The organism is Bombella pollinis, from assembly GCF_026385485.1.
GTDB lineage: Bacteria > Pseudomonadota > Alphaproteobacteria > Acetobacterales > Acetobacteraceae > Bombella > Bombella pollinis.
On the sequence record NZ_JANIDX010000004.1, the window covers coordinates 114557 to 172227 of the forward strand.

At 54.2% G+C, this 57671-nt stretch carries 49 protein-coding genes and 2 tRNA genes (2 of these 51 running past the window's edge); 32 read left to right on the plus strand and 19 right to left on the minus strand.

The annotated features are described in order from the left end of the window. From NQF89_RS05120 to NQF89_RS05135, 4 genes are all read left to right on the plus strand, one after another. Positions 1–1096, plus strand: the 3' portion of a protein-coding gene (locus NQF89_RS05120) for a leucyl aminopeptidase family protein (RefSeq protein WP_266137676.1). It extends 314 nt beyond the left edge of the window; only the last 1096 of its 1410 coding nucleotides appear in the window; the start codon falls outside the window, past its left edge; the stop codon is at positions 1094–1096. 244 nt (positions 1097–1340) lie between these two features. Continuing rightward, the gene (locus NQF89_RS05125) at positions 1341–1742 is read left to right on the plus strand and encodes a MarR family transcriptional regulator (RefSeq protein ID WP_155573009.1); all 402 of its coding nucleotides are present in this window, start codon (positions 1341–1343) and stop codon (positions 1740–1742) included. A gap of 5 nt (positions 1743–1747) precedes the next feature. Continuing rightward, entirely contained in the window at positions 1748–2899 is a 1152-nt protein-coding gene (locus NQF89_RS05130) for a DegT/DnrJ/EryC1/StrS family aminotransferase (protein ID WP_230873260.1), read from the plus strand. Beyond that, complete coding sequence (locus NQF89_RS05135; protein WP_266137677.1) at positions 2886–3302, plus strand: hypothetical protein; 417 nt, start codon at positions 2886–2888, stop codon at positions 3300–3302. Before NQF89_RS05130 ends, NQF89_RS05135 begins: the two co-directional genes overlap by 14 nt. A gap of 19 nt (positions 3303–3321) precedes the next feature. Here the strand turns inward: NQF89_RS05135 and NQF89_RS05140 are convergent, their stop codons facing one another. Continuing rightward, the gene (locus tag NQF89_RS05140; protein ID WP_266137678.1) at positions 3322–4539 is read right to left on the minus strand and encodes an AI-2E family transporter; all 1218 of its coding nucleotides are present in this window, start codon (positions 4537–4539) and stop codon (positions 3322–3324) included. Positions 4540–4603: 64 nt separating this feature from the next. After that, entirely contained in the window at positions 4604–6517 is a 1914-nt protein-coding gene (locus NQF89_RS05145; protein ID WP_155573012.1) for an ABC-F family ATP-binding cassette domain-containing protein, read from the minus strand. 111 nt (positions 6518–6628) lie between these two features. Between NQF89_RS05145 and ndk the strand changes: the two genes are divergently transcribed. After that, positions 6629–7051 (plus strand): nucleoside-diphosphate kinase, encoded by a 423-nt coding sequence (gene ndk / locus NQF89_RS05150; protein ID WP_099026036.1) that lies wholly within the window; start codon positions 6629–6631, stop codon positions 7049–7051. A 79-nt stretch (positions 7052–7130) separates the two neighbouring features. Here the strand turns inward: ndk and purN are convergent, their stop codons facing one another. Together purN and purM are read right to left on the minus strand one after the other, a co-directional pair. Continuing rightward, a complete protein-coding gene (purN, locus tag NQF89_RS05155) occupies positions 7131–7718 on the minus strand; it encodes a phosphoribosylglycinamide formyltransferase (RefSeq protein ID WP_155573013.1) in 588 nt (195 codons plus the stop codon). An 8-nt stretch (positions 7719–7726) separates the two neighbouring features. Further along, positions 7727–8785 carry a phosphoribosylformylglycinamidine cyclo-ligase gene (gene purM, locus NQF89_RS05160; RefSeq protein ID WP_155573014.1) on the minus strand — a complete coding sequence of 353 codons (1059 nt, stop codon included), beginning with the start codon at positions 8783–8785 and terminating at the stop codon, positions 7727–7729. A 111-nt stretch (positions 8786–8896) separates the two neighbouring features. Between purM and NQF89_RS05165 the strand changes: the two genes are divergently transcribed. From NQF89_RS05165 to NQF89_RS05180, 4 genes are all read left to right on the plus strand, one after another. Further along, on the plus strand, positions 8897–9631 hold the full coding sequence (locus NQF89_RS05165; protein ID WP_266137679.1) for a DnaA/Hda family protein: 735 nt from the start codon (positions 8897–8899) through the stop codon (positions 9629–9631). Positions 9632–9836: 205 nt separating this feature from the next. Further along, the gene (locus tag NQF89_RS05170) at positions 9837–11999 is read left to right on the plus strand and encodes an RNA degradosome polyphosphate kinase (RefSeq protein ID WP_266137680.1); all 2163 of its coding nucleotides are present in this window, start codon (positions 9837–9839) and stop codon (positions 11997–11999) included. A 2-nt stretch (positions 12000–12001) separates the two neighbouring features. Further along, complete coding sequence (locus NQF89_RS05175; protein WP_155573017.1) at positions 12002–13519, plus strand: Ppx/GppA family phosphatase; 1518 nt, start codon at positions 12002–12004, stop codon at positions 13517–13519. 9 nt (positions 13520–13528) lie between these two features. Further along, positions 13529–14248 (plus strand): CDP-diacylglycerol diphosphatase, encoded by a 720-nt coding sequence (locus NQF89_RS05180; RefSeq protein WP_155573018.1) that lies wholly within the window; start codon positions 13529–13531, stop codon positions 14246–14248. Between the two features lie 14 nt (positions 14249–14262). Here the strand turns inward: NQF89_RS05180 and NQF89_RS05185 are convergent, their stop codons facing one another. Continuing rightward, on the minus strand, positions 14263–16926 hold the full coding sequence (locus NQF89_RS05185) for a DUF4175 family protein (protein ID WP_196424588.1): 2664 nt from the start codon (positions 16924–16926) through the stop codon (positions 14263–14265). Positions 16927–16931: 5 nt separating this feature from the next. Then, entirely contained in the window at positions 16932–18257 is a 1326-nt protein-coding gene (lysA, locus tag NQF89_RS05190; protein WP_266137681.1) for a diaminopimelate decarboxylase, read from the minus strand. Positions 18258–18438: 181 nt separating this feature from the next. Between lysA and NQF89_RS05195 the strand changes: the two genes are divergently transcribed. Beyond that, a complete protein-coding gene (locus tag NQF89_RS05195) occupies positions 18439–19674 on the plus strand; it encodes a hypothetical protein (protein WP_155579212.1) in 1236 nt (411 codons plus the stop codon). A 6-nt stretch (positions 19675–19680) separates the two neighbouring features. Here NQF89_RS05195 and NQF89_RS05200 read toward each other — a convergent pair. The 3 genes from NQF89_RS05200 to NQF89_RS05210 all read right to left on the minus strand — a co-directional run bounded on the left by NQF89_RS05200 (position 19681) and on the right by NQF89_RS05210 (position 20495). Continuing rightward, a tRNA-Arg gene (locus tag NQF89_RS05200) sits at positions 19681–19757 on the minus strand. A 30-nt stretch (positions 19758–19787) separates the two neighbouring features. Then, positions 19788–19864, minus strand: a tRNA-Arg gene (locus tag NQF89_RS05205). A gap of 91 nt (positions 19865–19955) precedes the next feature. Continuing rightward, positions 19956–20495, minus strand: a complete 540-nt coding sequence (locus NQF89_RS05210) for a hypothetical protein (RefSeq protein ID WP_230873276.1) — start codon at positions 20493–20495, stop codon at positions 19956–19958. Here NQF89_RS05210 and guaA point away from each other — a divergent pair. The 3 genes from guaA (at position 20463) to pyk (ending at position 24502) form a co-directional block, all read left to right on the plus strand. Then, positions 20463–22058, plus strand: a complete 1596-nt coding sequence (gene guaA / locus NQF89_RS05215; RefSeq protein ID WP_266137682.1) for a glutamine-hydrolyzing GMP synthase — start codon at positions 20463–20465, stop codon at positions 22056–22058. The genes NQF89_RS05210 and guaA overlap by 33 nt on opposite strands. 155 nt (positions 22059–22213) lie before the next feature. Beyond that, positions 22214–23113, plus strand: coding sequence for an SH3 domain-containing protein (locus NQF89_RS05220; protein WP_266137683.1), 900 nt, complete (start codon positions 22214–22216; stop codon positions 23111–23113). A gap of 24 nt (positions 23114–23137) precedes the next feature. Next, positions 23138–24502, plus strand: a complete 1365-nt coding sequence (gene pyk / locus NQF89_RS05225; protein WP_099026025.1) for a pyruvate kinase — start codon at positions 23138–23140, stop codon at positions 24500–24502. A gap of 130 nt (positions 24503–24632) precedes the next feature. Here pyk and NQF89_RS05230 read toward each other — a convergent pair whose 3' ends face one another. Together NQF89_RS05230 and NQF89_RS05235 are read right to left on the minus strand one after the other, a co-directional pair. Next, positions 24633–25526 (minus strand): prephenate dehydrogenase/arogenate dehydrogenase family protein, encoded by an 894-nt coding sequence (locus tag NQF89_RS05230; protein WP_266137684.1) that lies wholly within the window; start codon positions 25524–25526, stop codon positions 24633–24635. Then, entirely contained in the window at positions 25527–26519 is a 993-nt protein-coding gene (locus NQF89_RS05235) for a lysylphosphatidylglycerol synthase domain-containing protein (protein ID WP_155573504.1), read from the minus strand. It lies immediately after the preceding gene. Positions 26520–26667: 148 nt separating this feature from the next. On the opposite strand from NQF89_RS05235, the gene hpnA reads away from it, so the two are divergent. From hpnA to cls, 11 genes are all read left to right on the plus strand, one after another. After that, the gene (hpnA, locus tag NQF89_RS05240) at positions 26668–27675 is read left to right on the plus strand and encodes a hopanoid-associated sugar epimerase (protein WP_099026022.1); all 1008 of its coding nucleotides are present in this window, start codon (positions 26668–26670) and stop codon (positions 27673–27675) included. A gap of 26 nt (positions 27676–27701) precedes the next feature. Beyond that, positions 27702–28571 carry a squalene synthase HpnC gene (gene hpnC, locus NQF89_RS05245; protein WP_155579217.1) on the plus strand — a complete coding sequence of 290 codons (870 nt, stop codon included), beginning with the start codon at positions 27702–27704 and terminating at the stop codon, positions 28569–28571. 86 nt (positions 28572–28657) lie between these two features. Next, positions 28658–29542: a presqualene diphosphate synthase HpnD gene (hpnD, locus tag NQF89_RS05250; RefSeq protein ID WP_266137685.1), complete on the plus strand. Its 885-nt coding sequence runs from the start codon at positions 28658–28660 to the stop codon at positions 29540–29542. Beyond that, complete coding sequence (gene hpnE, locus NQF89_RS05255) at positions 29539–30831, plus strand: hydroxysqualene dehydroxylase HpnE (protein WP_266137686.1); 1293 nt, start codon at positions 29539–29541, stop codon at positions 30829–30831. Before hpnD ends, hpnE begins: the two co-directional genes overlap by 4 nt. 33 nt (positions 30832–30864) lie before the next feature. Further along, positions 30865–32820 carry a squalene--hopene cyclase gene (gene shc, locus NQF89_RS05260; RefSeq protein ID WP_266137687.1) on the plus strand — a complete coding sequence of 652 codons (1956 nt, stop codon included), beginning with the start codon at positions 30865–30867 and terminating at the stop codon, positions 32818–32820. Beyond that, on the plus strand, positions 32820–33449 hold the full coding sequence (locus NQF89_RS05265) for a nucleoside phosphorylase-I family protein (protein ID WP_266137688.1): 630 nt from the start codon (positions 32820–32822) through the stop codon (positions 33447–33449). Before shc ends, NQF89_RS05265 begins: the two co-directional genes overlap by 1 nt. A gap of 171 nt (positions 33450–33620) precedes the next feature. After that, positions 33621–34409 carry a 30S ribosomal protein S2 gene (rpsB, locus tag NQF89_RS05270; protein WP_099026018.1) on the plus strand — a complete coding sequence of 263 codons (789 nt, stop codon included), beginning with the start codon at positions 33621–33623 and terminating at the stop codon, positions 34407–34409. Positions 34410–34533: 124 nt separating this feature from the next. Further along, positions 34534–35445, plus strand: a complete 912-nt coding sequence (tsf, locus tag NQF89_RS05275; RefSeq protein ID WP_155573030.1) for a translation elongation factor Ts — start codon at positions 34534–34536, stop codon at positions 35443–35445. 87 nt (positions 35446–35532) lie between these two features. Then, positions 35533–36303, plus strand: coding sequence for a DNA repair protein RecO (recO, locus tag NQF89_RS05280; protein WP_155579220.1), 771 nt, complete (start codon positions 35533–35535; stop codon positions 36301–36303). A 43-nt stretch (positions 36304–36346) separates the two neighbouring features. Then, entirely contained in the window at positions 36347–38557 is a 2211-nt protein-coding gene (gene parC, locus NQF89_RS05285) for a DNA topoisomerase IV subunit A (RefSeq protein WP_266137689.1), read from the plus strand. A 19-nt stretch (positions 38558–38576) separates the two neighbouring features. Further along, a complete protein-coding gene (gene cls, locus NQF89_RS05290; RefSeq protein ID WP_266137690.1) occupies positions 38577–39998 on the plus strand; it encodes a cardiolipin synthase in 1422 nt (473 codons plus the stop codon). On the opposite strand, the gene NQF89_RS05295 is transcribed toward cls, so the two are convergent. Continuing rightward, a complete protein-coding gene (locus tag NQF89_RS05295; RefSeq protein ID WP_266137691.1) occupies positions 39916–40695 on the minus strand; it encodes an endonuclease/exonuclease/phosphatase family protein in 780 nt (259 codons plus the stop codon). The genes cls and NQF89_RS05295 overlap by 83 nt on opposite strands. 113 nt (positions 40696–40808) lie before the next feature. Between NQF89_RS05295 and metC the strand changes: the two genes are divergently transcribed. Further along, positions 40809–42032 carry a cystathionine beta-lyase gene (metC, locus tag NQF89_RS05300; protein ID WP_266137692.1) on the plus strand — a complete coding sequence of 408 codons (1224 nt, stop codon included), beginning with the start codon at positions 40809–40811 and terminating at the stop codon, positions 42030–42032. Between the two features lie 114 nt (positions 42033–42146). Then, positions 42147–42311, plus strand: coding sequence for a hypothetical protein (locus tag NQF89_RS05305; RefSeq protein ID WP_266137693.1), 165 nt, complete (start codon positions 42147–42149; stop codon positions 42309–42311). A 46-nt stretch (positions 42312–42357) separates the two neighbouring features. On the opposite strand, the gene NQF89_RS05310 is transcribed toward NQF89_RS05305, so the two are convergent. The 3 genes from NQF89_RS05310 to NQF89_RS05320 form a co-directional block, all read right to left on the minus strand. Beyond that, complete coding sequence (locus NQF89_RS05310; RefSeq protein ID WP_099026012.1) at positions 42358–43854, minus strand: YifB family Mg chelatase-like AAA ATPase; 1497 nt, start codon at positions 43852–43854, stop codon at positions 42358–42360. A gap of 97 nt (positions 43855–43951) precedes the next feature. Next, positions 43952–45232: a phosphoglycerate dehydrogenase gene (gene serA / locus NQF89_RS05315; RefSeq protein WP_407652352.1), complete on the minus strand. Its 1281-nt coding sequence runs from the start codon at positions 45230–45232 to the stop codon at positions 43952–43954. A gap of 65 nt (positions 45233–45297) precedes the next feature. Continuing rightward, positions 45298–46092, minus strand: coding sequence for an inositol monophosphatase family protein (locus tag NQF89_RS05320; protein WP_266137694.1), 795 nt, complete (start codon positions 46090–46092; stop codon positions 45298–45300). Positions 46093–46160: 68 nt separating this feature from the next. Between NQF89_RS05320 and NQF89_RS05325 the strand changes: the two genes are divergently transcribed. From NQF89_RS05325 to smpB, 4 genes are all read left to right on the plus strand, one after another. Then, positions 46161–46910, plus strand: a complete 750-nt coding sequence (locus tag NQF89_RS05325) for a 3-deoxy-manno-octulosonate cytidylyltransferase (protein WP_155573038.1) — start codon at positions 46161–46163, stop codon at positions 46908–46910. Further along, on the plus strand, positions 46901–47740 hold the full coding sequence (locus tag NQF89_RS05330) for a prephenate dehydratase (protein ID WP_266137695.1): 840 nt from the start codon (positions 46901–46903) through the stop codon (positions 47738–47740). Before NQF89_RS05325 ends, NQF89_RS05330 begins: the two co-directional genes overlap by 10 nt. Positions 47741–47822: 82 nt before the next feature. After that, the gene (gene dapA, locus NQF89_RS05335; protein WP_155573040.1) at positions 47823–48722 is read left to right on the plus strand and encodes a 4-hydroxy-tetrahydrodipicolinate synthase; all 900 of its coding nucleotides are present in this window, start codon (positions 47823–47825) and stop codon (positions 48720–48722) included. A 9-nt stretch (positions 48723–48731) separates the two neighbouring features. Beyond that, positions 48732–49235 (plus strand): SsrA-binding protein SmpB, encoded by a 504-nt coding sequence (gene smpB / locus NQF89_RS05340; protein WP_099026006.1) that lies wholly within the window; start codon positions 48732–48734, stop codon positions 49233–49235. 85 nt (positions 49236–49320) lie between these two features. On the opposite strand, the gene NQF89_RS08870 is transcribed toward smpB, so the two are convergent. Continuing rightward, the gene (locus NQF89_RS08870; RefSeq protein ID WP_323670734.1) at positions 49321–50019 is read right to left on the minus strand and encodes a cold-shock protein; all 699 of its coding nucleotides are present in this window, start codon (positions 50017–50019) and stop codon (positions 49321–49323) included. A gap of 243 nt (positions 50020–50262) precedes the next feature. After that, entirely contained in the window at positions 50263–52365 is a 2103-nt protein-coding gene (gene recG / locus NQF89_RS05355) for an ATP-dependent DNA helicase RecG (RefSeq protein WP_266137696.1), read from the minus strand. A gap of 107 nt (positions 52366–52472) precedes the next feature. Between recG and mfd the strand changes: the two genes are divergently transcribed. Both mfd and NQF89_RS05365 read left to right on the plus strand, forming a co-directional pair. Continuing rightward, on the plus strand, positions 52473–55967 hold the full coding sequence (gene mfd / locus NQF89_RS05360) for a transcription-repair coupling factor (RefSeq protein WP_266137730.1): 3495 nt from the start codon (positions 52473–52475) through the stop codon (positions 55965–55967). Between the two features lie 18 nt (positions 55968–55985). Beyond that, entirely contained in the window at positions 55986–56462 is a 477-nt protein-coding gene (locus tag NQF89_RS05365) for an Rrf2 family transcriptional regulator (protein WP_155573042.1), read from the plus strand. Here the strand turns inward: NQF89_RS05365 and NQF89_RS05370 are convergent. Both NQF89_RS05370 and NQF89_RS05375 read right to left on the minus strand, forming a co-directional pair. Next, positions 56452–57300, minus strand: a complete 849-nt coding sequence (locus NQF89_RS05370) for a glycosyltransferase family 32 protein (protein WP_266137697.1) — start codon at positions 57298–57300, stop codon at positions 56452–56454. The genes NQF89_RS05365 and NQF89_RS05370 overlap by 11 nt on opposite strands. Beyond that, positions 57290–57671, minus strand: partial view of an RlmE family RNA methyltransferase gene (locus NQF89_RS05375; RefSeq protein ID WP_155573044.1) — the 3' portion only. Its footprint extends 410 nt past the window's final position; only the last 382 of its 792 coding nucleotides appear in the window; the start codon falls outside the window, past its right edge — the gene reads right to left on this strand; its stop codon occupies positions 57290–57292. Before NQF89_RS05375 ends, NQF89_RS05370 begins: the two co-directional genes overlap by 11 nt.

The following is a 57671-nucleotide window of genomic DNA, read 5'->3' on the forward strand; positions in this document are numbered from 1 at the left end:
AAAGGCGGCTTTGGAGGAGCTCATTCTTGGCTTCTGCTTAGGGGCGTATCAGTATCATCTAAAGGGGGCTGCCCAACATACCCCCAAAGCGCAGCCTAAATTATGCATCGCCGCAGAATATGGGCGCGAGGCGCGTCTCCTTGCGCGGGCGGCGTGGCTAGGGCGTGACCTGATTAATAGCCCGGCGAATCTGATGGGCCCTGCGGAATTAGCGGCGGCAGCCCGTCACATGCTGGAGGAACGTGGGGCCTGTGTTGAGCTGATAGAAGGGGAGGCATTAAGACAAGCGTACCCATGCCTTGCCGCTGTGGGGGCGGGCTCGGACCGGGAGGCTGTTGTGGTGGTCGGGCAAAAACCCGGGCGGAGCAAAGCAGCCCCGCGCCTCTCTTTAGTGGGTAAAGGCGTATGTTTTGATACAGGCGGTTATGACCTCAAGCCCGGCTCCTCCATGGCGAAGATGAAGAAGGATATGGGTGGAGCGACATTGATGCTCGCCCTGGCCTGCGCGATTATGGAGGCGGAGCTAGATGTCGCTTTGGAGATTCGCCTTGGTTGTGTGGAGAACAGTATCTCCGGCCATGCGATGCGGCCGGGGGATGTGTTGACCACGCGGAAAGGGCTGCGGGTAGAGGTCGGCAATACGGATGCAGAAGGGCGTTTGGTTCTAGCTGACCTCTTGACAGAGGCCGCAGAGAGCCAGCCGGACCTCATCATAGATGCCGCAACGCTTACCGGGGCTGCGCGTGTGGCTTTGGGGCCAGATTTACCCGCCCTTTTTAGTAATGATGATGCATTAGCGGCGCATATTCTTGCCGCTGGGCGTCATGCGCATGACCCGCTTTGGCAGCTCCCATTATGGGCTGATTATGATGAATGGATGGATAGCCCCATTGCTGATTGTAACAATCTTTCCTCTCGGCCTATGGCCGGGGCGATTACAGCGGCGTTATTCCTCCAACGCTTCGTCCCAGAGGGGCAGAGATGGGCGCATATTGATACTTATGGATGGAATGATAACGCACGCCCCGGCCGGCCTATGGGGGGTGAGGTGCTAGCTTTAAGGGCGTTGTTCCGTGCGGTTTCGGAAGGTTTCTAAAAAGTAATGATTCGTTATAGCGTGTATAACTAGCTGTTTTTATTCATTTTTAATGAGGTTTGTCTTTAGGAATAGCAGCCCTGCGTTGGGCGTGGTTGTTATTTCGATACATAAGCGTCACAAATTAGAATAGGACTAAGTAGAAATCGCAAATATGATGTATCCCACCGGCCAGCGGGGAGGGCGTATATGCGCTAACTGGCAGAGGGTAAGTCGCGTTGTAAAAGAGCGAAAGAGAGTTTTTATGAGTCGAAATGGCGATAACCGCATGTTGCAGCTTTTGCGCGATACGATTGTGTCCACCGTGCGCGGTGATGGGCCGGACCTTTCTGCGCGGCAATTATCTGTGTTTTTGAGCTGTTATTTGGATGATGGGGCTCATACCGTTCGGGGCTTAGCACAGTCTTTGAATGTCTCTAAACCCGCTATCACCCGTGCGTTGGACCGGTTGAGCGAGCTTGATTTAGCACGCCGTAAGGTGGACCCGTTGGACCGCCGCTCCATTCTTGTTCAGCGGACATTAAAAGGCTCGGCCTATCTGCGTGGGTTGCGGGATGTGATGGAGGAAGCTTGCGGGGATGAGATTATCCTCCGTAAAGCGGCTCGTCCGGCTGTAGCATCCTTCCAAGCGCGGCGGGCTGGGTAAGTATCTTGGTGGGAGTTGTTCCCTTTCTGGATCTTCCTGCCCAGCAGCGGCGTCTTGGCGCGGCGTTGCGGGAGCGGATGGAGCGGGTCTTAACCCATTGTTGTTTCGTAATGGGGCCGGAGGTTGTAGAGCTTGAGGCGCGTTTGGCTCTTTATGGGGGGGCGCGTCATGCTGTGGCTGTCTCCTCCGGTACAGATGCGCTTTTAACCGTCCTCATGGCGGAGGGAATTGGGCCGGGGATGGCGGTGTTCCTACCTGCTTTTACATACACGGCCACGGCAGAGGTTGTTCTGTTATTAGGCGCGAAGCCGGTTTTTGTGGATGTGGAGGCGGATAGCTTCCAACTCTCTCTTGCCTCCTTGCAGGCGCGTGTTGCCGCGGTAAAGCAGGCGGGAGAGGTGGTGCCAAAGGCGATTATCGGGGTTGATTTATTTGGCCAACCTGCCCCGTGGGATGCGCTAAAGAGCTTTGCCACACAAGAGGGCCTAACCCTCATTGCGGATTGCGCTCAATCCTTTGGTGCGGCCTATAAGGGGCGGAAGTTGGGGCATGAGGCCATGGCTACGACTCTGTCTTTCTTCCCATCTAAGCCGCTAGGTTGTTATGGCGATGGCGGGGCTATCCTTACTGATGATGATGATAAGGCGGCTCTTTACCGCTCCCTGCGCAGCCATGGGGAGGGGCAACAACGCTATGAGGTGCAGCGCATTGGCCTTAATGCGCGGTTAGATAGCTTGCAAGCGGCGGTTCTCTTGAGCAAGTTGGATGTGTTTGAGGAGGAGCTGCAACGGCGTGAGGCTGTGGCACGCGCTTATGATGCAGGCTTGCCCTCTCTCATAACCTCACCTGCACGTGTGGCAGAAAGCCAGAGTGCATGGGCAGTCTATTGTGTGAAGCTACCCTCGCTATCTTTGCGTGAGTCTTTAAGGCAACATCTCACACAAGCGCAGATTGCAACGGCTATTTATTATCCCAAACCATTGCATCATCAGCCAGCCTATCAAGCGTGCCATGATGGGGTTCCTTTACCTGTGTCGGAATCGTTAGGGGAGTATGTCTTGGCCCTGCCAATCCATCCTGACCTTACCGATGAGGCCGTAGATTATGTGATAAGAGAGAGTCAAACATGGGCGAGAGAGCAGCATGAAGCAGAATGACGAATATCTTCTTATGTTTGCGGCGATTGTGATTATTCCTGTTGTGGTGATTTGGTATTTTGCGTGGCCTATTTTGCGCCCGTGGTCCCTCCCAACGGTTGTTCATGGCACGGTAGAGCAGGCTCAGCAGCAACGTAGCCTCACTGAGGATGAAGTAAAGGCGATGAATCTTTGGGTGCAACAGTATCAGACAGGCTGGGGGATCCCAGGTGAGGTACCCCCTAAGAATATGCCTGCGCTCGCTGTGTATCAGATGAGCAGTGCAGAGGGCCGCTTTGTCATTCTCTCCGCATGGCATTTTAAGCATGGGGATGATGTTGTGGGGATACAAACCCAACCGGGGGGCGCATATAGGATGCGCTCCTTCGACCGTGGGACCCTCCATTTGCCGGGCCTCCCTTAAAAAGGCGGTCTTGCTTTCCTCAGGTGGAGGGAGGCGGGGTGGTTTTATCTTTTTCCTTTTGTTTGGTCTCTTGTTTACTCGCGGCTGCTTTTTCTTGAGCGTTCTGAGCAACTTCTTTTGGGGTAAGCTCGTTCGTCTCTAATCGGGTTTTGGTGGCATCTTCCAGCGGGGGCATGGCTTTATCAAAGACAGCGAGGAGGGCTGCGGTGATGGGGGAAGCCAGCACGAGCCCCGGCACCCCAAGGATGGAGCCAAAAACGCTTTGGGAGAGGATGGCTAGTGCTGGGGGCATATGGACCGCACGCCGTTGGATGAGCGGGGCGAGGATATTGCCCTCACAAAACTGGATAACGCTATAGAGGATGGCCACGAATAAAACTTCATGCGTGCCAAGAGAGAGGCTGATGAGCAAGGCAGGCACTGCCCCTAAAATCGCGCCGATATAGGGGATGAAGTTGCACAACCCTGCGACAACGCCCAAAGCGAGGGCGAGGGGCATCCCGATGAGATATAGCCCAATACCGGAGAAAAGCCCTACGGCGAGCATGTCCAACGCTTGGCCTGCGGTCCATGCCCATAAGGTATTGCCTGCGCTATAGAGGAGCGTGCGTGTGGCTTTGCGTTGGTAAGGAGGGATGAGACGGAGGAAGCCGTTGATGTAAAGAGATGGTGAGACGGCAAAATAAAAGGCGGCGATTAAAACAACAAAAATCGTACCGATTAAGCCAACCGCACTGCCGAGCAACCCGGTCACGGAGCCTGCAATCCCAAAGCCTAAACTGCTGAGGGAAGCTGTTTTATCATTCCCGCCAAGGGAGGTTGGCAGATGGTTTAAGACCATTTGGCCGAAAGTTGTTTGGGAGAGATGGGAGCGGAGATCGCTTGATTGTATAACGAGAGCATTTTTTAGGCTGATAAACTGCTCCCCCATAGAGGGGCCACTACTCCAAATAAGAGCGGCAAATAGCCCAATAATGCTAAAGGCTACGATGCTAATTGCGATTGTATAGGGGATGAAGGGTAAGCGGCGGCGGAGGATACGCGCAAGCCCATGCAAAACAATCGCCATCAATACCGCCGCAAAGAGGATGGCAAGGACTTCTCCCATCAACCAAACAGCCAGCATGATGAGAGAGAGACAAAGCGTTAGACGGATAATGCCATAAATGCGGTCTAACGCGGTGGTGGGTGTTTGCTGGGCTGCGGGAGTCGGCGGGCGGTTGAAGAAGAAAGGCATGCTGGGCGAGTCCTGCAACGGGCGGTGAGTTGGTGTGCTATAATGTGGGTTATTTAATGGTGGGTCAATTTGTGGCTTGCTCTAATTCGTCTTGGGCTTCTAGCCATTGTAGCTCGGTCTCCTCTTGTTTTTGGCGGACAAGGGCGAGGTCGCTATTTAATGTGGCGATGTCTCCAGCGTGGTTTGCTTGGTAAAGGGCAGGGTCTGCTAATTTTGCTTCAAGCTGTTCTTTGGCTTTTTCCAAGCGGGAGAGGCGGGTTTCCAGCTCTCGAATCTTACGGCGGAGGGGGGCAAGCTGGCGGGTTTGCTCTTTGCGTTGGGCACGTTGTTGGTTTTTATCAGGCGTTGTGGCGGCTTGTGCGCCGTGTGCAGCGGGGGAGGAGGCTTGTCGCGTTGCCTCTAAAGCGTGTTTAGCGCGGGCCTCTAGCCAGAGGCGGTAATCATTCATATCCCCGTCAAAAGGGGTGATGGTCCCGTTTGCGGCGATCCAAAGCTGGTCAGCTACGGATTCGACTAAATGACTATCATGGCTGATGAGGATGACGGCCCCTTCAAAAGCACTGAGAGCGCGGATGAGCGCATCGCGGGCATCGAGGTCTAAATGGTTGGTTGGCTCATCTAATATGAGTAGATGAGGGGCGTGACGTGTGGCAAGGGCGAGGAGGAGGCGGGCTTTCTCCCCACCAGAGAGATTGCGGACGGGTGTTTCGGCACGTTCAGCATCGAGCCCAAAACGGGCTAGTTGGGCACGCACTTGCGGGGGTGTGGCATCTTTTAACGTGCGGGCCATATGTTGGATGGGGGTTTCATCCACAATAAGCTCATCTGTTTGATGTTGGGCGAAATAACCAACCCGCAAGCGTGATGAAGGCTGAAATATCCCTCCCATAGGGGTGAGCTGACCGGCGAGTAATTTGGCGAAGGTTGATTTGCCATGCCCATTTTGCCCCAGTAGGGCGATGCGGTCCTCACTATCGAGCCGCAAAGAGAGATGGTGAAGAATTGTGCGCTCCCCATATCCGACAGAGACATCCTCTAATGTGAGCATGGGGGGTGGGAGCGCGCCGGGGTCGGGGAAGGTGAAATGGGTAGGGGTATCCTCCACGACTGAATCAATTTGTGGCAAGCGGGCGAGGGCTTTTAAGCGAGATTGCGCTTGTTTGGCTTTGGTCGCTTTGGCACGGAAGCGCGCCACAAAGGCTTCCATCTTTGCACGTTGGTCTGCCAGCTTTTCCGCTTGGCGATTTTGTTGGAGCTTCTGCTCGGTGCGGATTTGGACAAAACGCTCATAGCCGCCGGGGGTGAGGGAAAGCTTTTTTTGGTCTAAATGGGCAATGGCTTGCACGCTGTTATCTAGTAACGCACGGTCATGGCTGACAATTAACGCCGCACCGGGGAAGCGGCTTAGCCAATTTTCCAGCCATAATGTGGCTTCAATATCCAGATGGTTTGTTGGTTCATCAAGGAGCAGAAGGTCAGGGGCGAGGAATAAGGCACTGGCAAGGGCAACGCGCATCCGCCAACCACCGGAGAAGTCATTGACCGGGCGATGTTGGGCCTCTTGGTCAAAACCTAACCCGGCGAGGATTGTACTAGCACGCGCTGGGGCAGCATGGGCATCAATAGCGAGTAAGCGTTCATGCACATCAGCAAGGCGGGTAGGGTCGGTTGTGGTTTCGGCCTCGGTGAGGAGGCGGGTGCGTTCCTCATGGCTGTTAAGAACGGTCTCTAATAAGGACAGCTCGCCGGAAGGTGTTTCCTGCTTGACCCGCCCCATCGTGGCACGGCCAGAGAGGGTAATGCTGCCGCCATCTGGGGCGATGTCCCCGGCGATGGCCGCCAGCAGCGTGGACTTCCCCGCTCCATTATGGCCGATGAGCCCGATGCGTTTACCTGGCTCAATAGTGAGGGAGGCTTGCTCTAGCAGGGTACGGCCTGCGATGCGTAAGGTAAGGTCGGTGATGGAAAGCAGGCTCAACGCACACACTCAGCAGGGAAAGATGAAAAAAGATGGCTCTAACCCTATCAGGAACTCCTTTTTTCCTCTAGGGGAAGTTGGAGATAGAGGGCTCTTTATAAGGAGGGACTTATGGCTCTGGAACGTACATTATCCATCATCAAACCGGATGCAACACGCCGTAATCTGACAGGCAAGGTGAATACTGTTTTTGAGGAAGCTGGCCTGCGTATTGTAGCCCAAAAACGGATTCAGCTGACAGAGAAGCAAGCCGGGGCTTTTTATGAGGTCCATAAGGAGCGCCCCTTCTTTGGGGAGCTTGTGTCTTTTATGTGCTCCGCGCCGGTTGTTGTGCAGGTGCTAGAGGGCGAGAACGCCGTGGCGCATCATCGTGAGGTGATGGGCGCGACCAACCCCGCCGAGGCGGCTGAAGGGACTGTGCGTAAGCTTTATGCTCAAAGCATTGGTGAGAACTCCGTTCATGGCTCTGATAGCCTTGAGAATGCTAAGCGTGAGATTAGCTTCTTCTTTGCGGAGACGGAAATCCTGCCCTGATGAAGCAGTGGCGTTAGCATGATGTTTGGACATACTGTGAAGGGGGGCCATTATGGCTCCCCTTTTTTATGCTTGGCTTTTAGGTGTGGCGTTGTGTGATGAAGTGCTTGAGCGTTTCGGGATAGAGGCGGTGTTCCTGCTCCAAAACGCGGGCAGCGAGGGCATCAGCATCATCATGGGGTAGGACAGGGACGCGCGCTTGGGCAAGGATGGGGCCTTCATCCACCCCATCGGTGACGAGGTGAATGGTACAACCATGCTCTTTAGCACCCGCTTTTAGGGCGGCTTCATGCGTATGGAGGCCGGGGAACGCAGGAAGCAAGCTGGGATGAATATTAATCATCCGCCCCTGCCATTGCTGGACAAGCCAAGGGGTGAGAACGCGCATATAGCCTGCAAGGCAGATTAACTCCGCACCAGAGGCTCGCACGGCTTCATCTATGGCACGTTCATGCGCCTCACGGCCCTTCCCATAGTCTTTATGGGGGATGCAGAGCGTTTTAATCCCTGCCTTGCGAGCGGTGTCTAACCCAGCGGCATCGGCCTTATTGCTCAGAACAAGGACAATTTTAGCTGGGAAGTCCGGGCGGGCGCAGGCCTCCATTAACGCGAGCATATTACTACCGCGCCCGCTAATGAGGATAGCGATGGGGGTTTTCGTCACCATAAATCGCTTCAATCCAGATTTAATGGCGCAGTGAGGCGGAAAGGTGTGGTGCTGCGGACAACACGGCCAATCAGCATGGCGTCTTCATCCAGCTTTTCCAATTCCGTCATGAGTTTTTCGGGTTCGCTGGTGATGAGAACCATACCAATCCCGCAATTAAAAACCTTGAGCATTTCATCTTCAGATACGGGGCCTTGCTCGGCAAGCCATGAGAATACACCGGGGAGTGGCCAGCTTTGCCCATCTACTTCCACACCGAGTCCTTCTGGCAGGACACGCGGTAGATTGCCCGGCAGGCCACCGCCTGTGATATGCGCGCAGCCATTGAGGAGCTTCTTCTCATGTAAGGCAAGCACGGTTTTGACATAAAGCCGTGTGGGGGTCAGGAAGGCTTCTGCCAAAGTTTGCTTTGGTGAGAAGGGGGCGGGGTCCTTCCAGCTTAGACCAGAGGACTCCACGATATGACGAACGAGGGAGAACCCGTTGGAATGTACCCCAGAGGAGGGCAGAGCGATGAGACTATCGCCCTCGCGAATGGTGGCAGGCAACATGGCATCGCGCTCTGCTGCCCCAACGCTGAAGCCGGCGAGGTCATAATGGCCTTTGCCGTAAAGGCCCGGCATCTCCGCTGTTTCCCCCCCAACGAGGGCGCAGCCACTTTCCTTACAGGCTGCGGCAATCCCTTTAATAATCCGCTCTGCCACGGAGACGGAGAGATGACCTGTTGCCATATAATCAAGGAAGAAAAGCGGCTGTGCCCCTTGGACGATGAGGTCATTAACGCACATAGCGACTAAGTCGATGCCGATTTCATCATGCAAGCCGCTCTCGATAGCGAGGAGGAGCTTTGTGCCCACGCCATCTGTACAGCTGACGAGGACAGGGTCCTTTAACCCAGCGGCTTTGGGGTCAAACAGGGCACCAAACCCACCAAGCCCGCCCATAACACCGGGGCGATTGGTTGCTTTGGCCGCGGGCTTGATGGCGTCAACCAGAGCATCTCCGGCTTCAATATCAACACCGGCGGCTGCATAACTTGCATTGGGGGGAGAAGGGGTTTTGGTCATGGAGAGAGGGTATTCCTGCTGGTTGATGCTGGCCTCTTTATAGAGCATCCTGCACAAAGACGGAATGTAGGGCGTGTGGAATCATTGAGGCGATAGGCGAGAAGGGTAGATATGGGCGACAAGAGAGAGCAGGACACGCCCTTTAGCGTACAAGCGCAGCTAGCATTGGATTTGCAGCAAAAACGCCATTTTTCGGCAGAGCGTTTTATCGCAGGGGGGTCTAATGCTTCAGCACGGGCTTGGTTAGCACGGCCCCAATGGCCAGAAGGGCGGTTGTGGTTATGGGGGCCTGCGGGGACGGGCAAGACGCATTTGCTTCATATATGGGCCGCAGAACAGGAGGCGATTCTCTGTGAGGCATCCGCACTATCATGTGCTCCAGATGGTGCATTGCGCGTGGGGCAGCAGATTTTGGAGGCCAGTGCTGTGCCTTTGGCGATTGACCATATCGAGAGGGTGGGCAGTGAGGTTGCGTTGTTGCATCTCCTTAACCGTGCTCATGCGGCAGGGCAGCGTGTGTTGATGGCCTCTCGTCATCCTCCTGCACGGGGTGATTTTGCATTACCGGACCTTGCAAGCCGGTTGCGCGCAACTGTAACCGCTGGGCTGGAGGAGCCAGAGGATAATGTGCGGGCAACATTATTGCTTTCCCTTCTGGCGGAGCGTCAGCTTGTTGTCCCGCAATCTGTGACCGAGTGGTTATGGCGGCGTTTGCCACGCACAGGGGAAGCATTGGTGCAAGCTGTGCAAAGATTGGATGAAGCAGCGATGGCACAAGGGAGTGCGATTAGCCGTAGTCTCGCAATGAATGTTCTAAAAGATTTATTAAAGGACGAGCATTTATAAGAATAACCCCTGCTAGATTAAAGGGGATTGTCATAGAAGCTTCATAGTAATGCGTCCTATTTTGTTGCGATAGTGTATTTACCGCTCAGGCGAATAAATAAAATAGCATGGAAGGATTGCCATGATGAAAGAATGGTTGTTGTAATGATGTTCACATTCGGGTGTCCCCATTGGGATGCTGGCAGAAGCTTGGAGGAGAACTGACGTGACTGACAGAACCGATTCTGCACATCATGGGGAGCATGGGGAAGCTAAGAGCCAACGTAGCTATCACCATCTTGATTTCATCAATAGGGAATTATCATGGTTGGCCTTCAACCAGCGCGTTCTGGAGGAAGCAGAAGACTCAACCAACCCTCTGTTGGAGCGGGTGCGCTTCCTCTCCATTAGTGCGGGGAATATGGACGAGTTTTATGCCGTCCGTGTTGCTGGGTTGGTCGATCAAGTTCGCGCTGGTGAGGGGAAGAAGAGCGTTGATGGCTTAACCCCCACTCAACAGCTAGAGACTGTACGGCATCAAGCATGGCGTATGCAGCAGGAGCAGCAGCGCATTTGGCACAGTGTCCGTGCTGAATTGGCAAAAACTGGGATTGTTATCGAGTCGGTCGATAAGCTTCACCATAGTGATAAAGAGTGGCTGGATAAGTATTTTGAGGAGCAAGTCTTCCCTGTTCTTACTCCGGTGGACTTGAACCCTACCCATCCCATGCCTTTCATCCCCAGTGGGGGGCAAGCCTTGGTGTTGCGTTTGCGGGATGTTGATACGCATAAGCATAAGGCTGATGGCCTTGTTGTTATGCCACCGCAGATTCCACGTTTTATTCGCCTGCCAGATAAAAATGGGCAGATTCGCTTCATTGCGCTGGAATATCTTATTGCGCATTACACAAAACGTCTTTTCCCCGGGCTGCACGGCGTACCAACAGGCATGATGCGTATTGTGCGGAACTTGGATGTTGACTTGGAGGAAAAAGCAGAGGACTTGCTCAATACGTTTGAGAAAGCCGTGCAAGACCGCCGCCATGGTGTATGTATTCATTTAGAGGTAGAGGGAACAATCCCGAAGCACTTGGTCCGCAAGTTGGGCCTAGAGCGTGATGAGGTTGTTTTGCTGCCGAAGATGGCCGGTATGGGTGATGTAAAGCAACTTATCGTCTCCGATAGGCCAGAGCTGCTTTTCTCCCCCTTCCATGCGGCTATGCCTCAACGTGTATTGGACCATGATGGCGATTGCTTTGCCGCCATTAAAGAGAAAGACTTGGTAGTTCAGCATCCTTATGAGAGCTACGATGTCGTGGTCCATTTCCTCCAACAGGCCGCGCAGGACCCGAATGTTCTTTCCATCAAACAATCCATTTATCGGACATCGCATGATAGCCCGATTGTCCATGCGTTAATTGCCGCTGTGGAGGCCGGTAAATCTGTCACCGCTGTGGTGGAGTTGCGGGCACGTTTTGATGAGGAGGCCAATATCAACCTTGCTCGTGCGCTGGAGGCGCGGGGTGTACAGGTTGTTTACGGGCTGGCAGCTTATAAGACCCATGCAAAGATGATTCTTGTCGTCCGGCGCGAGGGTGAGCGTCTGCAATCTTACGCTCATTTTGGGACGGGGAACTATCATCCTAGCACGGCGAAGATCTATACAGACATCTCCTTCTTCACCTGTGACCCTGTGTTAGTGGAGGACGCAGCACGCCTCTTTAACTACGCAACAGGCTGTGCGAAGCCGCATTTGCAAGCTCTGTGCTGCTCCCCGCTGACAATCCGTTCTACTTTGGTGGAATTAGTGCAGGCGGAGATAGCTCACGCCCGTGCTGGTCGGCCAGCGCAGATTTGGTTGAAGATGAACAGCCTTGTCGACCCTCAGTTGATTGAGCTGCTCTATGATGCCTCACAGGCGGGTGTGTCTGTTAAAGCTGTGGTGCGGGGGATTTGCTGCCTGCGTCCGGGCGTGAAGGGTCTCTCTGAGAATATTGAGATACATTCCATCGTTGGGCGTTATTTAGAACATGCGCGTGTCTTTGCCTTTGGTAATGGGGAAGGGCTTCCTTCGCCATATGCTAAGCTGTATATCTCCTCGGCAGATTGGATGAAGCGTAATATGGACCGGCGGATTGAGGCGATGGTTCCCATTACTGACCCTGCCGCTCATGCGCATATTCTAAATCAGATTATGGTTGTGAATATGCGGGATACGCTGCGGAGTTGGAAGTTGCTGCCAAATGGGAAGTGGGAGCGCATGGCACCGGGAAATGAGCCACTTTCTGCTCATGACTATTTCATGGCGCATCCATCTCCTGCATATGGGGAGGAGATTGCCCCCGTAGGGTCCGAGTCTCGTACCGGGGTAGCCGTACAGGAGTCGTAAGGATGGTAGAAAGCACAGCGCAAGGGGGGGCTGCTCGTCAGTCCCGCCGGGCGGCGATTGTGGACCTTGGGTCTAACTCGGTGCGGATGGTGGTGTATGAAGGGGTTGCGCGCAATCCCGTCCCCATCTTCAACGAGAAGGCAACGCTCAGGCTCGGTGCTGGGTTAGAGGCAACGGGCCTGTTGAGCGAGGAAGGCATCGAGCGCGCGCTGGAAGTGCTGTCGCGCTATCAGGCGATTGGTCAGGCAATGGGGGTTAAGCCCTTTGATGTTCTGGCAACGGCTGCGGTGCGGGATGCTCGTAACGGAGCGGAGTTTGTAAGAGCAGCTCAATTACGGATGCCTGAGGCACGTTTTCGTGTTCTAAACGGGGAGGAGGAAGCCGACTACTCCGCTACGGGCGTGTTATGTGCCCTTCCTGATGCTGATGGCGTGGTGGCAGATATTGGCGGTGGCTCGCTAGAGCTGATTCGTGTGCGGGATAGTGCGTATTTTGATGCTGGGACAACGCCTCTGGGTGTGATTCGCCTGCGGGAACGCTCAGATGATGATGTGGAAGCAGCTAGTAAAATCGCGCGGAAGACCCTTGCTGATGTAGCATGGTTAGAGGATGCAAAAGGGAAGCCACTTTATCTGGTAGGTGGGGCGTTTCGTGCTTTGGCCCGCTTACATATGGCGCGGACAGATTATCCGTTGAATATGGTTCACCTATTCCGTCTTAACCGGCAAGAGGCGGTGGAGATGGCGGAGTGGGTCGTAGGGGCGAGCCGCAAGCAGATGGAAAAGGTGGGGAATGTCCCCCGCAAGCGGATGATTGATGCCCCCTTTGCGGCACAGGTTCTCCTAGCATTGCTTGATAGGACTGAGGCTCCAGAGGTCATCTTTAGTGCAGAGGGGCTGCGTGAGGGTTGGTATATGCGTGAGGTTGCCGCGCGCGTAGCCGATGAGGAGCCGATGCAAGCTCTGGTTCAGGAGATGGAAGGGCGGTTGGGGCGTAATCCCTCTTTTGCTGAACCTTTATATATGTGGCTGACCTCTGTCTTTTTGGAGCGATTGGGCTGGAAGAAGGATTCATTCCTTGCTTTGCAATTCCGCCTAGCCTGTATGGTCTCCGATGTTGGCTCTTATGATCATCCGCAATATCGGGCTGAGCAGACATATCGGCGTATTTTATATTGTCATGGTGTTGGCTTCTCGCATGAATCGCGGGCCTTTCTCGCGCTTGTTTTGGCAGGGCGATACGATATCGATCGTGATAGCTCGGTTTTGGAGCCTTCGCGCCGGTTGCTGAGTAAGGATTATTATGAGGCGGCAATCCAGCTAGGGCAGGCCTTCCGCCTCGTTTATGTGCTTTCTGCCGGGACGGAGACTTTACTAGAGGGGACGCATCTTACCATTAAAGATGAGGACCAGTTGGTTCTTAGCTTACATGGAGGGCGTTTGCGCTCTGGTGGGAATGCTGTTTCACGCCAACTCAATCGTTTAGCTGAGTCTCTGGGGTTAGAGGCTGATTTACAATAGCTTGCTTTTATGAGGATGGTCATATCCCGCAAAGCCGTGGTCTGCCTTATTGGCGGGGCCGCGGCTTTGGTGCTTTTAGCGGTGTTATATCTTTTTTATTGGTCTTATCAGAGCAACGCTTTGTGGCGTATCGTGCGTCATTGTGGGGTGGATTCTGATCACAACCCTTGTGCCGTATATAAGGCGAAGGATGGCTATGCCATTCTTAAAGCGCGTGAGGGGAGAGGGCAGTATTTGCTTATCCCGACTCAACCTTTGCGCGGTATTGAATCAGCATATCTTTTGCGGAGTGATAGCCCGCCTTATTTAGCGCAAGCGTGGGGGTATCGTCAGCTTGTTGCACAAGCCTATGGCTGGCCAATAGCGGATACTCGCCTCTCTTTGGCCATCAATTCCCGCAGGGCGCGTAGCCAAGAACAGCTTCATATTCATATAGATTGCGTGCGTAAGGATGTATGGCAGCAAGTAACGCATTTACCGCAGGAACAATCGGCGGGGGAGCTGCGTTTATTAGGGCATATGTATCATTGGTGGCGCATTCCTGCACGTTCCTTACCTTTATGGCGCATTGAGTCCATCTTTCCTCAAGGGGCGGATGAGACGGAGCGTGGTCGGTACGGCTTGGCTGTAATCGCCGTGCAAGAGGGCTTTATTCTGCTGCGTAGCCGTGCTGCTGGGATGGTGTGGGGATATGCGGAGGAGCTACAGGATCATCACTGTACGCCATAATTGCACGATGCCCGCTAATGGGATTGGCGCAGTGGGGCGAGCAAACGGTTGAGGTAATCAAGCTCGCTTTGCGGGCGTGTGCGGTCTGAGGCCCGGCGTTGGAGTTCGCGCTCAATATCATGGGCGCGGTTTGTATCATGGTCGGGGATATGGGCATCAGAATCCGAGCTATCATCCATCTTCCGGCCTAGCGGGTCTTGGTTTTTAGGTTGTTTCTCGTCTTCTGGTTCGTCATTATCCTGGCCACCATTAGGGTCATCCTCTGGGGAGACACCAGCACTGCCATTGGGGTCTTCTGTTGAGGAGGCAGAAGGTGGTGGGATGAAGCCAAGATGGCCTTTACTCGTCTGCTGTGCTGCGGCTTGATTTTTCTTCATATCATGGCGCGCTTGGGAGAGGTCCTCCAAAACAGTTTGGATGGTGCGCACACTGACCTCATCCTCTCGGTTAGCCAGATTATGCAGAACAGGCCCCATATCCGCTTCGGCTTTTACGAGATTAGGCATTTTCTTTTTTGTTAATGCTTCACCGCGTTTATTTAAGATATGGGTAAGGTGGCGGAGGGCATATTGCGTGGCATGGTCTTGTTGGCGACCTTCTGCATGGCTGAGAAGGGCCGTAGGGTCTAGCGGAGTGGTGGCGGGGCCAGTGCCCTCATGCGAGGCCATGCCTAATTGGCTGAGCAACTCCGCCGTGGACATTTGGGAAACATCCTTATGCGATTCCATAACTGAGGAGGTGGGTTGCTCCGCAGCGAGGCGTTTTTGAGCATGATTGAGTAGCTCTGTCTCTTGGCGGATAAGCTCGCGCAGGGCCATGCGCTGGTTGCGTGCTTCAGCTTGTGCCTGCATGGAGGCAGCTAGTGCTTGCATATCTGGCAAGGTTGCTTGGCGCATTTGCTCGGCAGGTTCCAACATGGCTTTAAGATGCTCTAGGGCTTGTGGAATATGGCCTGCTAGGGCTTCAGCCTGCACATGCTCGGCAAGGCGTACCCAGGGCATCCCTTTGCCATCCGGCATAGGCATGACCAACCCATTACGATTCGCTTTTTGGAAGATGAAGGCGAGGTGTTGCCCTAAGGCCTCTTTGAGACGATTCAATTCATCATGCAGAGCGTCTTGTTCATGAGGCGGTGGAGGGCTTGGTTGTTGGGCTAACGCCAGTAAATGCAACCGCACGGCATTTTGTAGAGCACGAACATGGAGCATAGACGCGGCAATGACCTCGCCGGTTTGTTCGCGGTCTTCTTCATAAAGAGCGTTGAACCATAGTTGCTCGTTAATATGTTCGCTTGGAAGGCCCGCTATGATGCGTTGACGGAGCCAAATAAGAGGCAAAGCGACATCAGAGGGTAAAGAGAGCGAGGTAAGAAGGCCCAGTGCATGGGCTGTTTGGGTAGGGTCATCCTGCCCGCTCGCAAGGCGGAGCCGTAGAGCGAGCAAAGCACGGCTGACGGGATTATGAAACGGGCGATGGCCAAGCCGGAATGTTTGTGGTGGGGAGCAAGCTTGTTTGTTGGAGCTACTTGTTGCGCAGAGGCGGCCTACGACCTTTAGCCCTGCAAAGGGGTTGTCTGAGAGGTCCAGCGATGTGGTCTCATGTGCTTTGCGTGTATGTGGTTTTAAGGGAAGGGGGCTGCGTATTTCGTGCGCTTTATTCGGCGTATGAGAGGGGGGAATGATGGGGTAGAACCGTACCTCCAATGCTGTAACGCCATGAGGCTGGGCAACAGACCATGGAATATGAGTATGCCAGTCATCACTTGTTTTGGGGCCAGCTTTGCCATCCCAACGGATATCAGGGGGGGTATCATGACTAATTTGCACAGACCAATGGCCCATGACCCGGCCACGATAGGATAAAGTGAGGGTGTGGCTTTTAATGAGGGCCGTTTCTATTTGCCATTCCCCTGTAGGGAGATGATTATAGTGAATATGTTTCTGCCCCCGCAAAGAAGGCCTAGTTGTAGCCCCCCCTACGAGGATATGCACTACCGCGCCTTCTGGTAAGGTGAGAGGGGGCATATGAGGGGTTAGGAAGAGAGGAGCCCCCGGTGCGTAATGTGGCAGGTTGACCCATCCTTGAAGCGTAGGGAGCGGGACGGAATCGTCATCATGACCGGGGAGGAAACCCGCTTTTAGGCGTAAGCCAAGGTGCGGCCCCGCTACGCTTGCGAGGCTAATAAGGCCGATGAGAAGACAGAGCGCGGTTAACCGCTCTGCCCAATGATGGAAGAAACGAGGGGGGCGTAGGCGCAGCGTTCTCAGTGAGTCCAAAAGCTGCTGGTGATGGAGGGCCCAAAGCTGTCCAGCTTGATGTTTTTGCTCTTGAGAGGCTGTTTTTATTAAAGCGGGACGGTCTGTAAGAGCCTCAAGCGGACGGAAGTTTAACCCTCCATCGCGGGCTATGCATTGATCAATATCCTCTAGTGAGGGGGGTGGGCTATGATATAGCGCGTAGCTTGCCCAGCCGATAACACTTCCAAAAAGAGCAAGCTCCAGCACAAAATGAAGATAATCCGGCAGAGATTGCGGAAGGTGGAGGCAGGCAGCACACCCCCATAGCCCGATAAGCAGCACAAGCCAGCGCAGATAGTGCCACACACGCTCCACCTGCAACCGGCGGGCGGCTTTCCGCTTGAGGCGCGCAAATTGGGGGGGGAGGAGTTGGGCCTTCACGAGCGTTAGGGGCGGGCTAACCAGCTAGGGACAACGTCTTGTGCGAGAAGCTCATCAAGCGTTTGGCGTTTACGGATGACGGCCTCTTGGCCATTACTAATCATGATTTGTGCTGCAAAAGGACGAGAATTATAGGTCGAGCTCATCACTGTGCCATAAGCTCCTGCATCTAAAAGGGCAATAAGGTCGCCTTTTTTAAGAGGTGGTAAGGTACGTTGACGGGCGAAAATATCGCTGCTTTCACAAATCGGGCCAACAACATCAACGCGTTCTTCAAGCGTATCTGTAGGTGGGGCGTGTAAGGGTAAGATACCATGCCATGAATCATACATAGCGGGGCGAACAAGGTCATTCATCCCGGCATCAATGATAACAAAACGGCGCGCTGCCTCTTTAACATTAATAACGCGCGCAAGCAGCACCCCCGCCGGGGCTGCGAGCCAACGGCCCGGTTCGATATGAAGGTGAACGTCCAATCCCCCCAATGTCTCGGCAATGACCTTAGCCCAGAGCGCAGGCGGGGGAGCGTCCTCACCACGATAGGCGATGCCAAGCCCGCCGCCGCAATCAATATCGGTGACAGATAAACCATCTGCGCGGAGGGTCTTAACGAGCTCCGCAATGCGTTCATACCCTTTGCGGAAGGGGGCTTCCGCCAGCATTTGGCTACCGAGATGGACCGCTAGACCGACCAGCTCCACCCCCTTCATCTCCTGCTGTGTGCGGCGATATAAGGCAGGGATGAGGTTATAAGCGATGCCAAACTTATCTTCAGCGCGTCCGGTTGTGATTTTACTATGGGTTTGGGCATCAATATCGGGATTAACGCGGAAGGCAACGCGCACACGTTGTTGAAGGGTCTCGGCAAGGTGGTTGATGCGGGTTAGTTCTTCAATACTTTCGATATTGATTTGGCCTATGTTCTGCTGGATGGCATAGGTCAATTCGTCATCAGTTTTACCGATTCCCGAAAAGACGATATGGCGCGCTTTCATCCCCGCTGTAAGGGCGCGCTTTAGCTCCCCCCCGCTGACAACATCCGCGCCAAAGCCACATTGTGCGAGGACGCTTAAGCAGGCTTGATGATCCTGCGCTTTTACGGCGAAATGATAGCCCATAGATAGGCCGCGCTCTTTAAAAGCGGCCTGCATGTTATGTGCACGTTGGCGCAATGTGTCGGCACTGATAACCCAGCTTGGCGTACCATAATGCTCAGCAAGGGGGGCTAGGGCTGTTCCATCCATCATTAAACCCTGCTTGTTGTCATAATGCAGGTTGGGATGAGTCGCGAGGAGGCGATGGAAGGTCGGGTCTGAAGCTGCGGAAGTCATGCCTGTATGATTACAGACCAGTAGCGTAAATGGGAAGATGTCTCTTTAGAGAAAGCATTCACTTTGGCTCAGCCAGCAGCAAGAATGATGGGCTTCTGAAATCCTTTATTTAATAAAGAATGTTATAATCCCGGCTTATAGAGGGAGATTTTTCTTATAAAAAGGAAATTATTAAAACATTATGACGAAAAGAAAGATACTTGTCACATTTGCAGGGCGTGAAGACCGGATGGGTCTTTTAAGAAAGCATATTTCGTCCTTATTAGATGCCGGGTTGTTGGATGAATGGCATGTATGGGATTTTACAAGAACAGAAAAAGATCGTGCTTATATTTCATCACATTATGGTCCTGCATGTTTTTTAAGGCCAGAGGCGGGGTATCATTCTGTTGGGATGATAGAGCGTGGTGCAGGGCGTGATGTGGCATTCATGGCGGCATCAGATGTGCATGTCGCCATTAAAACAGCCGGTCATGATCAATTTTTGGAATATGTGATTGGGGGGTGGCAGAATCGTGGCTCGATGATTCGGCAGTTAGAGGGGGCTGCTTTTTCAACGTATGAGCGGCAGGCAGGGCAATGTTTGCATCAAGCCAGTACGCCGTCTGTTTTATGTGGGCAGCTTAAAGATAAGCTGCGAATTCACTTGAGTGATGAAGGGGCGTTGCAGCTTGGCGTCTCTGCTTACCAATTCCCAGAGGTCCCCTTGCGGGGCGATATTGGTGAGGTAGAGGTTTTCATCCGTGGTGGGTTTGGGAGTTCGGTAGAGCTGCCAGAGGTTACAGGGCCGATTCGGCGTTTTATTGGGGATAGGGGATGCCAGAAGCCTTATTGGCAGGCTTATCAATATTATGTGGAGCGTTATGAGGCGTATAAAGAGGCCATCTTCTTAAAATGTGATGATGATATTATTTACCTGCAAGAAGATCGCATTGCTGACTTTATACGCTGTATTGAAGAACGAACCGATAAGTTTCTCATCTCGGCTAATGTCGTGAATAATGGTGTCTGTGCTTATCTTCAGCAACAAGCTGGGCATTTGCCGCAGGCTCTTGGGGCTTTTGAACATCCTGAAGGGGGTTTTGGAGGGAGTTTATGGCAAGATGGGCAAAAAGCTTATGACGTGCATCGTTATTTTGTAACGCAAGGCAAGCCTGCCTTCCCGTTAGGGGAAGCGTTGATGGATGTGGAGGCGCGTCTTTCCATCAATTTCATCGGTTGGCGGGGGGAGATGTTGCGTTATATGCAAATAACGCCGCAAGATGATGATGAGCATATGTTAAGCGTTGTTCTGCCACGGTTTCTTGGTAAAAAGGTGGCGATTTTCTCGGATTTTATGGTCAGTCACCTCAGCTTCTTCCCGCAAGAAGACGCTGTGAAAGCTGATGAAATCATCAAGCTGTACGATACTGCATAAGGAGAATGGTGCACCCGGGAGGACTCGAACCTCCAACCCCCAGATTCGTAGTCTGGTGCTCTATCCAATTGAGCTACGGGTGCAGGGCCTAAAAGGCTAGGCTATAACCCACATGGTGCACCCGGGAGGACTCGAACCTCCAACCCCCAGATTCGTAGTCTGGTGCTCTATCCAATTGAGCTACGGGTGCATCGTGTTGAGGAGGCTTTTATCTGGTCTTCTCAAAAGGTGCAACCCTGCTGAAAGGCTTTTTATAGATTTTCAGCAGGGAGGGGGCCGCCTTAGCGGCGCGTCAGGGTGATGTGGGCATGGCAGCGGGGGGTTGTAAAGTTCCCGCCGATGGCTGTGCCTACGGGATAGCCCTCAAAAACCTGCCGGTAGGGAGTGTGATTCATCCCTTCATCCACTTGCTCAGCATGATAGCTTTGCTGGCCCGGCTGGTAGGTGCCGTGCAGGGCAGCAGAAGTCATACCGGGGTTAAAAACAATATCCTTCCCGCGAATACGCAGAGAGGACATATTCTTTGTAGGGCAGACTCCCTCATCTCTTACAAGCTTGCCGACCCATGTACCGTATGGGTCGTGCGCGGGGTCGGGTAGGGAGGAGCAAGCCCCAAGGAGAAGAAGGCCAAAGAGACAGGGGAGAGGAGTAAGACGCATAGGCAAGCTCTGATAAATATGTTTTGAGGGTAAAGCCGCAGGAAAATAAGGATGACCTTGGCGGCCTGTCGTCCTATAGAGATAGCACGAAATGACTATTGTGCCATATCCAGAAGGCGAGGCCGGACCGTGACGCAGAAAAGCGCAGAGACTCTTCAACATCTTGATGAAACCCTTCATGAGGACCGTATCCTGATTTTGGATTTCGGTAGCCAAGTGACCCAGCTCATCGCTCGGCGTGTGCGGGAAAGCGGCGTTTATTGTGAGATATGGCCTTTCACCTCCACATTGGAGAAGATTCGCGCTTTCAACCCGCGTGGGATTATCCTCTCTGGTAGTCCCGCTAGTGTGCATGATGATAATGCGCCAACCCTACCAGAAGGTGTGTTGGAGCTTGGCCGCCCTATTTTAGGAATCTGCTACGGCCAGCAAGTATTGTGCCACACACTTGGCGGGCGTGTGGAGACGCATGATCATCGCGAGTTTGGCCGTGCTTATATTGATGTCGCGGAGGAATGTGCGCTCTTTCATGGCCTGTGGGCACAAGGTGGGCGTGAGCAAGTATGGATGAGCCATGGGGACCGCGTTACGGCTCTCCCACCCGGGTTTAAGGCCGTTGCTTATTCCGAAGGTGCGCCATTTGCCATCATCGCTAATGAGGAGCGGCGAATTTATGGCGTGCAATTCCACCCGGAGGTTGTTCATACCCCCCACGGGGCAGAGTTGATTCGTAACTTTACGCATGATGTGGCGGGCTGTTCTGGCACATGGACAATGGCGGGCTTCCGTGACCTAGAGATTGCCCGCATCCGCAAGCAGGTGGGTGATGGCAAGGTGATTTGTGGCCTATCTGGTGGGGTGGATAGCTCTGTTGCGGCAAAGTTGATTCATGATGCGATTGGCGATCAGCTAACCTGCATCTTCGTGGATCCCGGTATTTTACGGGCCGGGGAAGCGGATGAGGTGGTAAAGACCTTTCGGGATCGCTTTAACATTCAGCTCGTTCATCGGGATGCTTCCGACCTGTTCCTTGGTGAGCTGGCAGGGGTTACGGACCCGGAGGTAAAGCGCAAGACCATTGGCCGCTTGTTCATTGAGGTGTTTGAGCAAGAGGCAGCGAAGCTAGGGGGCGCACAATTCCTCGCGCAAGGGACATTGTACCCGGATGTGATTGAGAGTGTCAGCTTTAATGGTGGGCCATCTGTGACGATTAAGTCCCATCATAATGTGGGTGGCTTGCCAGAGCGGATGAATATGGAGTTAGTTGAGCCGCTGCGTGAACTCTTTAAGGATGAGGTACGTGCTTTAGGCCGTGAGATTGGCGTGCCAGAGCATATTGTGGGGCGGCATCCCTTCCCCGGGCCGGGGCTGGCTATTCGCATCCCCGGGGATATCACGCGGGAGAAGCTGGACCTTTTACGTAGGGTAGATAGCATCTATCTGGAGGAAATCCGTAAGGCTGGCTTGTATGACGAGATTTGGCAGGCTTTTGCTGTCCTTCTGCCTGTGCGTACAGTCGGTGTGATGGGTGATGACCGCACTTACGACCAAGCGTGCGCCTTGCGTGCCGTCACTAGCACGGATGGCATGACGGCGGAGGTCTATCCCTTTAGCTTCGAGTTCCTCAACCGGGTTGCAGGGCGCATCGTGAACGAAGTCCGCGGTATTAACCGCGTAACTTACGACATCACCTCCAAACCCCCGGGTACGATCGAGTGGGAGTGAGCAAGGCATAGCGCCGTGCAGAGGGGTGTTTTATGTCTTCCAACCCTGCCCCGCTTTTCTGGCAGGGCAGGGTTGCTCCTTATAGGGGCATTTTTTGGGGGAATGAGGGTGAATACGGCTTGCCCAAATGCTCATCCCTTGGCAGGGATAAGGGGATGAGAGTGTTTGTTCCTTTTTCCCACAGGTTATTTAAGCAAGGGGTTGTGCCCTTTGCGGTGATGGCCTTGTCGCTCGGGGGGCCTGCTTATGGGGTGGGTCAGGAGCAAGACGAGTCTCAAAAAAACCATCGCGTTCATCACCATGGCAAACATCATGCAGGGGCGCAGGCTCATGCAAAGGAGGTGAAAGCTGCGAAAGCAAAAGCCGGAGCTGGGAAAGGCTCGCCTCATGCGGCCAAGCATGGGGGAGGGGCTGCGCGTAATCGTGCGTTGGAGCGTAAGGCGGCCGCTGCCGCCGCGGCGGCAAGTGCTGCAAAAGCTGCCCATCCTGCTCCGCCAGCCGTGCCCGATAATGTAGGGACGGAGACGAAATTGCCGCTCCCACGCTTTGCCTCTATGCGAGCAGACCGTGTGTATATGCGGCGCGGCCCGGGTGAGCGGTACCCGATTGATTGGGTGTATCATCGCCGTGGGTACCCGGTGAAAATTGAACGTGAGTTTGGGGTTTGGCGTCTTGTGGAAGACTCAGATGGCCAAAAGGGATGGGTGCATCAGGTCACACTGCATAGCAGCCGTTCCTTCCTTATACCCGGCTCCTCATCCTATGATGGGGATGCGTCTAAAGTTTCGATCACGGGGCATGCTGATTCGCGCATTGTGACCTATCGGTCTGCGGGAGAGGTAGCACGGGGTCAGAATCGTGACGTCCCGCTGATGAGCTCGGAGAAGCCTGATCAGAAGATTGTTGCCCTGCTAGAGCCGGGCACAGTTGGTACGATTAAAGCTTGTCCACAGGGCTTATCATGGTGTCATGTTACAGTCAGGGGCTATGACGGGTGGGTTGAACGCCGCCTGTTATGGGGGCTTTTACCCGATGAAATCATTCAGCCTGACTGACCAAATGAAAAGTCGAGGAATGTTATGACAGCCAACATCCATCATCGCCGCACGCGGATTGTTGCGACCCTCGGGCCGGCATCACAGACTGCTGAGCAGATTCTTAATCTTGCCAAGACTGGTGTGAATGTTTTCCGCCTGAACTTCTCCCACGGTGCTCATGATGAGCACGCCGCCCGCCACAAAGCTGTGCGCGAGGCTGAGGCCAAGCTGGGGCGTCCTCTGGCTGTTCTGGCGGACTTCCAGGGCCCCAAATTGCGCGTTGGCGTGTTTAAAGACGGGCCGGTTGAGCTGAAGGTCGGGCAGAAGTTTAACCTAGACCTTGATAAAGCTCCGGGTGATGCTCATCGCGTTAACTTGCCGCACCCAGAGATTATCTCTGCTATTGATGTCGGTCATCGTCTGTTGCTGGATGATGGTAAGCTGGCTCTGCGTGTCACCAAGAAGAACAAAGACTCTCTGGAGACTGAAGTCCTCGTTGGTGGGAAGCTTTCCGAGCGTAAGGGCGTGAACGTCCCTGACGTTGCCCTGCCAATCCCTGCTCTGACAGAGAAGGACCATAAGGACCTTCAATTCGCCCTTTCCATCGGGGTGGATTTGATTGCCCTCTCCTTCGTGCAGCGTCCGGCTGATATTCAAGAAGCACGTGACATCGTTAAGGGCCGCGCTTGGATCATCACCAAGCTGGAAAAACCACAAGCTGTTGAGTGCCTTGAGGAAATCATCCGTCTCTCTGATGGTCTGATGGTGGCTCGTGGGGACCTTGGTGTGGAGCTGCCTGCTGAGGATGTGCCTGTGATTCAGAAGCGCGCCATCAATGAGGCACGCCGTCAGGGTCGCCCGGTCATCGTGGCAACGCAGATGATGGAGAGCATGATCTCCAGCCCAGTGGCAACGCGCGCAGAAGTTTCTGACGTTGCAAATGCCGTTTATGATGGTGCCGATGCTGTTATGCTCTCTGCTGAGAGTGCGGCTGGCTCTTTCGGGCCGGAAGCTGTGGCAACGATGGTGCGTGTCACCTCCCGCGTGGAGCAGGACCCAGAATGGCGCGCCCGTATGGACCGTATGCGCCCGGTTGCTGAGCATACCATCCAAGGGGCACAGGCTAAGTCTGCCTTTGATGTAGCGCGTAATGCGCGTGCGGAGGCTCTGGCTGTGCATACAGAGAATGGCCGTAGTGCTGTGCTGGTCTCTCGTGAGCGTCCGCATGAGCCTGTTGTGGCTCTGACCAACGCGGAGACATCACGTCGTCTCTGTGTGGTGTGGGGTGTGTTCCCGAAGGTTGTCTCCAGCAAGGATGATGTGAAGGCTGTTGGCGAGTTCGCTAAGAGCGGTGAGCATGTTGTTCTGCTCGACAGCTCCAAGAACCTGCGTATTGTTAAGGTCTAATCCTTACGGATTGCAGGTCATCACCTCTGATGGTTTCAGTCGTCAGAGGTGATGAGACTAAAAGCCCCCGGCAGGGTTCATCCTCTGCTGGGGGCTTTTTTATAATGGGGTCGTTATAGCGTGAGGGCGGTTAGTTTTGGGGCTCTGGCATCAAGCCGCGCCGAATATGCCGCCCGCGTTGGAGGTTTTGCATTATGGCCTCGCTATCATCTTCTTGAATGGCTTTAACCATGCGATGCGCATCTTCCTCAAACCGCTTAAATGTGGCGAGGAGGACATCTTTATTGGTCAGGAAAATATCGCGCCACATAATCGGGTCGGATGCCGCAATGCGTGTAAAATCCCGAAAGCCAGAGGCCGCATATTCTAACACATCAGTTTGTAGGTCAGCCGAAAGCCGGTCTGCTGTGTTGCAGATAGTAAAGGCCAGTAAATGCGGCAAATGGCTCACAATGGCACATACTTGGTCGTGATATTGGTCGGTCATTTGCCGTGTGCGTGCCCCACAGCGGTGCCAAAAGGCCTCCATAAGCGCGATGGCCTCCGGTGCAGTGCCGGGGGGTGGGATGAGGAGCGTCCAACGGTCCTCAAATAAGGTGGCAAAGCCAGCATCCGGGCCGGAATATTCCGTCCCTGCCATAGGATGGGCAGGGACGTAGCTTACCCCCTCGGGTAGGAGCGCGTGTATCTCTGGCCCTAAGTTGCTGCGAACAGAGGCGACATCACTTAGAATAGAACCGGGCTTCATATGGGGGAGGATAGTGGCGGCAACAGCTCTAATAGCCCCTGTTGGGATGCACAGAATTACAAGGTCAGACTGCGCCGCTGCCGCGATGAGGTCGGTTGTGGTTTCATCAGCGATGTTCAGCGCGGTTACGCGGTGGAGAACAGCCTCTTGGCAGTCCGCAGCGATGAGCTTTTGGGCGATCGTGTCCGTCTGTCGGGCACGGCGGAGGATGGAGGAGCCAATTAATCCCGGCCCAACGATGGTTATGGTCTTAAAGAGAGGGGGGGTATCAGCCATTTAGGAACGCCGCTTTAAATGCCGGAACTCATAGAGCTGCCATAAGAGTAGGACAGGGATGCCGATGACAATATCCCGCCCACGGCGTAGTAGGGAAATGCTCATGGCGATGTCGGCATTAATACCAAAGAGATGCCCTAAAGCAACATAACCAGCCTCTTGCACACCTAAAGAGCCGGGGATGAAAAAGCCAGCAGACATAATCCCGCAGACAACACCTTCAATCGCTAACGCATTGAGAAAGCTGCAATGCGCGCCAAGGAGAATGATGGAGAGCCACGTCATAAAAGCACTGCCCATCCAGCAGAGAAGGTGCATTCCCGCGCCTAGTCCGATGCGTGCCGGGTTACCCCATAAGCCTTCCATATAGGATTGGAAGTTCTCAGTATTATCGGCAAGGACATCGCGCCATTCTGCGGAGATATGTTTGGCAAAAAAGCGTGCAAGGGCTTGCAGGGCGTTCCCGCTGCGTTGTTGTGTCCAAATAAAACCAGCCACCCCGCAGGTGAGAAACACCATCCCAATACTGAGCGGCCACATAAACCGCCCTGCATCGGCCTGGCCAATCAGGCACAGGAGGGCGATGATGATAAAAACAATCTGGCCCAAAACTTCGGTTGTAATATCGACAATATTTGCGGCAATACCCTCCATCCAGTTAATGGGCTGCTCATTGGTGGTATGGCGGGCATGGCCAGCGGTTGTGGCACGGATGCCAAGTAGCATCCCGCCGAGTTGGGAGAAAGGCAAGCAGGCCGCTGCGGCATCTCGTACAAAACGTGAGGCGGTTAGCCGGGTAAAACTAATATCGGGGATGCTGCTCTTCCATGCGAAGCCGAGAAGAAAATTGACAGCGAGTTGGCAGAGAAGCAGCAGAAAAAAGCCCGAGAGGCCAATTTTAGCAAGGCTTAGGAGAATCGGATGTATCCCAGCCCGCAAGGTGAGGATGCAAAAGAGGGTGATTCCTGCCAGAGACAGGATGTAGGGGAGCATTTTCTTCAAGATGGCCGCCGCAAGTCAGTTCAGTTTGACCCCTTCTAGGCTACTCTGGGAGGAAGGTCCAATCAGAGGGGGCTTTACCGGCTATGCAGTGGGGGCTTATATCCCTCAAGATAATGCTGGTAGGAAGGAAAGAGCGGTTATGGCAGAAGAAATCACCCTGATTACCGGTGCAACCGGCTTTGTAGGGTCCGCTGTGGCGCGCGTTTTGCTAGAGCGCGGGCATAAGCTGCGTCTTTTTGTCCGCCATACATCAGACCGCAGTAATGTAGCGGACCTACCGGTGGAGTTCGCTGTTGGGGACCTTTCCGACCAAGCGAGCATGGAGGCTGCGTTGGAGGGGGTATCCTATCTCTTTCATGTCGCAGCGGATTATCGGTTATGGGTGCCTGACCCTGATGCGATGATGCGCGCGAATGTGGAGGGTACGCGTCAGTTAATGCTCGCGGCTAAAAAAGCAGGTGTAAAGCGGGTTGTTTATTGTTCCTCCGTTGCAGCTCTTGCCACGGCCCGCAATGGGGTGCCGGCTACGGAATCATCCCCTGTGACGGAGGATCAGATTGTTGGGGCGTATAAACGCTCTAAATATCGTGCAGAGCAAGAGGTCTTACGCCTTGTGCGGGAGGAAGGGCTGCCCGCGGTGATTGTAAATCCCTCCACCCCAGTCGGGCCACGCGATATTAAGCCAACCCCAACAGGGCAGATGATTCTTGATGCTGCTACAGGGCGTATGCCCGCTTATGTGGAGACGGGGTTGAATATCGTCCATGTGGATGATGTTGCTGAAGGCCACGTCCTTGCTTTTGAGCGTGGGACGATTGGCGAGAAATATATTCTCGGCGGGGAGAATATCATGCTGGGGGACCTTTTTGGCATGGTAGCGGAGATTGTGCATAGAAAACCCCCGCGCATCCAGCTCAAGCAATCATGGTTGTATCCTGTTGCCTGTGTGTCGGAGCTATTAGCGCGCAGTTGTGGCATAGAGCCGCGCGTAACACGGGAGATGCTGGTGATGTCTAAGAAGCTGATGTTCTTCTCCTCAGAGAAAGCAGAGCGCGAGCTAGGCTACCGTCCCCGTGCGGCGCGTCAGGCCCTTACGGATGCGATTGCGTGGTTTAAAGCCCATAAATCAGGGCAGTTTTCAGCATGATAACGGAGTCGGGCGGGGAGGGTTATATGCAAGAGCAAGAAGAGGCACGCCTGTGGGGGGCGCATGATGTTTCATCCTCAAAAGGGATGAAGGATGAGAACTTCCCGGTCGGGTCATTCCTCATTGCTCCGCGCGTGAGGCCGGCTGTTCATGCTTATTATCGTTTTGCGCGTATTGCTGATGATATGGTGGATAATGCCCAGCTTTCTGCCACGCAAAAGGTGGACCGGCTGACAGCGTTGCGGGATGTCCTTTACGGGCGGCGGCGTCCGCCTGCTGGGCGCGCTGATGGGTGGAGTGCCGTTGTGCTACGCACTGTGCTGCAAGAGCATGGCCTACCTTTGGAGGTGGGGGGCGATTTAATCACCGCTTTCATTATGGATGCTGAGAAAGCCCGTTACGAGCATTGGTCGGAGCTTCTGCATTATTGCCGTTATTCCGCCAATCCTGTGGGGCGGTTTTTGCTGATGCTGCATAAAGAGAGTGAGGAGACATTCGGCCCTTCCGATGCGCTTTGCACGGCGTTGCAAATTGTCAATCACATGCAGGATGTTAAGGGTGACCTTAAAACGCTGAATCGGTGTTATGTGCCTTTGCCTTGGTTGGCGGCAGAAAATGTGGGGATAGAGGACCTCCTCCTCGCGCGGAGTAAGCCGGGTGTGCGGCGCGTGTTTGACCAAATGCTCGCCCATGTTGATGCGTTAAATGAGGAAGCGGCCCGCTTGCCTGCTTTGGTAAAAGACCGCCGGATGCGCTTAGAGGCTGCGGTTATTGTTGCTTTATGCCGCCGTTTGAGCGCACGCTTACGCCATCAAGACCCGATAGCAGAGCGTGTAGCTCTCACCAAACTAGATGGCCTGCGCGCATTAAGCTGGGCGATGCGGTATATCCGTTGAGTTCTTTTAATGTGTAGCTCTTGGCCTGATATGGCCTTTAAGAGTAAGACAGATTTACATTACTGTTAGAAAAGCAAGAGGAAGATATGGTCTCCACGCATCACAAAGAGTCCCAAGGTTTGCCCTGCGCTCCATCGGACCTAAATTATGTGGAGGAGATCGTTAACCGTTCTGGCACATCCTTTGGGCGCGGGATGAAGATTCTACCCCCTATAAAGCGCGATGGCATGTATGCGATCTACGCTTTCTGCCGGCTGGTGGATGATATTGCCGATGGTGATATCCCTCTGGATGACCCAGCCTTCGTTTTGGAGGGGTGGAAAGAGCGCATCGCTGCTTTGTATCAAGGCCATACAGAAGATGCGCTGGACCGTGTCCTTCATGCTGCGATTGAGCAATTCGGTTTGCAGCAAGATGATTTCATCGCCGTGATTGAGGGGATGAAGATGGATTGCGGCGCGCCCATTATTGCGCCTGATGAAGCCACGTTGGATTTATATTGCGACCGTGTGGCCTCGGCTGTGGGGCGGCTTTCTGTTCGCATATTTGGCACGCCAGAGCCAGAGGGGAATGAGCTGGCTTATCATCTGGGGCGTGCGTTGCAGCTTACCAATATTTTGCGGGATGTCGCAGAGGATGCCTCCCGTGGGCGGCTTTATCTCCCTACTGAGCTTTTGCAGCGTTATGGCGTTCCTGCCGATCCAACTGAGGCTCTTTATGCTGTCGGGCTAGAGGGGTTGTGCCGGATTATCGCAGGGCGGGCGGAAGACCATTTCCGCAAAGCTTATGCGGTGATGGCCCGTTGTCCTGCGGCAACGGTACGGCCAGCGCGCATTATGGCAGCTTCATACCGCGTGACCTTAGCCGCACTCCGGCGGCGTGGTTGGAGTAACCCAGAGGCGCCTTTACGGGTCTGCTCGGTATGGAAGAAGCTTTCCATGCTCTTAGCGGCCTTTGGGGTCTCGCTGTGAGCCATGTTCACATCATCGGCGGGGGGCTTGCTGGCCTTTCTGCCGCAGTGGAGCTTGCTCCCCAAGCGCAGGTAACACTTTATGAGGCTGGCCCTGCCTGTGGTGGGCGGGCACGGTCCTTTCACGATAAAGCGTTGGATTGCGTGATTGATAATGGCAATCACCTTATTCTTTCAGCAAATCCCTATACATTTCGTTATCTGGACCTTTTAGGTGCGCGCGGTACGTTAAAAGGGCCGGGGAGGCCGCTTTTCCCGTGGTATGATTTAGAGGCGGACCTTTCTTGGGTCTTGCGGCTCTCTAAGGGGCGGATTCCCTTTTGGTTATTCCGTAAAGAGCATCGCGTGCCGGGGATGAGATGGGGGGAGTTGATGGCCCTCCCGCGTTTGATGAAGGCTGATGACGATATGTGTGTGGGGGAATGTCTCTCATCAGGAGCATTGTCGCGCCGTCTGTTGGAGCCTTTGGCGGTCTCTGCGTTGAATACGGATATTGAGCAAGGAAGTGCCCGCTTGCTGGGCAATATTGTGCGGCAAACCTTAGCTAAGGGAGGGGCGGCATGTTGCCCTTGGACGGCTGCGCATGGTTTGTCAGAAAGTTTCGTCACTCCGGCTATGGCTTATCTGGAGAGCTTTCATGCTCAAATATTAACGGGGACGCGCGTATCTGCTTTGCGGGAAGAAGGAGGGCGCATTACGGCGTTAGAGACATCTGGCGGGGAGGTTTCCCTTGGGGCTGAAGATGTCGTTATTCTTGCTGTACCGGCCCCTGTGGCTACGGGGTTGATGCCCTCCATTACTGGCCCTGATGCATTTGAGAGCATTGCTAATGCGCATTATCGCTTGGCAGAGCCGCTTAAACCGCATGCAGCATTGCGTGAGGCAGGCTTTATGGGGCTTGTCGGCGGTGTGGCGGAATGGGTCTTTCTGCATGATGAGGTTTTGTCTGTCACAGTGAGTGCGGCGAACCGTTATGCAAGCTGGCAGAATGACGAGATGTTAGCCCATATGTGGCAGGAGCTTCGGCAAGCGTTAAATCCTGCTTTACAGCATCCTCTGCCAGAGGTAATGCCCGCTGCACGGTTGATCCGTGAAAAACGGGCCACCTTTGCAGCCACGCCAGAACAGGATAAGAAGCGGCCTGAGGCAAAAACCTCATACGCTAATCTTGCTCTTGCGGGGGATTGGACGGATACCGGTCTGCCTTCAACGATTGAAGGGGCTATTAAATCTGGTCTTGCCGCAGTGGATGCGTTGGGTTTTCGTTCGGCCGTGAGTGATGTGGCATAAGGCCGATATTGTGGAAAGTGGAGGAGAGATTCAGTGAGCGCGACGTTGTCCCGTCATAAAATTGATGCCACAGCGGTGGAGCAAGCGGTTAAGGCCTCGCACACCGCTTTGGGCAAACGTCAAAAGGAAGATGGTCATTGGGTCTTCGAGCTAGAGGCTGATGCCACCATTCCTGCTGAATATGTCTTGCTGCGGCATTTCCTCGACCGGATAGATGAGCCTCTTGAGCAAAAAATAGGCGTGTATCTCCGGCGTATCCAAGGGGTGCATGGGGGCTGGTCTCTTTATACGGATGGGAAGTTCGACCTCTCAGCGAGCGTGAAGGCCTATTTCGCCCTCAAGATGATTGGCGATGATATTAATGCCCCCCATATGCGCCGGGCGCGTGCGGCCATCCTTCAACATGGCGGGGCTGAGCGGAGTAACGTCTTTACGCGGATTCAACTCGCTTTATATGGGGAAGTGCCGTGGCATGCCGTCCCTGTTATGCCGATAGAGCTGATGTTACTGCCGCGAAAGGCCTTCTTCTCCGTTTGGAATATGTCTTATTGGTCCCGCACGGTCATTGCCTCGCTTTTGATTCTTGTGACGCGTAAACCATTAGCGATTAATCCGCGTGGTGTGCATGTGCAGGAGCTATTTAAAACTCCCCCAGCACAGGTGAAGGATTGGATACGTGGGCCTTATCGCTCCATTTGGGGGCGGCTCTTTACCTATCTGGATAAAGCTTTGCGTCCCGTTGTGCCGCATATTCCACGCTCTATTCATGCAAAAGCGATTCGGACGACCATTCAATTTGTGGAAGAACGGCTTAGTGCGGGTGGGTTAGGGGCTATTTACCCCTCCATGGCCAATGTCGTGATGATGTATCGGGTCATGGGCGTGCCTGATGATGATCCACGGGCTGTAGAAGCTTGGCAAGCTGTGCAAGATTTGCTGGTTGTGAAGGACGATGAGGCTTATTGCCAGCCGTGTGTCTCGCCTGTGTGGGATACGGGGCTTTCTGGTCTTGCGATGATGGAGGCCGCGACAGGCCCCAAAGCTGTACAGAATGCCGAGACAATGGCTGCTTTGGAGAAGGCGGCGTCATGGTTGCGTGAACGGCAGATTCTTGATGTGAAAGGCGACTGGGCGATTAATACGCCGCATCTGCGCCCGGGTGGCTGGGCCTTTCAATATAAAAACGATTATTATCCTGATGTTGATGATACAGCCGTTGTCGGGATGTTGCTGCATCGGATGGCCCCAGAGAAAAACGCTCCTGCGATTGAGCGCGCGCGGGAATGGATTATTGGGATGCAAAGCAGTAATGGCGGCTGGGGGGCATTTGATATTGATAACGATCTCGAAGCTCTCAATCACATCCCGTTCTCAGATCATGGTGCGTTGTTGGACCCGCCAACGGTGGATGTCTCAGCACGGTGTATCTCCTTCCTAGCGCAGTTGGGGCACCCAGAGGATAAGGACGTTATCCGTAAGGGGATCGACTATATTCGCAAAGAGCAGGAAGCCTCTGGTAGCTGGTTTGGCCGGTGGGGAACGAATTATATTTATGGGACATGGTCTGTATTATGTGCCTTGAATATTGCCGGTGTCCCCCATGATGACCCGATGATTCAACGCGCTGTTGCGTGGTTGGAAAGCGTGCAGAATGATGATGGCGGCTGGGGTGAGGATTGCGCCAGTTATGAGGGGGCTCCGCAAGGGGTGTATAAGGAGAGCCTACCGACCCAGACAGCATGGGCTACCCTTGGGCTTATGGCTGTTGGGCGGCAGGAGAGCGAGGCTGTGCAACGTGGCATGGCTTATCTTACCCAAGCGCAAGATGAGGCTGGGGAATGGCACGAAGCCCCCTATAATGCTGTTGGCTTCCCTAAGGTCTTTTACCTGCGCTATCATGGCTATAAGCAATTCTTCCCACTTATGGCTTTGTCGCGTTATCGCAATTTGGCCTCTAGTAATTCGGGCCGGGTGGAGTACGGCTTTTAATGCTCGGCATTATTGTGGGATTAGCGCAAGAGGCTCGTTTGGCTGAACGCTATTTCCCTCATGCGAAAATCGCCCTTAGCCACGCGCATGAGGCAGGGGCGAAGCGGGCGGTTGCCTCCCTAAAAGAAGCCGGGGTGACGGAGCTGCTCTCCTTTGGCTGTGCAGGTGGGTTGGACCGTACCTTACAGCCGGGGACGATACAGCTTGCCGATTACGTTTTTGTTGAAGGGAAAAAATACCCGACCTCCCCAGCCTTAAATACGCGTTTTGGGGCGGGGCAGGCGGTCATCGGCGGTGGGGTGTATCATAGCCCGATTATGCTCGATCGTGCGGTTGAAAAAGCCGCCTGCTTTACGCGCAGCCAGTGTTCTACAGTGGATATGGAGAGCGGGTTAGTGGCACAAGCGGGCCTGCCTTTTGCCGTGCTGCGTGTTGTGTGTGATGATGCGGGGCGAGACCTTCCCCCTGCAGCGCGCGATGGGCTGCGTGAGGGGCGCATTGATATTGCTGCGTTAATGGGGTCCCTAATACGCCATCCGCTGCAAATTGGTGCGCTTATCAGTTTAGGGCGCGATGCTGCTTATGCACGGCGTGTTATGGAGCGGTTTTTACAAAAAATAACATCCTAGCCTCAGCGGCAGCGCGGGAGGCTTGTTTTCTCTCCCTCCCTCGCTTATAGGAGAGCTATCTTCCTTCGTAAGGGGAGGTGTATTTCGCACGCATAGCCCGCAATCACCTGGTGTTCCCGTTAAGGGAGCGTTGCTATGCGGAGGTTTAACCAGAGTTAGAGAGATTTTACGATGGCAATGCCACAATTCACAATGCGTCAACTGCTTGAGGCTGGTGTTCATTTCGGTCACCATACCCGCCGTTGGAACCCTGCTATGGCACCGTATCTTTTCGGTGTGCGTAATCAGGTTCATATCATCGACCTTCAGCAGACTGTACCGCTGCTAGACCGCGCTTTGAAGCAAGTGCGTGACACGGTTGCTTCTGGTGGGCGTGTCTTATTTGTGGGGACAAAGCGCGCTGCAGCGGATCTCGTGGCAGAGGCAGCACAGCGTTGCGGCCAGTATTATGTGAATCACCGTTGGCTCGGTGGTATGTTGACGAACTGGAAGACCATCACCGGTTCCATTAAGCGTCTGCGCGGCATTGATGAGATGCTCGCTGGCGATACAACGGGCCTGACGAAGAAGGAAATCCTCGACATCACCCGTGATCGTGAGAAGCTGGAACGCTCCCTCGGTGGGATTAAGGATATGGGTGGCCTGCCGGACCTTCTGTTTGTGATTGATACAAACAAAGAGAAGCTGGCTGTTGAGGAAGCCAATAAGCTGGGCATCCCCGTGATCGCTGTGCTGGATAGCAACTCCGACCCTAAGGGTGTGACCTTCCCCATCCCCGGTAACGATGATGCTATCCGCGCTATTGCAACTTATTGCGAGCTGATTTCCGGTGCTGTGCTGGATGGTATCTCTGCCGAGTTGGCAGCATCTGGCCAGGATATTGGGGCTTCTGCGGAGCTGCCAGTGGAGGAGACCGCCGCTGTAGAGAAGGCCGAGGCTGCCGCTCCGACAGCTGGCTAAGCTGTATAAAGTAAGCGTAGCGTCTAGCCCTATGCGGGATGCTACGCTGCCTATGTGCGTATAGAGAGCCGCACAGCCGTGGGGTCCCCGTGGCTGTGCCGCTTGTTATTAGAGGTTAGAGACTATGGCAGAGATTACAGCAGCAATGGTGCGCGAGCTGCGCGATGCAACAAGTGCCGGCATGATGGATTGTAAAAAAGCCCTGACCGAAGCTAAGGGCGACATGCAAGCCGCGATTGACTGGTTGCGGAAGAAGGGCCTCTCCCAAGCCGCAAAGAAATCCGGCCGTGTGGCGGCTGAGGGTCTCGTTGCTGTAGCGGTTGAGGGCAAAAAGGCTGCTCTGGTTGAGGTGAACGCGGAGACGGACTTCGTTGCGCGTAATGATGCCTTCCAGCAGGCTGTGGAAGATATCGCCAAAGTTGCGCTGAAGGTCGGTGATGATTTAGAGGCTGTTAAGGCCGCTAAAATGCCGTCTGGTCGTACAGTGGCTGATGAGCTGACCCATCTTGTCGCAACAATCGGCGAGAATATGAGCCTCCGCCGCGTGAGCGTGCTGAGCGTTCCTTCTGGCGTTGTGGCGAGCTATGTTCATGGTGCGCTGCGTCCGGGTGTTGGCCGCATCGGTGTGTTGGCTGCGATTGAGGCTCCTTCCGAGAGTGAGGCTCTGCTCACATTGGGCCGTCAGATTGGTATGCATGTTGCAGCCACCAGCCCGACCGCTCTGGATATTGATAGCGTGGATGCTGCTGCTGTAGCGCATGAGCGTAAGGTGCTGGAGGAGCAAGCCCGTAACTCTGGCAAGCCAGAAGCTATCATTGAGAAGATGGTCGATGGGCGTATCCGTAAGTTCTATGAGGAAGTGGTTCTTCTGGAGCAAGTCTGGGTGCATGACGGTGAGAGCCGCGTGAAGGAAGTTGTCAAAAAGGCTGGGGCAAAGCTGGTCGGCTTTACGCGCTTTAAACTCGGTGAAGGCATCGAGAAGGCTGAGACAGACTTCGCGGCTGAGGTCGCTGCGGCTTCTGGCCAAAAGAAATAAGCCTTATTAGGGGTTTATGATGAGAAAAGGCCTCCGTCACTATAGCGGGGGCTTTTTTCATGTTACGGCCCTAAAAGGGAGGGACGTATGGAGTGGGAAGAGCCAGCGATTATTTTGCGGTTGTCCCTCCATGGTGAGAGCAGCTTACGTGCTACGATATTGACGCAAAAGCGTGGCATGTATCATGCGTTGGTGCATGGGGGACGCTCTCGCCGGCAAACGGGTTTGTGGCAAGAGGGCAGCCTTATCATGGCCCGCTGGAAAGCCCGCCTGCCAGAGCAGCTAGGCTATTTGACGGCAGAGCTTGTTAGGCCCAGCGCGTCTTTTCTGTTGGATTATCCCCTCGCTCTAACCTTGTTGAGCAGTGCGTGTAGCCTTTGTAGCGAGGCCCTTGCAGAACGTGAGCCGCATGAGATTCTCTTTTCCTCTCTGACGCATTTTTTAGGGGCTTTAAGTGTCTCCCCAGCTCAACCGCCTGTTGCGCTCTATTTACGGTGGGAGCTGCTTTTGCTGCAAGAGCTTGGTTATGGCTTAACGCTGGATCGCTGCGCTGTTACGGGGGCGAGTGAGGGGCTTGCTTATGTCTCCCCCCGTACGGGGCGCGCTGTGAGTGAGGAGGGGGCAGGGGAGTGGAAGGATCGACTTCTCCCTCTGCCGTCCTTTTTATATGACGAGGAGGCCGAAGGCCGCGCAGCAGATTGGCTAGAAGGAGCCCAGCTGAGCGGTTATTTTCTGCAACGGGCTGTTTTTGCGACGCATCACCGTCCACTCCCTGCCGCGCGGGAGAGATTAATGGCCGCTTTACAGCGGGCTGTTGTCGCTAGCAGCACTGGACATGAGGGCAAAGAGCGTGTCTAACCTGTTGCGCATACGCGTCTGAATAAAGAGAGCAGGAGAGCTTATGACGGGGGACCACGCCGGGCATATTGAAGATACACGGCTGGCAGAAGCGTTGAGCGAGCGTTATCTGGCCTATGCGATGTCCACTATCACATCGCGTTCCCTGCCGGATGTGCGCGATGGTCTTAAGCCCGTGCATCGGCGTTTGCTCTATGCGATGCAGCAGCTCAAGCTAGACCCAAGCTCTGGCTTTAAGAAATGCGCCCGCGTGGTGGGGGATGTGATTGGTAAGTTCCACCCCCATGGTGATGCTTCCGTTTATGATGCGTTAGTCCGCCTAGCGCAGGATTTTGCTGTGCGTTATCCCTTGGTGGAAGGGCAAGGCAATTTCGGCTCGATTGATGGCGATGGTGCAGCAGCCATGCGTTATACAGAAAGCCGAATGACAGAAACCGCGCGCATCATGCTGGAAGGCATTGGCGATAATGCGGTCGATTTCCGCCCGACTTACGATAATGAGGACCAAGAGCCTGTTGTCTTGCCGGGGTTGTTCCCCAATTTGTTGGCTAATGGGGCGGCGGGGATTGCTGTGGGGATGGCCACAAGCATCCCCCCTCATAACGCGGCGGAACTTTACCAAGCTGCACGTTTATTGATTGAAAAACCAGATTGTACCATCGCGGAGCTTTTAGAGCTTGTCCAAGGGCCGGACTTCCCCACGGGAGGGCTATTGGTGGAGGACCGGGAGACGCTCATCCAAGCGTATGAGACAGGCCGGGGGAGTTTCCGCATCCGGGCGCGTTGGGCTGTAGAGAAAGGCCGCGCTGGGGCATGGAGCATCATCGTCTCGGAAATCCCCTATCAAGTGCAAAAGGGTAAGTTGATCGAAGATATCGCCAAGAAGATGGAGGAGCGTAAGCTGCCCCTTCTGGCAGATGTGCGGGATGAAAGCACAACGGATATAAGATTGGTTTTGGAGCCCAAAACCCGTAATTGTGCCCCAGAAGTGCTGATGGAGACGCTCTTTAAACATACGATGTTGGAGAGCCGTTTTAGCTTGAATATGAATGTGCTGAGCCAAGGGAAGATCCCCGGGGTCTTGTCGCTAAAAGCGGTATTGCAGGCATGGTTAGAGCATGTTCATGAGGTTTTAATCCGCCGGACGCAGCACCGTTTGGATGCGGTATTGAAGCGGCTGGAGATTTTAGAAGGGTTCTTAAAGGTCTATCTAAATCTAGATGAGGTCATCCGCCTCATTCGGGAGGAAGATGAGCCAAAACCCGCTTTGATGAAGGCGTTCTCCCTCAGTGAATTGCAAGCCGATTATGTGTTGAATATGCGTTTGCGGTCTCTGCGGCGTTTGGAAGAAATGGAGATACGTAAAGAGTGGGATGGCCTTGGGAAGGAACAAGCCACGTTGGAGGCCCTTTTAGGCTCTGAAAAACGCCGTTGGAGCCGGATCGGTAAAGACCTCCAAAAAATGCAGGCTCTTTTTGAAGGGGGAGCTTATGGGGCTCGCCGCACCATTATAGGGGAAGCCCCTGCAACTATTGATACGTCCGCCGCCCTTGCGGTGGAGCGGGAGCCTGTGACGGTTCTACTCTCGCAAGAAGGGTGGATTCGTGCGGTAAAGGGGCATGGGCATGATGTAGCGAATCATCGTTTTAAGGAAGGCGATGGGCTGGCTTATGCTGTGGAATGTCAGAGTACGGACCGCCTGTGCATGATGGCAGCAGGAGGCCGCGCTTTTACGTTAAAAGTGGCAGACCTGCCGCGTGGTCGTGGTTTTGGCCAGCCGGTGCGTACTTTGGCAGACCTTGCCCAAGAGGACCAACCGGTGGCTCTCTTTGCATTAGGTGATGATGAGAGCCGCTATATGCTGACAAGCAGTGATGGGCGCGGGATGCAGGTTTCAGCCGGGAATCTCGCAGCTGAGAAGCGGACAGGGCGGCAGGTCTTTAATCTGCGCGATGGGGCTGTGGTGCAGTATGTCCTCCCAGCGGAGGGAACGCATGTTTTGTGTCTGACAACCAATAAGCGCGCGCTTATTTTCCCATTGGAGCAAGTGGCCGAAGTGGCAAAAGGCGGGGGAGTGAGTTTGCAAAAACTGGCTGCCGGGGCAAGTTTAAAGCAAGTCCGGCTCTTTTGCCTTGATGAAGGGCTGATATGGCAAGATGGCCAACGGGCACGCTCGCCAGAGGATTTATCACCGCTTGTGGGGCGTCGTGGGAGTGCTGGCCGGGTCGCACCGCAATGGATGTTACGGCGTTAAGAGAGGGGTGCGGCCCTATATGGCATCGTTCTTTTCAGTCTCTTTTTGGTTTGGTGCGCTGCATATTGCGTTCTCGCTCGGTATTACAGCGCATGTGTTGCTAACAAAACGGGACACGGCCGCTGCGACAGGGTGGATCGGCATTTGCTGGTTTATGCCCTATATGGGGCCTATCCTATATTTATGCCTCGGTATTAATCGGGTGCGGCGGCGCGCGCAAAAATTGCGGGAATATACTACCCCGGAGGAAACCGCCTTCCTCGCTAAATGGACGCATGATGCTCAAGATAGTTTCATGAATCCGTTGATTAAGATGTTGGATGGCTTGACGGGCTTACCCTTATTGAAGGGGAATCAGGTTGAGTGCCTTCATAATGGTGACCAAGCCTACCCGCATATGTTGGAGAGTATTCATCAGGCGGAGCGGTCCATCCTCTTATGCTCTTACATTTTTCGGTATGATAAAATTGGTCGCCAATTTGTAGATGCCCTTGCCACAGCGCAGCAGCGCGGTGTTGAGGTGCGTGTGTTGGTGGATGGGATTGGCAGTGGCTATCTCTATAGCCCCATTATCAAGCAGTTGCGACAACGTCATATACGCTGTGCGCGTTTTATGCATTCGCTATGGCCGTGGCGGATGCCTTTTGTCAATTTGCGGGATCATCGTAAGATTTTGGTGGTGGATGGCCGTGTTGGCTATATGGGCGGGTTAAATATTGGGGATGAAAATTGCCTCAATAACGCTACCCACCGCCGTATGCCGGTGGCAGACACACATTTCCGCCTAGAAGGCCCCGTTGTACAGCAGTTATCAGAAGTCTTTATTAAAGATTGGGCGTTTACAACGCGGGAGGAGCTGGACGGCGAGCGTTACTTCCCAGACCCCGTTGCAGCAGGGGATATTCCTGCACGGGTTGTGACATCTGGGCCGGATATGGAGGTGGAGCTTATAGAATATACCATCCTCCAAGCCATTATTTTGGCACGGCATCATGTTTGTTTCATGACGCCTTATTTCATCCCCGATGATCGTTTTGCAACAGCGTTAGAATTAGCCGCATTGCGTGGTGTGGTGATTGATATTGTTGTGCCGCATAGAAGTAATCATCCCATCACCGATTATGCGCGTGATGCATGTTTGCGGCAGTTGGTACAGGCTGGTTGTCGTGTTTGGTTAGGTGCGCCGCCCTTTAATCATTCCAAATTAATGACAGTCGATACGATGTGGAGCTTTGTCGGTAGCGCGAATTTGGATAGGCGGTCATTGCGGCTCAATTTTGAGAGCAACATAACATTGCATGATGAGGCAACCGCCGCTCATTTGGAAGGCTTCATCCTAGCCCATTGTAACGACAGGCTTACCTTGTCGGATATTGAGGTATGGCCGTTGGTGACAAGGTTGCGTAATGGGGTATGTCGGCTCTTTCTCCCTTACCTTTAAGGGGGAGAAAGGTTTCCACTTCATCATGAGGGTAAAGGGTGACGGCAATAGGCCGGTGGTCCGAGCCAAAACGGGGATAAGCGCGATGGCTTAGGGCTGAGAAGCCACGTGTTAGGCAGCGATCCAGCCGGAGGGGGACTTTATCAAGCATCCGATGTGTTTGTTCACGCGGGCCGACATCTTTAAAGCCACGGAGCATAGCAGGCCCAACTTGGTTAAAATCCCCCATAATGATGGCGCGCTCTGAGAGTTCTTGCCGGATAAGGCGTAGCTGGCGGCGGTTGAGGATAGGACCGTGGGAGAGATGCACATTGGCGATTGTAAAGGGGCCGAAGCCAATATCAAACTCCAATAATTGCGCCGAGCGATGAGCGACTAGCCCCGGTTGGAGCATGTGCAGCCGGGGCGGGGTTTGGAAGGGGAAGCGACTCCAACAAGCTGTCCCATGCACACGCCCCTCGGAAGCGAGGCGGCTATAATGACCACCAACGAGGTCTGGTAAGCGGTTTGTAAAAGGGCGACATTCTTGCATCAGTAAAATATCAGCCTTGGTTGTACGCAGTAGCAGGCGAATATCCTCTAATGTGGCACCATCTTCATGGAAGAGATTCCAACTAACGAGCCGAAGATAGGAGGTAGAGGGTATTGTCGAATCCTGCATGAACATGGCCTGAATCTTAGCAATGGGAACCACCATTCTATACTGATTTGGGGTGTAAAAGACAGTATGAAGCGCATTGGGTAGTTTAGATATAGGCGGCACGCTATAAGAGATGGCATGAATCCAGCAAGGGAGCTGTGCCGGTGGGTATGGAAAAGACACCATCATCTGAATCATCAGAGCGCATTATTGGGGCTGGTTGGCAGAAATTAGCGACCTTTTTAACCCATGCAGGGCGGCAAAAGCCGGGGCGCGATGGTAGTTTTGTGAATCCACCTATCGAGCGTGGCTCTACTGTAGTGTTCCCCACTGTGGCGGATATGGAGGCCCAAGGGGCACGGGCTTATGAGCATGAGCTTGTTTATGGGGCAATGGGTAACCCCGTTCAGCATGAGTTAGAGCGTGTTATTGCCGCGCTAGAGGGCGGGCAGCATACGCAGGTTGTTAATTCTGGCCTAGCTGCTTGTACAGTAGCCTTGCTCGCTTTTTTAAAGGGCGGGGATCATCTCTTATTACCCGATTCGGTTTATGGGCCGACACGGCGTTTTGCGGTTAATTTTTTGGCCCGCTTTGGGGTGGAAATCAGCTTTTATCCTCCGCGTGCGAACGAGGCTGAATTGCGGGCTTATATGAAGCCTCATACAGCGGTTATCTTTGCAGAAAGCCCCGGTAGCCATACATTTGAGGTCCAAGATATTCCCCTGTTAGCGCGGATAGCACATGGGGTGGGGGCACGCTTATTGCTGGATAATACATGGGGGATTGGGGCGTTTCAGCCTTTTACCCATGGGGTGGATGTGTCCATTCAAGCTTTGACGAAATACCCCGCAGGCCATGCCGATGTGATTTTAGGGGCGATTACGGTTCAAAAACCAGAGGATTGGCGGGCCTTGCGCCGTGCAGCGATTGAGCTTGGGGCCTGTGGCGCACCAGATGAGTGCTGGTTGACATTACGCGGTTTAAAAACGATGGCCGTGCGCTTGGCACAGCAAGCCCGCTCTGCTTATGCGTTAGCGCAATGGTTGGAGAGCCGACCAGAGGTTGCTTGTGTGCGTCATCCTGCTCTGCCTTCTTGCCCCGGTCATGCGCTTTGGAAGAGGGATTTCCAAGATGCAAGTGGGCTATTTGGTGTGGAATTAGCAGCGGGCATCACGCAAGAGGCGATGATGGCTATGTTAGAGAGCTTGGAGCTATTTGGTATAGGCGCAAGCTGGGGCGGGTATGAAAGCCTTGTACTGCCTACATCTGGTGGTTTGAAGCGGACGCATCATGAAGGTTTGCCCAGCGGGGCGGCGTTTCGTGTCCAAGTGGGACTAGAGGATGTAGATGACCTGAAAGCAGATTTCTTTAAGGCCTTGACGTTACTTACATAGTTAATTTACTACGCGTTAATGTATTAAGGACCTCTATTGTTCTATATCAATGCGTGAGGCGTGGGAATCGTCTTTCCTAGAGGGAAGATGACCTTGGTTTTAAAGGAGCGTATTATGACCAATGCGTTGTTCCTTGTGCTTAACCTAGAGACAGAGGCGTTAGAGGCCCTGAAGGACTATGCTGCCTCACATAATGAGACAATGGAGCAGGTGATGTTCCAAGCTCTTGAGGAATGGGCGTTAAATCGCTTTATTCGTTGGCCAGAACATACTGAGTAGAACGTGCTTTTCTATCACATCAGGTAAGGGCGCGTGTCTTCGGGGCCTATAGTGCATTACGGTAAGAAAGAGCCTCGGCTACATGCTGTTTTTGTACGGTGGTGGCTGCGTCTAAATCCGCGATGGTGCGGGCTACGCGGAACATGCGCGTAATACCACGATGAGAGAGTTTCATCCGTAGGGCGGCTTGCTCGGCAAGGGTACGGGCTTCGTCCTCAAAGGCAAAGCCTTCTGGCGGCATAGCCGCATTACATGCCCCTTGTCGGGCGAGTTGGCGGTCGTAAGCTTGTTGGACACGCGCGCGTACTTCTGCACTGCTCTCACCCGTAGGGGCGCGGCTGATTTCTAAGGGGGAGAGGGAATGGACATGGACGCATAAATCCATGCGGTCCATCATCGGGCCGGAGATGCGGGCAGTGTATTCTTGCGCACAACGAGGGGCTTTTTTACAAGCACGTTCGGCATCATGGACATAGCCGCACCGGCAGGGATTCATCGCCGCGATGAGTTGGAAACGCGCTGGATATTGCGTATGCCGTGCCGCGCGGGAGATGGTTACTTCCCCTGTTTCAACAGGTTGGCGCAAACCTTCCAGACAATTACGGGGGAACTCGGGGAGTTCATCAAGGAAAAGAACGCCATTGTGAGCGAGGCTAATGTCGCCGGGCATAGCTTTAGGACCGCCGCCAACGAGGGCAGGGAGGGTCGTGTTATGATGCGGTGCGCGATAAGGCGGGCGGTTGATGAGCCTACCCGCCGGTAATAGCCCGCTAATGCTATGGATGCGGCTTGTCTCCAGCATTTCAGCAGGGGTAAGCTCAGGCAGGATGCTCGGTAGGCGGCTTGCTAGCATAGATTTGCCAGAGCCCGGCGGGCCAGACATCAGCAGGGAATGACGCCCCGCTGCGGCAATCTCCAACACACGGCGTGCTTGCATCATGCCCTTAACATCTTTGAGGTCCGGCCCGTAATCGGGAGGTTGTGGCGTGGGTGGAGGCTCTGGCGGGAGGGGTTGTTCTTTGCGAAGATGGCCAATGAGTGCCTTAAGGGTCGGGGCAGCAATAATGTTAAGCTCTGGATGGCCCCAACGGGCTTCCGCCCCTTGAGAGGCCGGGCAGATTAAGCCACGCTCCTGGCTGACAGCCGCTAATGCCGCACAAAGAACGCCCCTAACAGGGTTTATCGTGCCATCTAAGGCGACTTCCCCCAAGGCGGTGAGCGGGGCTGTGGCCTCTGGTGGGATGACGCCCATCGCGACAAGGACGCCTAGCGCAATAGGGAGGTCGAAATGCGCGCCCTCTTTGGGGAGGTCTGCTGGTGTGAGATTAACAAGGATGCGCTTAGGGGGGAGGGCAAGCCCCATAGCGGAGAGGGCAGCCCGAACACGCTCGCGTGATTCCGCAATAGCGCGGGCGGGCATACCAACGATGATGAAAGACGGTAACCCGCTGGAGATTTGCACCTCCACCATGACCGGCAAAGCATCAATCCCCATAAAAGTGAAGCTTTGGATGCGGGCAAGGGAAGGAGGCGTAACCGCCATAACGCTAGGATTCCGTCATATAGGGGCTTGTGGGACGATACCCCGCCATCATAGGCGTATTCATGATGGGCGGGGCTGATAGAGAGGCGAGGCCTCTTTACGCGCTCATGAGCGGGCGGATAGAGCGGGCCCGTAACGTCCCTTTCAAACCGCGAAGCTGCTCGAGCAGGGCTTTCTCCAATGTGGGGATGTCCTGCCCCGGCTGAGCCTCAGCCTCGGTGACGACATAGCCAAGCTCGCCATCTGTTTGGAGGAACTGCGCTGTGAGGTTGCAGGCCGACTTCGCAAAAATATCGTTGATTTGCCCTAAAATACCCGGCTGATTGGCATGGACGTGCATAAAGCGCATCCCACCGGGGCGTTCGCCAAGCTGTACTTGCGGGAAATTGACCGCCCCGATGGTTGAGCCAACATCGGAATATTCCACTAGCTTTTGGGCGACTTCCACACCGATGCGCTCTTGTGCTTCCATCGTGGAGCCACCAATATGAGGGGTGAGCAACACATTCTCTAGCCCTTGCAGCGGAGTGGTAAAACGCTCTTGGCTGCTTTTTGGCTCGACAGGGAAAACATCAATCGCAGCCCCCATCAAATGCTTATCTTTAAGCGCGCGGGCAAGGGCCTCAAGGTCCACAACCGTACCACGGGCATTATTGAGGAGGATGGAGTTAGGCTTCATCGCACGGATTTCTGCCTCGCCAATCATGTCCTTTGTCTCTGGCGTTTCAGGAACATGAAGGGTGACAATATCGGACTGGCTTAGCAATTCCTCCAACGAGGCAACGGCGATGGCGTTCCCATGGGGCAGGCGCGGGGCAATATCGTAATAAAGTACGCGCAGGCCGAAGGATTCCGCTAAAACAGAAAGCTGAGAGCCGATGGAGCCATAGCCAACAATGCCGACTGTCTTGCCGCGTACTTCCCACGCATTGGCGGCGGATTTCTCCCATCCACCGTGATGGCAGGCTTCCGAGCGGGAGGGGATGCGGCGGAGGAGCATCACAATCTCGCCCATGACCAGCTCCGCAACGGAGCGCGTATTGCTAAAAGGTGCGTTAAAGACAGGAATACCGGCCATACGCGCGGCATTAAGGTCCACCTGATTGGTCCCAATGCAGAAGCAGCCAATCGCCATTAGGCGGTTAGCAGAATGGATAATCTCGGCTGTAAGGCGCGTACGACTGCGGATGCCGACCATATGGACGCCATCAAGGGCCTCTTTAAGGGCATCGCCCTCCAAAGCTCCTTTTAAGCGGGTAACAGAGGCATAGCCTTGTTGCTCTAGGTAATTAACCGCACTGTCATGAATCCCTTCCAACAGAAGGATTTTAATACGGTCTTTAGCGAGGGAGAGGGTCATAGCGGGTAACCTCATCATAAGGGCGGGTGCCAACATGAGCGCGGCACGAAAGGAATCGTTCTTTATCTGTAACGGACAGCGCGTTAAGAGGAAAGGGCTTCTATCGCCTCCTGATGGAGGGTTGGGTTGGCACAAGCGAGGATAGTGCCATCACTTTCTAGTGTTAAAGCATTGCCTGCCCAATCTGTCACGCAGCCACCGGCCCCCGTGATGATGGGCAAAAGAGGCCCCCAATCCCACGGTTTGAGTGTATCTTCTGCGATGATGTCGATATGACCTAAACAGAGCAGCCCGTAAGCGTAAGCATCACCGCCCCATGAGGTCCGGCGCGTTTGTTTTTGGAGTTTTTGGAAGCATTGATATTGCGCAGGGCGGAAGATTTCTGGTGCGGTGCAGGAGAGTTCAGCCTCATGGAGGGGGACGTGCTGACATGTGCCGATATGGCCGGGCATGTGAGGGGCGTCATAACGGCTGGGTGCGCCTTCAACCCCTATCCAGCGTTCATTGGTTATTGGTTGGTCGATGATTCCCAAAACAGGGCGGCCTTTGTAAAAGAGGGAGATTAAACTCGTAAAGCTGGGGCGGCCTGTCACAAAGGCGCGCGTGCCGTCTATAGGGTCTAAGACCCAGAGCCATTCATTATCTATCTGGCCAGAGTGTCCCGCTTCCTCTCCTAAGATGGCATGATGGGGCACATGCTGGGTGAGGAGGGCCCGCATAGCAGCCTCAGCCTCTTGGTCAGCTTTGGTAACGGGACTGTCATCCTCTTTGGCATGAATAGCGAGTGACTGCCGAAAATAGGGAAGAATGACCCGCCGCGCGGCCTCGGCGCATTGTTGGGCGAGGGGAAGATAGTCAGAAAAAGCGGGGTGGGACATAGGGCGGATATGCCTTTATTCTTACGGAGTAATTGACGAGACGCAGGGAGCGCGGCAATCAAGGACTCATGCGAGCGATTATTGTCATCCCCTCCAGAATTGCCTCTACGCGGCTTCCACGCAAGGCTTTGGCTTTAATTGATGGCGAGGTGATGATTGTTCATGTCGCCCGGCGTGCTGTGGCGGCTGGGTTGGGGCCGGTTTTAGTCGCTGCGGGCGATGATGAGATTAGCGCGGCTGTCTCCCATCTTCCCGGTGTGGAGGTGGTTTTAACAGACCCCGCTTTGCCCAGTGGCTCGGACCGTGTGCAAGCGGCGTTGGCTGTTTATGACCCTCACGAACATTACGATTCTGTCGTTAATCTCCAAGGGGATCTCCCTTTGATAGACCCCCAGATGATTGCAAAATCATTGCGCCCTTTAGAGGATGAGCAGTTTGCAATCGGCACCTTAGTGGCTCCCGTGCAGAGCGAGGCTGAAGCTAAGGCCGAGTCGGTTGTGAAGGTAGCTTGTGCGTTTCAGCATGATGATGCTGTAGCGCGGGCCTTATATTTTTCGCGCTCTGTGATTCCGTGGGGAGTGGGGCCTTTATGGCATCATGTAGGGGTGTATGCATGGCGGCGTAAGGCTTTAGCGCAATTTGTGAGATTGCCGCCTTCTTTGTTAGAAAAACGCGAACGCTTGGAGCAATTACGTGCTTTAGAGGCTGGCATGGCGGTCGGCTGTGTGCAGGTGGCTCATGCTCCGTTAGGTGTGGATACAGCAGAGGATTTAGCGCGGGTCAGGGCGCATCTGGGGGAGAGAGCATCATGCCGGTAATTGCATTTCAGGGCCGACCGGGTGCGTATTCCGACCTTGCATGCCGTGTAACCCGGCCGGACTGGGTTACCCTACCATGCCGCAGCTTTGCCGAGACGATTGAGGCCGTGCGGGATGGGCAAGCTGATGAGGGGCTTTTACCGTGTGAGAACTCCCTTGCTGGGCGTGTGGCGGAGATTCATGCGCTCTTGCCAGAGGCGGGGTTAAAAATTGTTGGGGAGCATTTTCAGCGCGTGGAGCATTGCCTATTAGCCGTACCGGGGGCACGGCTTGAGGATATAAAGCGTGTTCATACCCACCCTGTAGCGATGGCACAGGTACGCGGCTTGCTTGCTTATTATGCGTTGGAGCCTGTGACGGAGTTTGATACAGCAGGCGCGGCGGAGCTTGTAGCTGGCTGGGGGCGGAAGGAAGATGCAGCCATTGCGTCCTCTCTAGCGGGGGAGCTGAATGGGTTGAATATTCTGCAACGCAATGTTGAGGATGCTGCCCATAATACAACGCGCTTTTACCGTGTTGCCCTGCCAGATTCTGTTACAGATGCTATGGCTGGGCAGCCGATGATGACGACATTGCTTGTCCATATTCGGCATGTGCCGGGGGCTTTATGTGATGTCTTAGCGTGTTTTGCACGTTATGGAGTCAACATGACGCGGATTGAGAGCTATATGCTGGGGGGCTCTTTTGAGGCGTCTCGTTTTTTGATGGATATAGAAGGTGCGGTGGAGGAGCCAAAGGTGCACCATGCCCTCACCGCGTTGGTAAAGGTAAGCGAGGGCCATCATATTTTGGGGAGTTACCCACGGAGTCCCTTCCGTGATGAGATGTGACCTTTCTCCCAGAGGGGAGGATGCTTATAATGGTGGCATTATTTGTTGTGATGATTGAGAGATGAGGGCGGAGAGTATCATTATGGCGCAGACGATTAATCAGCACTATCGCGGCTCTTTGACCGCCCTTATCACCCCGATGAAGGCGGATGGCACGCTTGATGAGCAAACGGCTGCTCGTTTGATTGAGCGGCAGATTGAGGGGGGGACGACAGGGCTTATCCCCTCTGGCACAACGGGGGAGAGTCCTACACTCTCTCATGCTGAACATGGCCGTGTTGTTGAGCATTGTGTCGAGGTGGCAAATGGGCGCGCCTTGGTGATGGCGGGGGCTGGCTCTAACAGTACGCATGAGGCTGTGGGAATGGCTCGTCATGCCCATAAAGTAGGGGCAGATGCGTTGTTGGTTGTCGTGCCTTATTACAATAAACCAACGCAAGAAGGGCTTTACCGGCATTTTATGACGGTGGCAGATGCGACTCCTTTGCCGCTTTGGCTTTATTGTATTCCCGGTCGCTCGGTTGTTGATTTAACGCCAGAGACTCTAGGTCGCCTTGCTCAGCATCCTAATATTGTGGGTACAAAGGATGCCACGGCGAATCTCACACGCCCGATTGCGGTGCGGCGTGTTGCAGGTGCAGCGTTTAATCAGCTTTCTGGTGAGGATGGGACGATTTTATCCTTCCTTGCGGCAGGTGGGCATGGCTGCATTAGTGTGACCTCTAACGTAGTGCCGGAGCTTTGTGCGCAACTTCATCGGCTTTGGCAGGAAGGGAAGGTGCAAGAGGCGATTGCGCTGCAAGATAAGCTTATGCCGTTGCATGATGCCCTTTTTGCTGAGACAAGCCCTGCCCCGGCAAAATACGCGCTGTCTCGTTTAGGCCTTTGCACTCCGACTTTGCGTTTGCCGATGGTTGAGCCGCGTGATGAGACGAAGAAGCGGGTTGATGATGCTTTACGTTCGCTTGGGCTGTTGGGTTAAGACGCGGATATGGCAGCGAGTAAGAAAAAGACAAAAGGCGGGCTGATTTCGCACGGTATTGCCGCGCAGAATCGTAAAGCCCGTTTTAATTACTCCATCATAGAGACTGTGGAAGCCGGACTGGTGCTAAAAGGGCCAGAGGTAAAAAGCTTGCGGATGGGGCGGGCTACATTGTCCGAATCTTATGCGGTTGAGCGCGAGGGCGAGCTTTGGCTTATTAACTCCTATATTCCAGAATATCAGGGCGGAGTGTTGTCCCGCTTTGATACACGGGCACCACGGAAGCTTCTGCTGCACCGTAAGCAATTAGCCAAATATATTGGGGAGGTCACAAAGGCTGGGGCGTCTCTTGTGCCGTTAGATATTCATTTTAACGCGCGCGGTGTGGCTAAAGTAACGCTTGGCCTTGGGAAAGGGCGGAAGAAAGAAGATAAACGCCACGCGATTGCTGATAGAGACTGGCAGCGCGATAAAGCGCGTCTGCTGCGTAATAAAGGACGTGGTGAATATTGATATAAAAAACCCCACAGCATGCAGGCCGTGGGGTTTTTTATAAGGTGGGAGAGGTTGTAAAGGCACAACCTCCCTTTTCCTTTGCTTATTCAGCGGAGAGCTGTACAGCCTCAGGGCCTTTATGGCCTTGGATGACATGCATCCCAACAGCCTGACCATCAGCTAAGCTACGCAGGCCGGACCGCTCCAAAGCAGAAGCGTGGACGAATACATCCTTACCCCCAGCTTCTGGTGTGATGAAGCCAAAGCCCTTGGTGGTGTTGTACCATTTTACAATCCCGCGCATTTCTTCAGCTTGGGAGAGATCTGGTGCAGGGTGGAAACGCTCACGCTCTTGCCGCATAGGCGGTGCGGAGTGGCGGGGGGCTTCCTCTGTCGCAGTGCTGGCATCAACAGAGAGAACCTCGGCGACTTGGCGGCCTTTGGGGCCTTGGCCAACGCGTACAACAACAGTTGTGCCCGGTGCAGGCTCGCCATGGCCGATAGTGTTCAGCGTATTCGCGTGGAGGAAAACATCCCCGCTACCATCGCTCAGCCCAACAAAACCGAAGCCACGCTCGGAGTTGAACCATTTAACCGTCCCGGTGATTTCGGGGCCTGTGGGAGTGATTTGCGGGCCACCACGGCCGCCACCGCCACCGCGGCGGGGGCCACCACCAAAGCCACCACGCGGCGCATCGTAACTGCCGCGATCGTCAAAATAGGAGGGTTGGGTCATAAAATCGCGGTCAAAACCGCCGCGGCGGGAGGAAAAGGAGCTGCGGTCGGATCTATTATTTCTCAAGTGTCTCGTCCCGTACTGGGGTCATCAGGGAGGGGAGCAACATTCTGCTACCCTCAGGGTCTTAAAAGGCACCGCCATTCATGCGGTCCGATTAGGACGGTAGCATGTTTTTTCACTTACGCCATATGAAAAAGAAAAAACTGCGAAGATTTTTCAATCTCTTTAATTAAGGGAGGCACTATTAAAGAATTACTATAAACTAGTCGCTTGGTTATCAATAAAATTGATTTAATATCCAGTCTTCTACCCAGCGGCGAGCAATCGTCCCGGCATGGCGCGGTCAAACAGGTGGAGGAGGTCTTGCAAGGCTGCTCCGCGTGGGCCTTGTAAGGTGGGGTTACGCGTTAGCTCACGCTGGCTATCATGGCGCATAGCGGTGAGGAGCAAAGCAAGGCGTGTGGGGTCGGCAAGGCGAAAGCCCGGTAAGCCAGATTGGCGGCTGCCTGCAAGGTCGCCCCCACCACGGATGCGGAAATCTTCATCAGCGATGAGGAAGCCATCCTCAGTATCGCGTAAGAGGGAGAGGCGTTTTTTCGCGGTGAAGCTGCTCTCCTCACTATGGAGGAGGAGGCAATAAGATTGTTGTGCCTCACGCCCCACCCGACCACGGAGTTGATGAAGCTGGGCAAGGCCGAAACGCTCAGCTTGCTCAATGACCATAATCGTTGCATTGGGGATATCAACGCCGACTTCAATCACCGTTGTGGCAACAAGGAGGCGTGTTTTGCCTTGCTCAAAGGCGGTGAGGGCCTTTTGGCGTGTCTCAATATCCTGTTTGCCGTGGGCAAGGCCGATGATGGGGCCGAATCGTTTGGTGAGTGCGGCCCAGCGTTCCTCCGCTGCGGCGGCACTTTGGCTTTCACTCTCCTCAATAAGAGGGCAGACCCAAAAGATTTGTTTTCCTTGCTCTAAGGCGCGCTTTATCCCTGCGAGAATATCATCCAATAGGCCCATATTATGAACAGTCGTATGGATGGGTTGGCGTCCGGCGGGTTTGCTATCCAGCCGGCTAACGCCCATCTCGCCCCATTCTGTGAGTTGAAGTGTGCGGGGGATGGGGGTGGCTGTCATGACTAGCACATCAGTTGCAGGGCCTTTTGTGGCGAGCTTCATACGCTGCTCCACCCCAAAACGATGCTGTTCATCAATGACAGCAAGCCCGAGGTCAGCAAAGATGACACCATCTTGAAAGAGTGCATGCGTGCCGATGGCGATTTTAGCATGACCATCGGCCAGCTTGGCTAAGGCAATCCGCCGGGCACGCCCTTTGATGGAGCCACTTAAAAAGACAAAGGGCACAGGGCAGAGGGCTTCAAAGGTGCTGGCATGTTGCTGAGCGAGGATTTCGGTCGGGGCCATGAAGGCCGCTTGAGTGCCGGCCTCTACAGCATGGAGCATGGCCATCATCGCGACAAGGGTTTTCCCTGCCCCTACATCACCTTGCAAAAGGCGCATCATCGGGGTGGGTTGGCGCATATCAGCGGCAATTTCATCTATGACACGGCTTTGGGCTGCGGTGGGGCGATGGCCAAAACGTTCCAAAAGCTGTTGGCGGAGTGTGCCATCTCCAATAAGGGCACGCCCCTCGCGCGCCTGCGCTTGTTGGCGGGCCATCCCTAAGCAAAGCTGGTCAGCGAGGACTTCATCAGCGGCAAGGCGTGCGCGTGCGCGCTCTAAAAAGGGGGTGGGGTCCCCTTGTTGGGAGAGGCTTTCGGGCAGGTGTAAGGTTTCTAATGCCGTTTTAAAGGACGGCCAGCGATGTTTTTGCAGGAGGGGGGCATCTAACCATTCGGGGAGGTCATCGGGGATGAGGGCCAAAGCGGCCTTCATGGCACGGCGCACGGTGGAGGGGAATAATCCAGCCGTTAAGGGCCAGACAGGCTCTAACCACGGGAAGTTATCTCTCTTCTCCCACGCGATGATATGGTCTGGCCGGGAGAGTGTGAGGCGGTCATGATAATGTCCTACTTTACCAGAGACGAGAATCTCCGTGCCTTCAGGGGGGAGGAACAGTCGCCCTTTTTGGAAGAAAGTAATCTCTAACATGCCCGTTTCATCATGGGCGGTGAGGATGGTCGGTTGGGAAGGCCGTGCAGGACGGCGAATGCCTAAGACGCGGACATGGCTTGTGAGTACGTCCCCCGTTGGGAGGGCGCGTCCTTCGGCAAGGGTCATTATTTTTCGGCGGTCAATGAGCTTTTCTGGCAGGGTAAAGAGCAGGTCAATCACCCGTTTGCCGCCGCTAATTTTGCTTAATAATGTGGCATGGCGTGCTGTGAGTCCTGGCAAGCTCGTCAGCGGGGCCAAAAGCGGGGTAATCCGCAAAGAGGGAGGGGCAAGGGGCATAGCGTGTAAACGGCTTTTGTGCTGACAGAGGGCCGAGGGAGCGTTATAGGGTAGCAAAACCATCAGATAATAAAAATACTCTTATCTCATGAGGGGAGCCTGCTTTGATGCACGCTGAAGATTCTGCCATGGCGTCTTTTGGTCCGACTATCTGGGGTGTGCCAGATGGCGCGGTGGCGTTTTTGCTGCGTCAGCGTTTGTCAGAGCATCAAGGGACGATTGTGCATGTCGCTCATGATGATGCCGCTTTAGCGTCCCTGGCTGATATGCTGAGTTGGCTTGTGCCAGAGGTAATGGTGCTGCGCTTTCCTGCGTGGGATTGCCTACCTTATGATCGTATCTCGCCTAATCCGTCCATCGTTGCAGAGCGTACAGCAACCTTAAGCCATTTATTGGAGCCCGCACCGCCCACAGGCCGCATTGTGCTGACGACAATCCATGCGATGATTCAACGTGTACCGCCGCGTGCCGCTTTTGCGGGCCAGACACTCCACATCAAACGTGGTGATATGGTGGAGGCTAATCACCTTGCCGAGCAGTTGGTGGGGAATGGCTATAGCCGTGTTGATACCGTGATGGAGCGCGGCGAATTTGCTATGCGCGGGAGCATCTTCGACCTCTATCCTGCTGATGCGGGGGAGCCTGTGCGGCTCGATTTCTTCGGAGATGAGGTTGATAATATCCGTAATTTTGATGCTGCAACCCAGCGTTCGACAGAGGCGCGGGAGGGGTTCAGCCTTACGCCCGTGTCGGAATATGCATTGGATAAAGCCAGCCTAAGCCGTTTTCAGACAGGATGGCGGGATGTGTTTGGCAGCGGTGCGATGGAGGATGTGCTGTACCGGCAATTATTGGAGGGACGCCGGGCCAGCGGGGCAGAGCATTATCTACCGCTTTTTCATGATGGTGATGGCCATCATATGGAAACTTTGTTGGATTATCTGCCAGATGCCGCGGTGAGTTTTGAGCGTGAGACGCCAGAGATTCTTACCGCCCGGTTGGAGATGATTGCCGACCATTACCAAGCGCGTTGCGCGGCGGGGCATGAGGGGGAGCTGCCTTACCGGCCCTTGCCACCGCATCGTTTATATCTCAATCGCCATGGGTGGGAAGGGATGTTGAAGGGCTATCCCACCGTCCTATTATCACCCTTTGCGCGCCCTGATGGAGCTGAGGGGATAGAGGCGGGCTATAAGCCGGGGCCTGTTTTTGCCAGCATGGGCGGCGCGGGGCGAGAAGGGATTTTTCAGCAATTTGCAACCCATGTACAAGCATGGGCGAAAGAGGGGCGGCGCACTTACCTAACGGCATGGAGCAATGGCTCGCGGGAGCGGATTGCGACCCTCTTACGCGATCATGATATTGCGTGTGAGAGCTTTGAGGGTTGGCCCGAGGCCGCAGCTATGGCGCGTGGGGCGGTTGGGCTGGTTGTTCTGGGGCTAGAGCGTGGCTTTACGGGGGGAAGAGTCGCCTTTGTCTCCGAGCAAGATTTATTAGGAGAGAGGTTAGCCCGCCCACCAAGGCGGCGGCGAAAGGGCCAAGATTTTATCACCCAAATTGGCGAAATTGCCGAGGGTGACCTTGTCGTCCATGAGGAATACGGCATTGGGCGTTATGTTGGGCTAGAGACCGTGCGCGAAGGGCGTGTAGCGCATGATTATCTCTCCATCCTTTATGATGGGGAGCAACGCTTGCTTCTGCCTGTGGAGAATATCGACTTGCTTAGCCGGTTTGGCTCCGAGCAAGGGACGGTGCAGCTTGATAGGCTAGGTGGGACATCATGGCAGGCGCGTAAGGCGAAGATGAAGACACGCCTGCGCGAAATGGCCGGGGAGCTGATTCGCACCGCAGCGGCACGGGCGATGAAGGAGGCCCCCATCATGGCTCCCGCAGAGGGGTTGTGGGATGAGTTCTGCGCGCGATTTCCTTTTATGGAGACGGAGGATCAATCGCGCGCGATTGCCGATGTGTTGGAGGATTTAAGCAGCGGCAAGCCGATGGACCGCCTCGTCTGTGGGGATGTCGGCTTTGGTAAGACAGAAGTCGCCTTACGCGCGGCGTTTGTCGCGGCTCTTTCTGGTATGCAAGTGGCTGTCGTGGTGCCCACAACCTTGCTTGCACGGCAGCATTATCTTGGCTTTAAACAGCGTTTTGAGGGGCTACCTGTGCGGGTAGAGCAGCTCTCACGCATGGTGAGCGCAAAAGAAGCCACAAAAGTGCGCGATGGGTTGGCTGATGGCACGGTGGATATTGTTATCGGGACTCATGCGCTCCTCTCCAAAGCAGTGTCTTTTGAGCGGCTAGGGATGCTGATTATTGATGAGGAACAGCATTTCGGCGTGGCGCATAAAGAGAAGCTGAAGGCCATGCGCGAGGATGTCCATGTGCTGACCCTCTCCGCAACCCCGCTTCCCCGCACGCTTCAGCTATCGCTCTCTGGTGTGCGGGAGATGAGCCTGATTGCCACCCCGCCGACAGACCGGCTCTCGGTCCGTACCTTCATCACGCCTTTTGATAAAGTGATGATTCATGAAGCCATTCAGCGAGAACGCTTCCGCGGGGGGCAGATTTTCTGCGTTGTGCCGCGTTTATCGGATATGCGGCATATGGCAGAGCGACTTAAAGAGATTGTGCCAGATGCCCGCATTACCGAGGCGCATGGTCGCCTCACCCCCACCGAGCTAGAAACGGTGATGACGGAGTTCTCGGAGGGGAAGTACGATATTCTGCTCTCCACCAATATTGTGGAAAGCGGCTTGGATATGCCGCGTGTTAATACGATTATTATTCACCGGGCGGATATGTTTGGCCTTGGCCAGCTTTATCAGCTTCGTGGTCGTGTAGGGCGGGCCAAACAGCGTGGTTATGCCTATCTGACATGGCCACAAACGCATGTATTATCCTCATCTTCCATCAAACGCTTAGAGATTATGCAGACGTTGGATTCTTTAGGGGCAGGCTTTACGCTCGCCTCGCATGACCTCGATTTACGCGGGGCGGGGAACCTCTTAGGCGATGAGCAATCTGGCCATATTCGGGAGGTGGGGATCGAGCTGTATCAACAGATGCTGCAAGATGCGGTGACGGATTTGCGGCGGATGCGTGATGAGAGCGATGAGGAGGATATAGGCTGGACACCGAACATCATTCTCGGTTTGGCTGTCCTCTTGCCGGAGGATTATGTAAAAGACCTGCCTGTTCGGCTTGGTCTATATCGCCGCATCGCCGCTTTGAAGGATGAAGCTGATGTGGATGCGATGCGGGTAGAGCTGGTGGATCGCTTCGGCCCGCTGCCCCAAGAGGTAGAAAATCTGCTTGATGTTGTGATGATTAAAAAACTCTGCCGCGATACCGGGGTGGAGCGGTTAGAGGCTGGTCCTAAAGGCATGGTGCTTCAGTTCCGCAAGAATAAGTTTGCTAATCCAGATGGGTTAATCCGTTGGGCTGCGCGGAATGAGAAAGCTGGGGTGAAGATACGCCCGGACCATAAGCTTGCGATGGTGCGGGAAATGACAAACGCCGTACGCATTAATATGGCGCGGAAAATCCTCGCTTCTCTAGGTAAATTGCTGGAGAAAGCACGCCAGAGTGATGCGGCATAGGGTAGGGGGATTAGGGCTATGCGCTTAACCCTTTATACGGATTACGCCTTTCGGGTTTTAATTTATCTGGAAACACAAAAAGACCGTCTTGTCTCTATTGGGGAGATTGCCCGTGTTTATGGAGTCTCTGAAAATCATTTAGTAAAGGTGGTGCATCGCTTAGGGCAGCATGGCTTTATTAAGACGCTGCGTGGGCGCAAAGGGGGGCTGCGTTTAGGGCGTGATGCGGCGGAGATTTATCTGGGTGATGTTGTCCGTTGTACAGAGGATGACCTCGCCCTTGTAAGCTGCATGCGTAAAGATGAGGCAGCAGCGGGCTGTATTTTGGTGGGGGGATGCCGTTTAAAACAGACGCTGTTGAAGGCACGTTTTGCGTTTATGGATGTGCTGGATAGCGTTACGCTGGCCGATGTAACTGCCCCGCATGAACGTACGATATTGATGGATGCTGTGCAGGAGGTAATTGCCACACCGCATGAAGGGCCTAAAGGTTAGGCCGGAATCTGCGCCAATTTGCCGTAGTTTGTTGGTACGCAAAGTGCGAATAAGTCGGCAAGGCCTGCTCTATATGCGGATGAGGGATAAAGATAATCCCTGAATCTGTTAGGAAGCTATCAATCTCTTTAAAAGGAACATCATGCGTTTTTAGCTGTTGGGCAATCCAATTCATGGTTCCCATGACCATTGCTCCGGGGCCGGTAATGGCCCAGACATTTTCAAAAACACCTGTCTCGACAAAAGCGCGGACCTGGTGGAACATCGTTTCCATAATATGCTGCATGAGGGGGTTCCCGGCCTCGTAAATGAGGATGTCATTATCAAGGCACCACGGATTGCCCACGGAGTAAGGTAGCAATGTCTTAAAATGGGCTCCTTTGGTTATGTCCGTAACAGGGGCGTGGCAGATAACATCGGCATCAATATACACACCGCCTTTGATATGCAGGTAACATAACCGCCAAAAATCAGAGAGCATGGCAGGATGGGGGCAAGCCTCATACAGGGCTGCAATATCCGTGCCGAAATGCGCCTCAATAAACGCCCGAGCGGAGTCGGCATTGGCACGATGATAGGTGAAGTCAGGATGAGCGAGCCGGACGCTCTCCATGGCGGTGAGAATATCATCGGGCGGGGGCGTACTATCCCAAAATTGAGCAATATGTTTGGGTATGCGTCGTGGGAACTCCTGCGGCACAGAGCGCGAAATTGTAGGAAAGAGACGGCTCTCTAAGGCTAAGGCAAGGAGCGCAAAACACCCGTCATGTTCCCCTCGTAATGCCGCTTGGAACATCTCTTGGAAGGGAGCGGGATAATCTGGGAAATCAAAGCTCATCGCGGAAGCCAGTGGCAATGACGTAAAGCTCGCTCGATTCCTTACGGGAGGCAGGCGGCTTGACGTGCTTCACAACGGCGAAGTTGCGCTTCATCAGGTCTAGCATCTCTTTTTCTGACCCACCTTGGAAGACTTTTGCAATAAAGGCCCCGTCCGTAGCGAGGATTTTTAAGGCGAAGTCGAGTGCATTTTCAGCTAAGGCCATAATGCGGATATGATCAGTTGCAGCATGGCCTGTGGTGTTAGGTGCCATATCGGACATCACAAGGTCTGCGCGCCCGCCAAGCATGTTTTGGAGCCGCTCTGGCATGTCGGCTTCCATAAAATCCCCTTCGATGATGTCGGCCCCCGGTACGGGGTCCACTGGTAGT

Excerpts from the sequence above, each read along its gene's own strand:
- NQF89_RS05125 (WP_155573009.1), top strand. The coding sequence starts at position 1,341 with ATGAGTCGAAATGGCGATAACCGCATGTTGCAGCTTTTGCGCGATACG.
- NQF89_RS05135 (WP_266137677.1), top strand. The coding sequence starts at position 2,886 with ATGAAGCAGAATGACGAATATCTTCTTATGTTTGCGGCGATTGTGATT.
- NQF89_RS05140 (WP_266137678.1), bottom strand. The coding sequence starts at position 4,539 with ATGCCTTTCTTCTTCAACCGCCCGCCGACTCCCGCAGCCCAGCAAACA.
- ndk (WP_099026036.1), top strand. The coding sequence starts at position 6,629 with ATGGCTCTGGAACGTACATTATCCATCATCAAACCGGATGCAACACGC.
- purN (WP_155573013.1), bottom strand. The coding sequence starts at position 7,718 with ATGGTGACGAAAACCCCCATCGCTATCCTCATTAGCGGGCGCGGTAGT.
- purM (WP_155573014.1), bottom strand. The coding sequence starts at position 8,785 with ATGACCAAAACCCCTTCTCCCCCCAATGCAAGTTATGCAGCCGCCGGT.
- NQF89_RS05165 (WP_266137679.1), top strand. The coding sequence starts at position 8,897 with ATGGGCGACAAGAGAGAGCAGGACACGCCCTTTAGCGTACAAGCGCAG.
- NQF89_RS05175 (WP_155573017.1), top strand. The coding sequence starts at position 12,002 with ATGGTAGAAAGCACAGCGCAAGGGGGGGCTGCTCGTCAGTCCCGCCGG.
- NQF89_RS05180 (WP_155573018.1), top strand. The coding sequence starts at position 13,529 with ATGAGGATGGTCATATCCCGCAAAGCCGTGGTCTGCCTTATTGGCGGG.
- lysA (WP_266137681.1), bottom strand. The coding sequence starts at position 18,257 with ATGACTTCCGCAGCTTCAGACCCGACCTTCCATCGCCTCCTCGCGACT.
- NQF89_RS05195 (WP_155579212.1), top strand. The coding sequence starts at position 18,439 with ATGACGAAAAGAAAGATACTTGTCACATTTGCAGGGCGTGAAGACCGG.
- NQF89_RS05210 (WP_230873276.1), bottom strand. The coding sequence starts at position 20,495 with ATGTTGAAGAGTCTCTGCGCTTTTCTGCGTCACGGTCCGGCCTCGCCT.
- NQF89_RS05220 (WP_266137683.1), top strand. The coding sequence starts at position 22,214 with ATGAGAGTGTTTGTTCCTTTTTCCCACAGGTTATTTAAGCAAGGGGTT.
- pyk (WP_099026025.1), top strand. The coding sequence starts at position 23,138 with ATGACAGCCAACATCCATCATCGCCGCACGCGGATTGTTGCGACCCTC.
- NQF89_RS05230 (WP_266137684.1), bottom strand. The coding sequence starts at position 25,526 with ATGGCTGATACCCCCCCTCTCTTTAAGACCATAACCATCGTTGGGCCG.
- NQF89_RS05235 (WP_155573504.1), bottom strand. The coding sequence starts at position 26,519 with ATGCTCCCCTACATCCTGTCTCTGGCAGGAATCACCCTCTTTTGCATC.
- hpnA (WP_099026022.1), top strand. The coding sequence starts at position 26,668 with ATGGCAGAAGAAATCACCCTGATTACCGGTGCAACCGGCTTTGTAGGG.
- hpnC (WP_155579217.1), top strand. The coding sequence starts at position 27,702 with ATGCAAGAGCAAGAAGAGGCACGCCTGTGGGGGGCGCATGATGTTTCA.
- hpnD (WP_266137685.1), top strand. The coding sequence starts at position 28,658 with ATGGTCTCCACGCATCACAAAGAGTCCCAAGGTTTGCCCTGCGCTCCA.
- NQF89_RS05265 (WP_266137688.1), top strand. The coding sequence starts at position 32,820 with ATGCTCGGCATTATTGTGGGATTAGCGCAAGAGGCTCGTTTGGCTGAA.
- rpsB (WP_099026018.1), top strand. The coding sequence starts at position 33,621 with ATGGCAATGCCACAATTCACAATGCGTCAACTGCTTGAGGCTGGTGTT.
- tsf (WP_155573030.1), top strand. The coding sequence starts at position 34,534 with ATGGCAGAGATTACAGCAGCAATGGTGCGCGAGCTGCGCGATGCAACA.
- recO (WP_155579220.1), top strand. The coding sequence starts at position 35,533 with ATGGAGTGGGAAGAGCCAGCGATTATTTTGCGGTTGTCCCTCCATGGT.
- parC (WP_266137689.1), top strand. The coding sequence starts at position 36,347 with ATGACGGGGGACCACGCCGGGCATATTGAAGATACACGGCTGGCAGAA.
- cls (WP_266137690.1), top strand. The coding sequence starts at position 38,577 with ATGGCATCGTTCTTTTCAGTCTCTTTTTGGTTTGGTGCGCTGCATATT.
- NQF89_RS05295 (WP_266137691.1), bottom strand. The coding sequence starts at position 40,695 with ATGGTGGTTCCCATTGCTAAGATTCAGGCCATGTTCATGCAGGATTCG.
- metC (WP_266137692.1), top strand. The coding sequence starts at position 40,809 with ATGGAAAAGACACCATCATCTGAATCATCAGAGCGCATTATTGGGGCT.
- NQF89_RS05305 (WP_266137693.1), top strand. The coding sequence starts at position 42,147 with ATGACCAATGCGTTGTTCCTTGTGCTTAACCTAGAGACAGAGGCGTTA.
- NQF89_RS05310 (WP_099026012.1), bottom strand. The coding sequence starts at position 43,854 with ATGGCGGTTACGCCTCCTTCCCTTGCCCGCATCCAAAGCTTCACTTTT.
- serA (WP_407652352.1), bottom strand. The coding sequence starts at position 45,232 with ATGATGAGGTTACCCGCTATGACCCTCTCCCTCGCTAAAGACCGTATT.
- NQF89_RS05320 (WP_266137694.1), bottom strand. The coding sequence starts at position 46,092 with ATGTCCCACCCCGCTTTTTCTGACTATCTTCCCCTCGCCCAACAATGC.
- NQF89_RS05325 (WP_155573038.1), top strand. The coding sequence starts at position 46,161 with ATGCGAGCGATTATTGTCATCCCCTCCAGAATTGCCTCTACGCGGCTT.
- NQF89_RS05330 (WP_266137695.1), top strand. The coding sequence starts at position 46,901 with ATGCCGGTAATTGCATTTCAGGGCCGACCGGGTGCGTATTCCGACCTT.
- dapA (WP_155573040.1), top strand. The coding sequence starts at position 47,823 with ATGGCGCAGACGATTAATCAGCACTATCGCGGCTCTTTGACCGCCCTT.
- smpB (WP_099026006.1), top strand. The coding sequence starts at position 48,732 with ATGGCAGCGAGTAAGAAAAAGACAAAAGGCGGGCTGATTTCGCACGGT.
- recG (WP_266137696.1), bottom strand. The coding sequence starts at position 52,365 with ATGCCCCTTGCCCCTCCCTCTTTGCGGATTACCCCGCTTTTGGCCCCG.
- mfd (WP_266137730.1), top strand. The coding sequence starts at position 52,473 with ATGCACGCTGAAGATTCTGCCATGGCGTCTTTTGGTCCGACTATCTGG.
- NQF89_RS05365 (WP_155573042.1), top strand. The coding sequence starts at position 55,986 with ATGCGCTTAACCCTTTATACGGATTACGCCTTTCGGGTTTTAATTTAT.
- NQF89_RS05370 (WP_266137697.1), bottom strand. The coding sequence starts at position 57,300 with ATGAGCTTTGATTTCCCAGATTATCCCGCTCCCTTCCAAGAGATGTTC.